We start from the raw sequence: 57,671 nt of genomic DNA, 5'->3' as shown, positions 1-57,671 counted from the left end.
GCATCCAGACCGATATGCTTTTCAAAGGTTTTACCGTAGGCTTCTCCGTTAATGCGCAGACCGTTCTCCATATCTGCTCCGCCTTCAGTCCCACAAAGTACCGTTTTGGCCTCACCGACATCGAGTGTATTCAGTGCCCAGCTTGCTTCTAAGACGATGGTAGCCCCATTCTCCATAGTGATGAATCCAATGGCGGAATCCTCAACTGTAAACTTCTCAGGATCCCACGGGCCCCAAGCATTTGCAGCATTTTTACGACCGGACAGCTTATGATAAGCGTTGCCCACGACATATTTAGGTTTGTAATTATCCATCATCCACAGGGTCAAATCGAGCGCATGGGTCCCGATATCAATCAACGGACCGCCGCCTTGCGCTTCTTCATCCAAAAACACACCCCAAGTTGGGACAGCGCGACGACGGATAGCCTTAGCTCTGGCGTAATAGATCTCACCAAGCTCATTATTCTCACATACCGCATGCAGATAAGCTGAATCTGGTCTGAAACGGTTCTGATAACCGATGGTCAGCTTTTTCCCAGTTCGCTCTGAGGCCTCGATCATCGCTTGTGCTTCTGCCGTGGTTTTAGCCATCGGCTTCTCACACATTACGTGTTTGCCTGCTTCCATAGCCGCAATGGAAATCTCCGCATGGGAAATGTTCGGCGTACATACATGAATCACATCTATACTTGCATCGTTAAGAAGCTCTTTATAATCTGTGTAAACTACGGACTGCTCATCTCCAAACTCCGCTTTTGCCTTCTCGGCACGTTCAGCGACGATATCACAAAAAGCAACCATTCGCGCACCTTCTACTTTTTTTAACGCGGGCATGTGCTTGCCGTTCGCAATACCTCCGCAGCCGATAATTCCTACTGTTAAAGTCATTCTGGTCTAACCTCCACTTATTCCTGTTTTGATATCTCTATCATACAAAGCTGAGGAAGGGCTTTCTTCCTGCAATCTTGCTGTATTATTCCCGAATATTGTCTTGTGGTATTTCAGCGGGGATATCCCCGTTGCTTCCTTGAAAAAATGATGGAAGGTCTTCACGCTGCCAAACCCGGCTGCTTCCGCCACGGCAGACATCGGCAGATCTTCATTAATCAAGATCCATTTGGCTTTGTTAAGCCGGTATTCATTTAAGAACGCGATAAAGGTCATGCCCGTGTTTTTCTTGAACAATTTGGTAAAATAATAAGGACTAAAACCCATATAATTAGCTACCTCATTCAGCGAAATAGCCTCCTGATAATGCTGCTCCACATAAATAAAAATCCGCTCTAGTCTTTCCAGTGTTTCTCTGGATTGATTCAGTGTATCTTCCGAGAACTTAGGCTGTTTCTTGATCGGACTCTTCGGCACCTCCCGTAAAATAACGGTCAGCAGTTCAAACAATCTAGCCTTGATTAGAAAAACATACCCTTCTCTTCGCTGTACATCTTCCTCGTAAATACTCTCAATCAGCCCTTTGACCTTCGCGGCAGTTGCCACGGGCCATCTTGAACTGGAATACTCCATAAGCGTAAAGACCTCACGAAGTGAGTAGTCATTACCGTTCAAAGCGGCTACTTCTTGGAACAAATTCAGGTCAAATTGAATCACTACCCGTTCACTCTCAGGTGAAGAGAGAAAATAATGCACATCCCCACCATTGATAAACTGAACCTCGCCCTGCTCCATGTGAATAGGGGTATCGTTAATTCCCAGATTCAGGCTTCCTTTGGTAACATAGATAATTTCAATTTCTTTATGCCAATGCGGATAACACAACGTATCACCATTGCAGAGTAAACTGCGGTAAGGAAAGTGCTTATCTACATCCGGAATCTCGAGATAAATATTCATAAATGCAACTCCTTATCCGAGTAAATCATTAAAACCAGGGCTTGCATGCCATATTTTAAAATTTTACGTAAGCGTTTACTCTCTAAATGTTAGACCTCCAATATTCTTTTGTCAATTCCGATATTTCTAAGTAAATTTTTGGTATATACATCGGTATCATTCCTATTAAAAGATTACTGCTCTTGCGTAGTTTTGATCATTTTTTTATTTTTTAAGTACAGTTGACAAAAGCGCCTACCAGCATTTATATTCGGGGTAAGCGTTTACGTTCTCTTCCTTCATAACTTACTCTCATCAGCGTAAGCGTTTAATTCAAGGATAACCGTAGTTTAAGGAGCTCATAGGAATGAACCCAACGATTAAAGATGTTGCACAGAAAGCGAACGTTTCCATTGCCACAGTCTCTCGCGTGCTAAACAATTTAAGTGGGTATTCGGACAAAACGAAACAAAAGGTAAATGAGGCGATCAAAGAAATTGGTTATCAACCCAATGCGATTGCCCGGGGTCTAATCAATAAGCGTACACAGACCATTGGTGTAATGTTCCCTAGTGTTTCTGGTGCCTTCTCTTCCGATCTGCTCAAAGGTATTGAAGAATTGGCCAATGAACGGAACTACAGTGTGATGGTATGCAATACCGATCAGGACGGTAAAAGAACGTTGAAGTATTTGCAGCTCCTGAGAGAGAAACAGGTTGATGGCATTATTTTTTCGAGTGAAGTCCTTAAGAAAGAATATTACGATGTGCTAGAAACCATGAGGATCCCCGTTGTACTGGTCTCTTCCCAAACAGAATTCGCCAAGGTCCCTTATGTGAAAGTAGATGATTATCGAGCAGCTTTTGACGCTATCCTCTACTTAATTTCAAAAGGTCACCGCAAAATAGCCATGATTAGTGGGAACCCTAGCGATCTTATCGCTGGTGCGCCAAGAGCAGAAGGTTACAAGCATGCGCTTGAAGCAAATGGCATTCCTTTTGACAGCCGCTATCTTGCTTACGGAGATTTTTTGTATGAGAGCGGAAGTATAGCTATGGAGACTCTTTTGGAGCAAGCGCCTGATGTGACTGCCGTTTTTGCTGCTAGTGATGAAATGGCGATTGGTGCCCTCTCCACCGTTATCAAAAATGGTCTAAGCGTGCCCGAGGATATCTCCATTATGGGATATGACGATCTTGGATTAGCCAAAATGGTTATTCCGCCTTTAACAACAGTACGCCAACCGCTGTACGATATTGGAAAGATCGCCGTGGAGAAGCTCATTCAGATGATTGAAACAGGCGAGTCTGTGAACAGCCAGATTGTCGATCACACAATTGTGGAAAGACAAACGGTAAGATCGCTTACCTAAGTCTTTTTATCAATATTACGTAAACGTTTACTGTCTCTTTTATGGCATACCCGTCGCTTAGAAGAACATGCATATCATTTAAATTTGCAATCAACGTAAACGTTTACTCTTACCAAATTCACCATAATACCAACACATTATTAGGAGGATTTATCATGAAAAAAACAATTAAACCCGTAATGGTTAGTCTACTGGCTATGTCCGTGCTTAGCGCCTGCGGTAGCAATAGTGGTAACAATGCGGCTGACAACACATCTAGCGGCGGGAACTCCTCCGGTGACAAGGTGAAAATCGAGTTTTTCCAAAATAAGACCGAAGCCAAAGCCACCTTCGACAAGCTGGTTGCGAAATTTAATGAAGCCAATCCGAACATCGTAGTCACTCAAGTGAACCCACCGGATGCCGAAACAGTGCTGAAGACTCGTGCAGCTAAAAAAGACATCCCTGACGTAGTGGGTATCGGAGCCACTGACACCTACAAAACATTATCCGGAAGTGGTCTGTTTGAAGACTTCTCTAGTGATCCACTTGCTGAAAGTATCCAGCCTGCTTATGTTCAAATGCTGAAAGACCTGACGGGTTCTAGCGAGCTGAATGGTCTTCCATTCTCTTCGAACGCAAGTGGTGTCATTTACAATAAAGCGATGTTCACTGAAGCCGGCGTTACTGTGCCAACCACTTGGGACGAGTTCATTGCCGTCGCTCAAAAGTTCAAGGACAGCGGTAAAAATGCTTTTTACCTGACCCTTAAGGATTCCTGGACAACCCTTACGCCGTTCAACTCCCTTTCTACAATCATAAAAGGCAATGATTTCTTCAAGCAGCGTACTGAAGGTACTGTGACTTTCGCAGACAGCTTCAACGAAATTGCTGAAAAGCTGCTTAAGCTGACGGAGTTCGGTCAGAAAGATATTTTTGGAAAAGGCTACAATGACGGCAACACAGCTTTCGCAAAAGGTGAATCTGCAATGTATCTGCAAGGGGTATGGGCGATCCCAGAAATCGTGAAGGCTAATCCATCCATTGAGCTTGGTGTATTCCCTTTCCCAGCGACAAATGATGCTGCTAACAATAAGGTCATTTCTGGCGTAGACACATTGTTGACTATCTCTAAGAGCACTAAACATAAAGAAGAAGCTAAAAAATTCGTGGAATTCCTGCTCCAGCCTGAGAATGTTAGCCTCTACATTAACGAGCAAAAAGCATTCCCAGCTGTGCAAGGTGTAACACAAGATGATCCGACAATGGACGGCTTCAAAGCAGCATTTACCTCAGGTAACTTGGCCGACTTTGCGGACCACTACATCCCAAGTGCCATGAAAGTGGATACCATCAATCAAGCCTTCCTGCAAAAGAAAGATGTTGATGCGTACCTGAAACAGCTTGATAAAGAATGGGATAAGGTAGCTGACCGGAAATAACGAGACCTGACAAATAAGAGCCGAGAAAGAGAACGGGACTCCCCCTTCTCTTTCTCTTTTCCAAGGAGGATTACATGATGGCCAAACGCCGAGTCGCCTTTTATCTAATGACTATACCGGCATTGCTTCTTTTCTTTGCCTTTCACACCTTTCCTGCACTGCAGGGTATTTACTATTCGTTCACTAACTGGGACGGCTTCAGTGACAGCTTTGATTACGTAGGATTTAAGAACTTCATTAACATTTTTCAAGACGAAAATGTGCTGAATTCATATGTGTTCACTTTTAAATATGCCATCTTAACAACTATTCTCATCAACATCATTAGTTTGTTGATTGCGCTTGGACTTAACGCCAAGATTAAAGCCAAAAACTTTTTCCGCGGTGTATATTTCCTGCCTAATATCCTCAGCGTGCTGATTGTCGGCTTTATTTTCAACTATTTGTTCGCAAATGTATTCCCTATCTGGGGCGAGAAGCTTGGCAGCGAATTCCTTTCGCAGAACATTCTCGGCAACTCCGATTGGGCCTGGATCGGTATCGTCATTGTAGCCGTCTGGCAGGGAATTGCTTATAACACGATTCTCTATCTGGCAGGTCTACAGACGATTCCGCAAGATCTTTACGAAGCCTCCAATCTGGACGGCGCTAGCCGCTGGAGAGAATTCTGGAGCATTACTTTTCCAATGCTTGCTTCCTTCTTCACGATCAACATGGTGCTGGCGATGAAGGGCGGCTTAATGGTATTCGACCAAATCGTAGCCTTGACAGGTGGGGGACCTGGACGTTCAACACAATCCATTGCCCACTTAATCTATACAGGCGGCTTCCAAGGCGGAGAATTTGCCTATCAATCGGCGAACGCCGTGATTTATTTTATCGTGATCGTTGTGATCTCCGCCCTTCAGCTTAAATTTCTGCAGAAACGGGAGATGGACTTATGATCAAAAAATCAAGCAACTGGCCTGCAACGATTCTTATCGCGCTAGGCTCACTACTGATCCTTTTTCCGCTGTACATGACTATTGCTATCGCGCTAAAAAATCCCGAGGAAATGGCTCAATCCATCTTTTCACTGCCGACTGGCCTGCATTTTGAGAATTTCGCCAATGCCATTAAGGCAACTAATTTCTTCAACGCCTTGGGAAATAGCGCCACGATCACAATAACATCAGTAGTGTTCATCTTGCTTACCAACTCCATGGTAGCCTACGCGATTGCCCGCAATATGAACCGAAAATTCTTCAAAGCGCTCTACTTTTACTTTATCAGCGCAATGTTTATTCCTTTCCAGATTATTATGCTGCCTGTGGTCAAAGTGACAACGGATCTGCATATGAACAACATTTCGGGTCTTATTATTCTATACATTGTTTATGGCTTGGCTTTTAACGTGTTTGTATACACTGGCTATATCCGCTCTATTCCTTATGAGCTAGAGGAAGCTGCCACAGTAGATGGTGCAACGACATTCGGAACGTTCTGGAAGATTATTTTCCCACTTCTTGCTCCGGTCAGTGCAACAATTGGTATCCTCTCTTGTCTGTCGACTTGGAACGACTTTATGCTGCCGTTGATTCTGCTCGGTGATCAGGATTCATACACACTTCCGCTTGTACAGTATGTCTTCCAAGGTCAATTCAGCACAGATTTCAACTTAGCCTTTGCTTCGTATCTGCTCGCTTTATCCCCGATGCTCGTGGTCTATTTGTTCGCGCAAAAATGGATTATAAGTGGACTAACATCAGGGTCCATTAAATAACTAAGATTTATATAGAGAGATAGGAGAGTTATACATGGATAAGAAATGGTGGAAAGAAAGCGTAGTTTATCAAATCTACCCCCGCAGCTTCAAAGACAGTAACGGGGACGGCATCGGTGATCTGCAGGGCATTATCTCGAAACTCGATTATTTAAATCAGCTTGGCGTCGACGTAGTCTGGTTATGCCCGGTATATGAGTCGCCAAACGACGATAACGGCTATGATATCAGTAACTATCAAAGTATTATGGATGATTTCGGAACACTCTCTGATTGGGAGGAACTGCTAGCTGGACTTCACAGCCGCGGCATGAAGCTGATTATGGATCTCGTGGTCAACCACTCCTCTGATGAGCATGCTTGGTTCGTGGAGTCCCGCAAATCGCAGGATAATCCTTATCGTGATTATTATATCTGGCGGCCGGGCCAGGACGGACAGACGCCTAACGACTGGGGCTCCTTCTTCAGCGGTTCGGCTTGGGAATTCGATGAGAAGTCGGAGGAATATTACCTCCATCTCTTCTCGAGAAAGCAACCCGACCTGAATTGGGATAATCCTAAGCTGCGCCAGGAAGTCTACGATATGATGACCTGGTGGCTGGACAAGGGCATTGACGGATTCCGCATGGATGTAATCAACTTGATTTCCAAAGTACCGGAATTACCTAGCGTTGCCCCAGAAAATAACGGAGAGCAGCCTACGTACCACTTCGGAGGAGACTATTTCGTTAACGGACCACGCGTACATGAGTATATGCAGGAAATGAACCGTGAGGTCCTGTCCAAGTACGATATTATGACAGTGGGCGAAGCCGTTAATGTCACTCCCGAGGAGGCTTCCTTGTACGTTTCCGAGGATCGCAATGAGCTTAACATGGTATTCCATTTCGAGCTCATGGACGTCGATTCCGGACCTGGAGGTAAATGGAATGTGCAGCCTTGGAAGCTGGCGGACATCAAGTCCATCATTTCCAAATGGCAAGTCGCGCTGGACGGTAAAGGTTGGAACAGTCTGTATATGAACAACCACGATCAGCCGCGTATGTTATCCCGCTTCGGAGATGATAAGCTATATCCGAAAGAGTCTGCCAAGATGCTCGCAACACTGCTGCACACGCTCCAAGGCACACCTTACATCTATCAAGGCGAAGAAATCGGCATGACGAATGTACAGTTTGATTCCATCAACGATTACAAAGATATTGAAATCCTGAATATGTATAAAGAATACTTGGCTGCCGGACATTCGGAAGAAGCTATCATGAACTCCATTTACATTAAAGGCCGGGACAATGGCCGTACGCCAATGCAATGGAACGCCGAGCCGCAGGCAGGCTTCACGACGGGCTCTCCTTGGCTAGCCGTAAATCCTAATTACAAGGAAATTAATGTGGAGCAGGCGCTGGCTGATCCTGATTCTATTTTTTACTATTATAAGAGACTTATTGAGCTGCGCAAGCAGCATGAAATTATCGTATATGGTAGCTATACGATATTGGCTGAAGAGAACGAGCAAATCTATGCTTATCTGCGTACTCTTGGAGAAGAACAGCTACTGGTTGTATTGAATTTCTTCGGAGAGCCTGCGACCTTCGAGCTTCCTCCCACTGTGAAATTTCAAACGAAGGAACTGCTTATTGCCAACTACGAGGTAAATCCAGAAGAAGAACTAAATACAATTCAGCTTCGCCCTTATGAAGCTCGTGTGTATAAGCTTAAATAATTACCCCCTTGCATGGAAACAACAAAAAGGAGCCTCATGGCTCCTTTTTACTTTCCTCCAACAGCTACCGGATTGACCTGTACCTGTCCCGCGTTCAATTTCTCAATAATCGCCAGTAAGAAGGTTTCGGCTAGGCTGTTCTTTTTAATCGCTCTGGCGGCTTCTTCCAAGGTAAACCATTCAGCATGATCAACCTCAGTACTCACCTGGCTCAAGTCCTCCGAATCTGCAACACCTATAAAATTCAGCATTAGCGTATTGGATGGTGCGAAGTACAAGCTGCGCATATATTCATAAGCGACAATATCAAGTCCTACCTCTTCTTTTACCTCACGTACGAGAGTCGTTTCCGCATCTTCACCTTTGTTCACGTATCCTGCGAGTAATATGTAGTCTGGTCGATTATATTGCTGAATTAATAAAATCTTGTTTTTCTCCCTGTTTAATACTGCTGTACTAATCGCCGTGCTGAAAATAGGGAATCGGAACATTTCACATGCATTACAATAAGGTACCTGCCCTTCCCCATCGGCTTCTTTCATTACTAACGCAGTTCCACATTCCAGGCAATACTTCAAACTGATCGCTTCCTTCTATTCTAAGTTAGCCTAATTCTACTCCAATTGAGGAGGAATCCGGTGATACGTAGCTTGTTCAAACCCGTATGCTAAGGCTATGAGCGTAGGCTCGCTATAAGCTTTTCCGGAAAAAACAACACCAAAAGGCCCCCTGGTCGAATCCCCATCCGCATCAATAATGCCTTGAGATACATATCCCGCCGGAACGGTAACTAATGGATAACCTAAGAGTGCCGCAATATACATGCCATCTACATCACCAGGCAGCAATAACGCGTCTAACCTATATTGTTCCAACACATAATCTATTCCTTGCTCAAGCGCTAATTCCTTGTATTCTTGTCTCTTCTCTTCATAGACCTCTTCAGTTAATGTTATTTCTTCTGATCTTGTCAGAGTGTCTTGTCCATATTGCAAGGCAATCTCAGCATGTCTTTCATTATAGGCTATCAATTCCTGCAAAGAGTGAATCGGAACGGATTCATCTACTTGTGCTAAATACTGGTTGAGCCCTTTTTTAAATTCATAACAAATCACATCATTATTCCAATTCTGTTGTTCAACATGTACTGTGACAGGATCTATAATGGTAGCCCCTTCGTTCTTCAAAGTCTGGATAGCTGTTTCCATAATTGAAAGTCGCTCTGCATCTAAATGGTTATAATAGTGCCGTGGAACGCCTATTCTTGCTTGCCGTATAAAGCTTTTATCTAGAAATGGAGTATAGTCCGTAAAAGCATGCTTCTCGCTCGATAATGTTGCTTCATCCCTGTCATCCACTCCCGTTAATGCCCCCAAAATAATCGCCGCATCCGTAACCGTTTTAGCAATAGGTCCAGGAGTGTCTTGGCTAACTGAAATAGGAATCACTCCAGTACGACTGACTAATCCGACCGTTGGTTTGATCCCGATGAGAGCATGCTGACAGGCTGGCCCAACAATTGATCCCGCGGTTTCCGTTCCGATCGAGGCTGCTGCCAAATTCGCCGCAATAGCTGCTGCAGGTCCAGAACTTGAACCACTGACAAATACATTCCCTGGCCCATATGGATTAAGTACTAGACCACCTCGTGAGCTATACCCAGCCGGCATTGAACTAGACATAAAGTTAGACCACTCCGACATATTCGCCTTTCCAAGCAAAACAGCTCCTGCTGACCGGAGCTTCGCAGCTACGAAGGAATCTTTTGCCGCAAATGATCCTGCTAAAGCTACTGACCCAGCACTCGTATGCATTTTATCCGCGGTATCTATATTATCCTTCAACAATATAGGAATGCCGTGTAGACTTCCCCGACTTCCTTGTTCCTTACGTTCAATATCCAGTGTTCTCGCGATGTCTTTAGCCTCTGGATTGATTTCTAAGATTGCGTTTATGTCTATATCGTACTTATGAATCCGTTCCAAATAGGCTACTACCAAATCTTCTGAACTGACTACGCCTGCTTCCATAGCCGCTTGCAGCTTTGCAATATCCGCTTCTATTATCCATTCCTGAAGTTTGATCTTCATCAGAGCAGCTCCTTCAATAATGTAATTCTCCCTAGCATAAACCTACCATAAATGATTAGCTCAATGACATGACGAATTTGACTATAATCATTTAAACCTGTGATTTGACTCCCTCGGCTACAGATGATAGGGTATTTTCGAAGTTAAATTTTTCCGGGAGGGAATGCCCATGACGGAAGTAAAGCTTAGTATCGGATACGACGAATTCGAGGAAGGCCAAAGAATTGGCACGGAAATTGAGAAGCTTAGCAGCACCCCTGAAAGTTCTTCGCTGACAAGTCTAATTATCGGTGATTGGGGGCAAGCCTACGAAAATAGTTCAGAAGAAGTTGTAGAGGCACTGGTTACGCATAGTGCTAGCTTCCCTGCTTTACGCAAGCTTTTCATAGGCGAGATGGGCTATGAGGAATGCGAGATTTCTTGGATTACCCAAAGCGATCTATCGCCGCTGCTCCCTGCTTTTCCAGAGCTACAGTCACTCACGATTCAAGGTGGGAATGAGCTGAGCCTCGCAGAACTAAAACACGATAAGCTAGAAGAATTGATTATTATAAGCGGAGGCTTAGGTAAAGCCGTTCTAGATCATATTGCAACTAGCCAATTGCCGAATTTGCGCAAGCTGGAGCTATATCTAGGTGTAGAAGACTACGGATTTGACGGCAGCCTCGCAGATCTTCTCCCTCTTATAGAAGTAGGAAAGTTTCCTAAGCTTACTTATCTCGGTTTAAAAAATAGCCAGATCCAAGATGAGATCGCAGGTGCACTAGCAAATGCTCCTATTCTGGATCAGCTAGATACGCTCGATCTATCACTCGGTACCCTAAGCGATGAGGGGGCGGAATTGCTTCTAGCCAGCGACAGAATCAAAAAATTAAAAGCATTAAACCTAAGCCATCATTATATGTCTGACGAGATGATTAGCCGCTGGAAGCAAAGTGGATTGCCTGTTGATGTTAGCGACAAGCAGGAAAGCGATGATGAGGAAGACTGGCGTTATCCTTCCATCACAGAGTGAGCCTCTCATGAGGCCGATGATCGTTATCGGTATTCCCGGTGATAAACGGGCTAGCGGCATCCAGCAAGCGCGTTCCGATCTAGGAATGCCCCCTGCCATTATTTTATCGTACGCTGAGTTTCTGCAAGGTAGATCATTAGGTGATCTTATGGAAGAGCAGAAGAAGCAATTATCCCATCAGTCCTCCGTTTACAACGGAGTAGATCTCAGTGCAGCTCCACCGCTGCTGAGACTAGAGTCACCTGGCAGCAGCTTCGAGGTAGAACGTGCCTTAATCGCTCTAGGCGCACCGGACTCGGATGATATGGACGATTCGCTTCATCCCTACGCCGATAGACCTGATCCGCGACCACTCCGCGTGCAGGTAGTCCGTCAATTGAAGGAAATGCAAGGTGTCCTGCATCATCCATCTCAATGGTTCCGTGGCTACTGCCGGATGCTGGCAAGACTACAGCGCGAGGCCAAAACCGCATGTCCAGGTTCACTATGGTTAAATGACCCTACTGACATTGCGGCTATGACCGATAAACGCCAGACGCAACAGATTCTGAGCGAGGCAGGGATTCCAATTCCTCGCCCAGTAGGTGAAGATCAGCAGCCTACGGATTATGCCTCTCTCCGGGAGATGATGTTATCCCGGCGAATGCACCGGGTATTCATTAAGCTGGCCTTCGGCTCTGCGGCTTCTGGGGTGGTCGCCTATCAGATCCATCCCGTGACGGGTGCCGAAATTGCCTTAACAACAGTGGGGGTCGAGAATTACATCACTCGACCACCCATTTACTATAATTCCGGTAAACTGCGACGGTACACGAATACCGCCACGATCTCGGGAATTGTGAACTGGATCTACCAGCACGGGGCTTATGCTGAGCAATGGATCCCTAAAGCCGGGCTTAAGGGAAAAGCATTCGATATTCGCCAGCTAGTCGTTCTCCGCGAGGCCTGCCACGCGGTTGCTCGGGTCAGCCCTACACCAATTACGAATCTGCATTTACGCAACCAGCGGATGTCTCTTTCGGAAGCCGGTCTGTCTGAACCCGTACAGGAGCAGGTGCGGAATACCGCTGTGCAAGCACTGGCTGCTTTTCCCCGTTCCGGGGTAGCCGGAATCGATGTACTGGTATCCGGGGGTTCACAGCAATGTTTTGTCGCAGATGTCAATCCATTTGGCGACTTGCTGTACGATGTGAAATACCGTGGCTCCAGCACCTACGAATGGGAAATGAAGGTATTGTCGGCTAGAGACTATATCACGCCTCCCTCCACACCGCTTATAAAGGAAGGATTATCTTAAATGGATATGAACACCATCGTCGGCAGGCATGACATTCTTATGATCACACTCGATACGCTTCGTTATGATGCTGCTGTTATGGAAGAAGCAAACTGCCCCAACTTATGCGGAACCGGATCATGGGAGAAAAGACATACCCCTGGCAGCTTCACCTATGCGGCCCATCATGCCTTCTTCGGCGGTTTCTTGCCTACTCCAGCTACAACGGATAAAACGGAGCATATCCGCATGTTCCATTCCCGAAACACCGGAATGAAGACGCATCCCCATACCTGGCTGTTCGATACACCCGATATCGTATCTGGGCTTGCTGCCGAGGGCTACCGGACGATTTGTATAGGGGGCGTTATTTTTTTCACCAAAAAAAATCCACTCGCTCGTGTGTTACCAAGCTATTTCCAGCACAGCTACTGGAGGATGACGTTCGGGGTCACCAACCCGCGTTCCACAGAGCATCAGGTGAATCATGCCTTGAAGCTGCTGAAGGATACTCCTCTTGAACAAAGATTGTTCATGTTCCTCAATGTCTCTGCCATCCACGGACCAAACCATTATTTTATACCCGGTGCTAAAAAGGATTCCGTAGACAGCCAGCGCGCTGCACTCCGATATGTGGATGGTGAACTGGGCCGATTATTCGATGCCTTCCGGGAACGCGGTAATCCTACCTTCTGTCTGGCGTTTTCTGATCATGGAACCGCTTTTGGCGAAGATGGCTATCAGGGGCATCGCTTGGCTCACGAGACCGTATGGAACGTCCCTTATCGGGAATTTATTTTATAAAAGGAAAGGATGGAGAACTGTTATGACGTTATCGTCCTTCTCTTTAGAAGAGCTTCATCAATGGAAAGACAACATTACTGCTTACCCTTACCGATCGTATCTGTATTCCTACCCACACAAAACGGCTTACAGGGATCTACAGCCTCCGATTCCATTAGAATCCTTATGGCGAGATGAGCCTGCTGAATCCTTTTTTCTATATATGCATATCCCGTTTTGCGGCGCTCGCTGTGGATTCTGCAACCTGTTCACCTTACCTGATAAACGCGCGAATGTTCACGCTACATACGTAGACGCACTGGAACGCCAAGCTAAGCAGTGGGCCGAGTTCACTAGACATAAACCGTATGCTCGTTTCGCGATTGGTGGGGGTACGCCGACATTACTGGCGGCAGATCAACTGCGCCGTTTGTTCCACATTGCCGTTGATACGATGGGACTGGATACGAGTTCAGCCTCCATCTCGGTGGAAACTTCTCCTGAGACGCTCAGTGAAGAGAAGCTGAATATTCTTAAAGAAAATACTGTGGATCGGGTCAGCATGGGCATTCAAAGCTTTGTCGCGGCTGAATCGGCGGCCATCTATCGCCCGCAGAATCCGGATGAGGTGTATCGTGCACTAGAGCTGCTGGGAAAATATGATTTTCCCATTCTAAATTTGGATCTGATCTATGGTCTTCCAGGGCAAACTGTCGACTCTTGGCTGTATTCTCTAAATCAAACGCTTAGCTATGATCCTGAGGAAATCTTTATTTATCCGCTCTACACCCGTGAGCATACCATCGTAAAGCCAGGGGATATCCAGCGCCAGGAAGATATTCGCCTAGACTGCTACAAGGCCGCTGGGCAGCTGCTTAAAGCTAGAGGTTATCGCCAATATTCCATGCGTCGGTTCGCCAAGGAAACCGCAGGAACAGATAAACGCATTCTTGACTACAGCTGTCAGGAAGAAGGAATGGTCGGGCTAGGCTGCGGGGCTAGGTCCTATACTCGCAACGTGCATTACGCTTCCCGTTATGGGGTGAGCCGTAAAGCAACCGAGAGCATTATTGCCGATTATATCAGTGCAGATCGTTACGATACGGCAGATTACGGAATTGTGCTAAATCTGGAAGAACAGAAGCGCCGCTTTATTCTAAAGGCGCTTTTACATAGTGAAGGGCTGAAGCTTGAAGATTATAGTCTACGCTTCGGAAATTCACTCTGGAGTGATTATCCTGAACTGTCTAACCTGCTTCATACCGGCTTAGGGAAAGAAGCAGATGGCGTATTACGCCTTACTACTGAAGGCATGGGCTACTCCGATTCCATCGGTGATTGGTTTATTTCAGGGGAGATCCGAGCGCAGATGGAAAGGTTCGTATTGCCATGAATGCGGTCCTCTACTACCGTGGGTCTCTCACCTCCTGCAACTATGACTGCCCCTACTGTCCTTTCGGCAAAACAAGAGACAGCGCAGCCACTCTCGCGAAGGATCGACAAGGACTGGAGACCTTTGTCGAGTGGGCCTCTCTGCAAGGTGCGGCGGGCCATCGGCTTTCTATATTTTTTAATCCCTATGGCGAAGGGCTGATTCATCGCTGGTACAAAGAAGCAATGATTGCGCTCTCCAATATGGACCATGTAGAGAAGGTAGCGATTCAGACCAACCTTTCTGCCAACCTGGATTTCATCTCCCAGCTGAATCGTAAAAAAGTGGCCTTTTGGGCCACCTACCACCCCGGACAAGTGCGGGAGGATAAATTTCTGGCGCAATGTATGACTTTATACGAGAACGACGTTCCGTTTAGTGTGGGAAGCGTTGGAATACGCAGCGCTTTTTCAGCTATAGCTTCACTTCGCTCTGCATTACCGGAAAACGTGTACCTATGGATCAATGCTTACAAAGATAAACCGGATTATTATACAGCTGAGGATTTTGCCTTCCTTAGCGAGATTGATCCACATTTTTCTGTAAATGCTATGGATTATGAAAGCCTTGGCCAAGCCTGCAATGCAGGAAAAGATGTTTTTTATGTACAGGGCGCTGGGCTTGTGAAACGCTGCTATAAGGACAGAGGTGTCATAGGCAATCTTTACCGTGATGGGCTCGAAGGTCTCTCTGCGGTTAGAAGCTGCCGCATGAAGGTATGCGATTGCTATATCGGTTATATTCATATGCCCGAGCTGAAGCTGCGGAGCATCTATGAAGCTGGACTTTTGGAACGAATCCCTTATGGCGCTATGAACAACTGAATTAAAATTCCAGACAGGGTTTCTTTACTCTCTGTGGAATATGACAAGTAGCCCCCATCTATAGGGGCATAGCAAACACTAAAGTTGGAGGGACAATAACTTATGAACAACATCATTAATTTTGCGCATCGTGGAGCGTCGGCAGTGTGTCCAGAAAATACTATGGCAGCATTCCGCAAAGGTCTTGAGCTGGGTGCAACCGGAATAGAAACTGATGTACAAATGACCAAGGATGGCGGCCTAGTCCTCATTCATGATGAAACTCTAAACCGCACGACAAGCGGAACCGGCTATGTGAAGGATCATACACTCGCAGAACTGCTGGAAGTGGACGCAGGCTCATGGTTCGGACCTGAATTCAAAGATGAGCGCCTTCCATTGCTGGAAGATTTATTAGATCTGTTGCAAGGTAGAGATACCATACTAAATATCGAGCTTAAAAATGGCACTTTTTTATATCCGGGCATGGAGGAAAAAGTGATAGCGGCCGTACGGGATTTCAAGATGAGCGATCGCGTCATTTTTTCGAGCTTCAACCATTATTCACTAGCTTACTGTCAGTCGCTGGCACCGGAGATCAGAACAGGAATTCTGTACGGGGAAGGCTTGTATCGTCCTTGGGACTATGCAGCTACACTTGGAGCGACTGCGTTGCATGCGTATCATTTTGCGGTACTGCCTGAATTCGTCGAAGAAGCTGCAAAGCATGGCGTCGCCTACCATCCTTGGACCGTTAACGATCCCGAGCGGATGAAATATTTAATTGAAGCGGGTGTATCAGGCATTATTACCGATCATCCAGACCTACTCGCTGGACTTCTGGCTGACAAGGGAGTGTGATGGTGTGAAAAAAGTCTGGCTGCTCGGATTCGGCTTTTTCAGCATCAGCATTACATGGAGTCTGTATAACGCATTTGTACCTTTTTTCCTCGAAAAATATGTACATAGTGTAGCCCTAATCAGCTTCATGATGACGATTGATAATTACTTCGCCTTATTCTTGCAGCCTTGGATCGGCAATCGGAGTGACCGCACGACCTCGCGTTTTGGACGCAGAATGCCTTATCTTATGATCGGTATGCCCTTCGCTGCCGTGCTGACTATGCTGATTCCGTTTCATACCGGACTATTTACACTGCTTTTATTTATGATGCTGATGAATTTAGCCATGAGTTTATACCGTTCCCCTACCGTCGCTCTCATGCCCGACATAACACCTGAAGAGCAGCGTACAAAGGCTAACGGACTAATTAATTTCATGGGTGGATTCGGATCAATTCTGGCTTTCGGCGTGGGTTCGATCCTCTATAAATCAAATCCTGCGCTGCCGTTTCTCGTTGCTGGACTGATTACCCTGTTATGTCTGTTTATCGTATCGCGCTTCATCAAAGAAAAACGGGATGGTGTGAATATAAGCCCTACGCTTCTATCCGATACAGCGGGGAGCCCTTCTGCGACGATAGTTAAGCCTTCCAGAGTCTCCTTTCGCGGCCAGCTGGATCGTACTACAGTATTTCTACTGGCAGCGATTTTCTTCTGGTTTGTAGCTTATCAAGGGGTCGAAACCTTATTCACGTTGTATGGTAAAAACCATCTGGGCCTCAGTGAACAAGCAGCCTCCTTCTCCCTTACCTTTTTCTCCCTTGCCTTTGTGCTGTTCGCTATTCCGAGCGGTTGGCTGGGTGGGCGATTCGGGAAAAAGAAGATCATTATCGTCGGCGTATGTGGCCTGATGACAGTCTTTGCGCTTGTTGGGTTTGCACAGGACCTGCTGGTGCTTCGGGCGTTGCTCCTGACAGGAGGAATCTTCTGGGCTTGTATCAACATCAACTCTTATCCTTATGTTGTTGCTACGGGGACTGAGGAAAGTATTGGTACTCGAACAGGGATGTATTATTTGGTCTCTTCACTGGCAGCGATCAGCTCGCCTCCTTTGCTGGGGCTAATGATTGATATTTTTGATTACTCCATCCTGTTCTATGTAGCAGCGATTAGTATGGCGGTTGCCCTGCTCTGCCTTTTCTTGATGAAGGAACGCAAGCAAGTACCCCACAAGTTTCACACACCGGGAGCCTAAAAAAGCGTCAGCCTTAGACATCTATTTATGTCCAAGGCTGACGCTTATATTTTACATTTAACAAACTAATTTTTAAAAACTGAATAACGACCTGTCCCGAGCTGTTTGGCGGTGTACATCGCTGTATCTGCTTCATGCAGCAGCCTGAAATGATCCACCTTGCCATGACTAATGCTGATGCCTATGCTCGCAGATACAAAGAGGTTGTGCTCTCCCAGCTGATAATGTCTGGTCGTCTTCTCCAGAATCTGCACCGCTAACTGCTCCGCTTCCTTCTGATTGCAGCCTTTAGCTACGATCACAAATTCATCACCGCCTATGCGGAAAATATGGCGTTTTCTTTTGCTGGAGAATTGACTTAACCTTCCTCCCACCTCTTGCAGCAGTAAATCGCCCACATGATGTCCTAAGCTGTCATTAATTGATTTGAAACGGTTCAAATCCATAAACAATACGGCTAGTTGCTCATTTACTTTGCAGCGATCCCAAAAGTGATCCATTCCATTCTTGTTTAACAGCCCCGTTAAGCCATCCTTATAGGCAAGTTCCTTAAGCTGCTCTCTTTCCGCCAAAACAAGGTTCAGCCGTGTAAGCAAAAACATTAAAACAGCTATCGTAAGCGCGTATATCAATAACGGAGTGAAAATCCCCCCATTGACCTCTATAGTTTCTTCTAAGGATTTTTTGCCTAGCTGATGCATTGCCCACAATCCAACGACGATAGTTATAATGGAAAGGCCCGTGTAAACCGCTCTTTGTTTTGATTCCTTACTAGCAACATCCCGGTAAAATCTCAATACTAAATAACCTACAACTCCTGCGATGATAACGGACATTAACGTTTGTAAATAAATCTGAACCTCTACCACCTTTAATTCGCACATCCTTCTGAACTACAAATAATTAGCTTACTGTACTGCGATACCAATATATAAAAAAGCTCTGAACATTATCTGAACACTTACTCTTTCTCCAAATGCCGCGCACAATTATATAACTCGCAGTTCCAGGAGCCATCCGATTCGGATTTTGTTATTCGCGTAATTGACGTATTGTTCAATAATACTGTGCCGTCCAGTTCTGGAAGTAGTCTTCTAAGGCTACTGCGTAAAATTGCACCATGGCTAACGATCAGAATATGGCTGCCTGGATGTCTCGCCGCAATTTCTTCAATCACTTCGCTGCCTCTGAGCTCGCTGGCTTCTGGAGTTTCCAAACCCAAATCTAACGTCTTCCAATCGGTTCCCCATCGTTCAATCCGCTCTTGCTGCGTAGTTCCTTCAATAAGTCCCGCATACATCTCTCGAATGCCCGGCGCTAAACCCGTGATCTCAAGGCCTAATCTTTCTGCAATAACCTCTGCCGTTTACCGCGCTCTGAGTAAATCACTTGAATATATGTAATCCCATTGTTCTGTGCTAAGTCGTTCAGCCAGTAGTTGTGCCTGTTGCAGGCCTTCAGCATCCAATGAATTATCCGTATGCCCTTGCACTCTGCCTTCTTTATTCCACGCGGTACTTCCATGGCGAATTAAACCTATTGTAGTCATAAAAATCTCCTTTTAGCTAATGAGTCTAGTGGCAGTTGTGATACTGGTTGTAGTGCTAGTTATAGTGCTAGTTATAATGCTAATTTCAGTGCTACTTCAGTGCTAATATAAATAATATAATCTATATTCTATCAGATTCACCCTATGAACATTTAAAAATAAAGGTTATCCAAGTTTTTGAACATGAGGTATAATAAACCTTGTCGTTTTTTACAACAGCTACAAGATAAGGAGTAATTGTTTATGATGAAAAAGCTAGGGTCCACTTTGTTTCTTACCTTCTTACTGCTCATTCCACTTGTCGCCACTTGCCCTTCCACTGTTGGTGCAACACCGCTTCCTAAAAACACCGTCTATGTGGACAAGAATAACCATTCATACATACCACTGCGTCTATTAAATAGCTTCACTGGTATACAATCTGTATGGAATCCTAACGAAAAACGTATAAGCATTACGAATGCAGACACAACCATAACGCTTACATTAGGTCAAACCGCTGCGCTCGTCAATGAAAAGTCGGTTACACTAACTGATCTTGCTTTCAGTGATAACGGCACGGTATATATTCCGTTGTCTTTTATCAGCACAACACTTGGCATTCAATTAACTTGGGATAAGGAAGCCTCTTCGTTAACCCTTAAGAGTAATGATATTGCAACCACTGTTCCTGTACAGTCCGGCGCACTAATCAAAGCGGATTCTTCACCAGTTGTCAGCGCTAGTAAAACCTTCAAGGTTGGCGGCAGATCCTTCAAAGCCCAGACGGTTACAGTGTCCCTGCTGCATCCTAAGGTGAAACTTGATGTCGTACTGGCTGGAAATACGGTCGGAAAAGTGGAGGACCTAAGCAGTCTGGCTAAACGTAATAATGCCGTAGTTGCGATTAACGGAACGTTTTTTGATGCCTATACAAAAGGGGCATACAAAGCTCCATACGGTTACATTGTCAGCGGTGGAAAAATGCTTAAAAATAGCTCCGGGGATCGCCGGACGATTTTTACCTATGACAGCAACCATCTAGCGTCACTGATTCCTGGGTTGGATTTCACAAGCCGCTTCGCTTCCGGCTCCATGGAAGGAGCTCTTCAAGCCGGCCCGCGTCTTCTTGTGAACGGCAAGGTATCCCTTAATGTTGCGGCAGAAGGCTTCAAGGATCCGAAAATCTTGACCGGCGGCGGAGCCCGCAGCGCGCTCGGATTAACACGCGACCATAAGCTCATTCTGCTGACCACTGGTGGAGCCACCATCCCACAGCTGGCAGAAATGATGAAGCAAGCTGGAGCGTATCAAGCCATGAATCTGGATGGTGGTGCATCCAGCGGGCTCTACTACAACGGCAAATATCTCACGTCCCCCGGGCGTCAGATCAGCAATGCAATTGTAGTCAAATATCAATAAAATCTCTTGGCCAGACGGCTACTAAGAATATATGATTCTATTGTACAAAGTGTAATCAGAGGCAGTTTGCAGCGCATAATTGCTATAGCGGTATGATTGCTGTACGACGTATGAAACTACTGTGCAGCATATGATTGCCGAGCTCAAACCCAAAAATCCCCTTGACGACTTACCCATCAAGGGGATTTTTCATAGTACGTTGCCAGTTTAGGTACTGCTGACAGATCCAGTGTTGGGGGCAGCCGGTGCAACTTAATCTGTGTGACCTGAATATTCCCACACCTGCAACCAAACTTCAGTAGTAAAGCCCAATTTCTCGTAGAAAGGCTGCATCGAACCTACGTAAACTTTACTAGCTCCGAGTTGTTTTAAACGGTTAAATCCTTCGTGTAGGACCGCCCGTCCCAGTCCCAGCTTTCGATAATTAATGGATGTGCCTACAGGCTCCAGAATACCAATTCTATTGCTGCTGTCCCAAAAAATATTACAAAAGGAAACCACTTCGCCCGCGTCATTCACAACGCTAAGATCGAGCTGCGGATTATAACTTGGAGCGTTACTCATATTCCCATAATGCAGCAGCGTGAGTTCTGCCTCCACCGTTTCTGCATAGTCGAAGGCCATAATATGTCCGAGTGCTTTTGCAGTAACCTCGATCTCATCTCCGCTGCAAATTCTGAATCCAGAGGGGAGCTCCACAGGAAATTCCTTATCCAATCGCAAGGAGTTTACGCTTTCCTTACCACCCGTTAAATGGTACCCCCTCTTACGAGCAACCTCCGCCGCAAAAGTCATATTCTCCGGTATTGGCACATACAGCTCTACGTAACCACCGTTCTCTTCCTCAGCTTTTTGTTCAGCAAAAGCGAACATTTCTTCAAGTAATTTTTCCGGAGGATTCATCTCAGCACACTGAAAATAGAACCCATCGTCCCTGCACACTACAGCTGCAAGCTCTCCATTCTCATACTCCCATAAGCCTACTTTTTGTTCCCATTGCTCCAGCGTTCCACTTCTCGTCTCCTGAAAAAAAACAACGAATTCCCAGCGGTCTATAAGCCAGGTATTTGGAGTCTTTAGCTTACTATAACTTTGTATAAGAAAATGACGTACCTTTAGCAGATCTTCTGAACGGTAGCTTCTAAAATTAATGTTCATTTTCCGCGCCCCTCTCTTTAATTTCATATTAAGGGGGATGCAAAATGAAGCATATATCATAATTAGTTATTATTATTTTATACTACCGAATATGATCCGTACGTTCACAAAACAAACATTTCTTGAGTTGAAATTATGAGCTCCACGCATCTGTTAACTGCATTTAGTGCAACTATTTCCTCAGAATGCTCCTTTAAAAGATAGTTAGTTGTATTTCGTGCAGTTAAATTTCTGGTTTTCCTTTAAATGTACCGAATTCACCCTTTTTAGTTGCACAGAGTGCAATTAAATGGCTTCTAATGAGTATCTACGCAGAAATAAGTGTACAAAGTGCAATTAGAGAAAGTTTTGGAGTGCGCGATCTTCTTCCGGAGGAAATAGTCACTGATCAACTATTTTCAAGCAATATTTATGAGCTCCACGCATCCGTTAACTGCATTTAGTGCAACTATTTCCTCAGAATGCTCCTTTAAAAGATAGTTAGTTGTATTTCGTGCAGTTAAATTTCTGGTTTTCCTTTAAATGTACCGAATTCACCCTTTTTAGTTGCACGAAGTGCAATTAAATGGCTTCTAATGACCAACAACGCAGAAATAAGTGTACAAAGTGCAATTAGAGAAAGTTTTGGAGTTCGCGATCTTCTTCCGGAGGAAATAGTCACTGATTAAGCTTTTTCAAGCGATAATTATGAGCTCCACGCATCCGTTAACTGCATTTAGTGCAACTATTCCTCAGAATGCTCATTCAAAAGTTAGTTTAGTTGTATTTCGTGCAGTTAAATTTCTGGTTTTCCTTTAATTGCACTAGATTCACCCTTTTTAGTTGCACGAAGTGCAACTAAACGGCTTCTAATGACCAACAACGCTGAAATAAGTGTACAAAGTGCAATTAGAGAAAGTTTTGGAGTTCGCGATCTTCTTCCGGAGGAAATAGTCACTGATCAAGCTTTTTCAAGCGATAATTATGAGCTCCACGCATCCGTTAACTGCATTTAGTGCAACTATTCCTCAGAATGCTCATTCAAAAGTTAGTTTAGTTGTATTTCGTGCAGTTAAATTTCTGGTTTTCCTTTAATTGCACCGAATTCACCCTTTTTAGTTGCACGAAGTGCAATTAAATGGCTTCTAATGACCAACTACGCAGAAATAAGTGTACAAAGTGCAATTAGAGTAAGTTTGTTGAGTGGGCGATCTTCTTCTGGAGGAAATAGTCACTGATCAAGCATTTTCAAGCGATATATGAGCTCCACGCATCCGTTAACTGCATTTAGTGCAACTATTCCTCAGAATGCTCATTCAAAAGTTAGTTTAGTTGTATTTCGTGCAGTTAAATTTCCGGTTTTCCTTTAATTGCACCGAATTCACCCTTTTTAGTTGCACGAAGTGCAATTAAATGGCTTCTATGGACTATCTACGCAGAAATAAGTGTACAAAGTGCAATTAAGTCTGGATAATCCGCTTGAGCGAAATCTGGATTGCTAGAGCTAGATCAGCTAGGCTTAGATCAGCTAAAGCTAGATCAGCTAGAGTTGAATCAGCTAGAGCTAGGCCAGCTAGGCTTAGATCAGCTAGACTTAGATCAGCTAAATTCCCCTTCGGTAAATCTAGCTAGATTCTTACGTTGACCACGAATAAGAGTACTCTTTTTGCATAATTTTCCTTGTCCATGTTACTGTATTACTGAACAAAGGAGTGAAAATATGGAGACAATTCTAATCATAGAGGACGATGCCAAGCTGGCAAGCTTGCTGAGCACGTACCTATCGAAATATGGGTTCCGTACAATTATTGTAGAGGATTTCAACAGGGTGCTGGAGACTTTTAATGAAAGCTCGGCTGACCTTATCTTACTGGACGTCAATCTGCCTAAATATGATGGGTTCTACTGGTGCCGCCAGATCCGTTCCCTCTCACTCTGCCCGATTCTGTTCATTTCTGCACGGGATAGTGGAATGGATCAGGTGATGGCGCTTGAGAATGGCGGGGACGATTATATCACTAAGCCTTTTCACTATGAGGTTGTGCTTGCCAAAATCCGCAGCCACATACGTAGAGCATACGGTTCATACTCACAGACTCAAGAAGAGCATAAACTCCAGTCTGGAGGTTTAATCCTCTATCCTGAGCGATATGTGATCCAATACGACGGGCACACGAGTGAGCTAACCCAGAAGGAAGCGGTTCTACTGGAAGCTTTACTGCTTAAGGAAGGACGAGTGGTTAACCGGGAGCGTCTGCTCGATCTCATGTGGAAGGATCAGCATTTCATAGATGACAATACATTAAATGTCTACATAACCCGTGTCCGCAAAAAGCTCAAGGATCTCGGTCTTGGTGACATTGTGGAAACCGTAAGAGGCGCTGGCTATCGGCTTAATGTCTCTAAGGATACGCCATGAGACTTTTTTGGAGAGACCAGATCTCACTGATCCTATTCTATCTGCTTCAGATGCTGCTTATCCCTTTGCTGTATTGGCTGTCTGGTGAGAACAGACCTATCTCTATCATGCTTTATGGAATCGCCTTGAGTACCGTAGTTCTACTGCTATATCTAGGCTACCGATACGTTCAGCACCGGAGATTGTATGCAGCATTAAGCGAACCTATGGACATGCTCCAAAAACATCTTGTTTCCTTAGGAGACACTCCTCTTTCAGAAGCTATCCATGAGTTATTGCAGCTTATTGACCGCCAGTATCAAGAGCAAGTGAATGCGCATGCGCGCCAGATGGATCAGCATATCGTATTCATGAATCGCTGGGTTCATCAAATGAAGACCCCGCTCTCTGTAATTCAGCTTACGCTAAAGGATCTTGAAGAGGAGGCTGCCGCAAGTATTCAGGAGGAACTGGAACGTCTGCGCGGAGGGCTGGAGATGGTTATCTACACTTCAAGACTTGACCGATTTGAAAATGATTTTCAAGTTGAACCGTTACTTCTGCGCAAAACCGTTAGTGAGGCGGTAGCCGAAAATCGCAGACTATTCATACGCCGGGGCATAAAAGTAGATGTACAGGTGGATGCCAATCTAGCGGTATATAGCGATGCCAAATGGTTAATGTTTATGCTGGCCCAAATCTTAACTAATGCCGTAAACTATACCTCCGGTTCTGGCAAAACCGTTACCCTCTCAGCTCAGCGTGTGGGCACCGACACTATTCTGGATATTACCGATCAAGGGATCGGCATTTCTCCTGAGGATCTGAAGCGGGTCTTTAATCCCTACTTTACGGGTGACCGCGGACGACATTATCATGAATCGACAGGGATGGGGCTGTATCTCGTCCGGGAGATTTGCAACAGGCTCGAACACAAGGTGGATATTCAGTCCCGGCTCGGGGAAGGAACCCGCGTGCGGCTTATTTTTAGCAACAGTGATCATCTACAGAAATAATATTGAGGGGACTTCGTCGTCATTATTCATGGCTTTGAAGCCTCCTTCTTCTTTATAGGTTACTTATCTCTCAACCCATTCTTCACAAGGAGAAAGGCGAACATAACCTTAACTTCTCTGTAAGGAAACCTTAAGGTAAATCCATAGCAGCTAATCTCTCGATCTTATAAATTATATACATAACCCGTTCCCCGAATAAGGCGGATGAAATCATTTTTGTATTGGAAGGAATGAATGATATGAACGTATTGGAAGTCAAAGGACTTCATAAGGTATACCCCGGCAAAATAGTGACCCAAGCCCTCACTGATATTCATCTAAATATTGAAAAAGGTGAATTTGTCGGAATTATGGGACCGTCTGGTAGCGGTAAAACAACACTGCTCAATATGGTATCCACAATCGACCAGCCGTCCTCTGGCGAAGTGAATATCAACGGCAGCAACCCTTATCTTTTGAATAAAAAAGAGCTCGCCCACTTTCGCCGAAAACAACTAGGCTTTGTGTTTCAGGACTTCAACCTGCTTGAGACATTAACCGTCGCCGAGAATATTGTGCTGCCCCTGACTTTGGATAACCGTAAGCTCTCCCAGATGGAGATCTTGCTTCAAAGAGTCGCAGAACGCTTAAACATTACCGATATTCTGAGCAAACGCACCTATGAAATTTCAGGGGGACAACGTCAGCGGACCGCAATTGCCCGGGCGATCATCACCTCTCCTTCGATTATTTTGGCCGATGAACCTACGGGTGCGCTTGACTCCAATTCTTCGCGGATGGTGATGGAATCGCTGGAGGATATTAATCACAAAGAAGGCACCACGCTAATGCTCGTAACACATGATCCACTGGCAGCGAGCTACTGCAACCGAATTGTTTTTATAAAAGACGGCAAACTAGCAGCGGAAATTCATCGGGGCGATAACCGTCAGGCCTTCTTCCAAAAGATTATCGACACACTTTCGTTCTGGGGAGGGAATAGTCATGAACTTTCCTCAATTCGCGTTTAATAATGTACGCCGTAATTCACGCGCTTATTTTGCTTTTTTCTTAAGCAGTGCTTTTATGGTCATGATCTTTTTCTCTTATTCAGTCTTTATTTACCACCCTAGTATTACCAACATCGAGCTGGGTGCGAATTCAGCCTCCGGCATGCAAATTGCTTCTTACATCGTGTTTATCTTTGCGTTCTTTTTCGTTCTATATTCGATTAGCGCATTTCTGAAAATGCGTAATCTGGAGTTCGGCATACTGATGATTTTAGGCGCACGCCCTGGCCAGATCAACAAGCTGATTCTTATAGAAAATATGCTGATCGGACTGCTCTCTATAGTAACAGGTGCGTCTTTCGGCATGCTTTTATCCAAGTTATTTTTGCTGCTAAGCACGACAATTATGGGCATGGAGCCACTGCCCTTTTATTGGCCAATGAAGGCGTTAATGATTACCTCTATCTCTTTCATTTCATTATTTCTGGTCATTTCGATCTTCACATTATTGTTCATTCGTAAGCATCAAGTTCTTGAACTGCTTAAGGGAAATGTTAAACCTAAAAAAGAACCCCGTGTCTCCTTATTGTTCTCATTCTTTGGGCTTCTACTGTTGACCGTCGGCGCTCTCGCGATTCGGAAGCAATTGTCCCCGACCTCACTGTTAGTCGCCGCTGTCACAGGTATCGCTGGAACCTACTTTTTCTACTCTCAGTTATCTGTATTGGGCATTCGCTTACTAAAACTAAGACGCAAGCGGCTGTGGCGCGGAACCAATCTGCTGTGGATTTCTGAGATGAGTTATAAGATTAAAGACAATGCAAGAATGCTCTTCCTTGTAACTGTAGTTACCTCGCTTGCCTGCATGGCATCGGGGATTCTTTTATCGATTAATCAAGCGAACTCAGACCTCTATAAAAAATCCCCATTCGCTGTGAGTTATACGATTTATGATCCGAAGGATGAAGCACCAGATTTAGAGCCCATTCACACTAAATTAAAGAATGCTAAAGTCGAGTACACAGAGAATAAAGTAGAACTAATCTCTGCTTCCATTCAAGGAATCGATAAGGAAAAACTACTTGGAATTGATCTGATATCCCGCTCACAGTTCAATCAACTGGGCTTACAAATGGATGTGTCCGAGGTTGGGCCCTTGTCTGAAAAAGAAGCTGTATTACTGCTGAACCCACATATGGATTCACAGAATTTTGCTGCTGATCGAGCGATTCATTTGAAGGTTCAGAAAGATGAGGAGCTGATGCTAAAAGAATTACGAACACCAAAGGTGCATCCAGTAGATCCAATGGCCACCTCACTTCTAATCGTAGATGACAACTTATATCATAAGATTTCTACTTCAACAGAGAAGTACACGAGACCTTATGTGAAATATCTATACAAAATCCCTGCATGGGACGGTCCTACACCTAATGACAGCTCAGCTGAAGCTGTTGTCACCAGAGACCTCATCCAATGGAATAAAGCCGCTAACAAGGCTAACCATCAATACAGCTCTATACTGGGATCGCGAGCAGACAGCTATCTATCGACCAAGCAGGGAGCTGCCATGCTTAGCTTTATAGGGATTTTTATCGCTCTGATCTTCTCGCTTTCATCGGCCAGCTTTCTCTTTTTTAAGCTTCATACTGAGCTCAATACAGATAAGCAAATGTATAATGCTTTATCCAAAATCGGTTTAAGCACTAAAGAAATGTCAGCTTCTGCTACCAAACAGATTTCTGTGCTTTTCTATATTCCGATTATTATTGCCACCATTCAGACCCTTGTCGTGATTCGTCCGATACTGAAACAGATTAATATCACAAATGTAACTGTGCCCGTTCTTACTACATCAGCTGTATTTCTGGTTGTGCAAACTATCTATTTCCTTATTGCGAGATCACGTTACATTCATAGTCTCAAGAAAATAATGGTGTAACGACATGTCGAAAAGAATCATAACCCTGGATGTACTTCGCGGCTTTGAACTTATGTCAGCACCAAAAGGTTCTCTAGCTGATCATTAGGCAATTTGCTATAGTTAGTGAGCTATTAATTAATGAAGCAAGGAGGTTCTTGATTTATGTCCAAGGCTGATCACATGTTATCCATTCTCTGGATGCTCAAGCAACGGGGAAGAACCGCCGGGGAACTAGCAGAAGCGCTAGAGATCAGTGTCCGCTCTGTCTATCGTTACATCGACGCGTTATGCATCAGTGGCGTACCCATTATCGCGGATAGTGGACCTGGTGGTGGCTATAGCCTTCCGGAACATTTTTCCGAGGCCCCGTTATTCTTTGACTCCGACGAACAGCGTTCCCTCCTGCAAGCCGCCTCCTTTGCGCGGGGAACTGGATATCCTTATGTAGAAGCTCTAGATCAAGCAATCGCCAAACTGAAACGATACAGCAATGCGCAGCAATTAGAACAGATGGAGCGTCATGAGGGCGGGATAGAAACCATCCACTCCCCTGCTGTGCCGCTTCCCCACCTGCTGCAAGAGCTTGAATTAGCGACGGCGAACGGACATACCCTTCAGATGGAATATCGGAAGGGAAACGGGGAGACAATTTCTTCCCGCGCTATTGATCCTTATGGACTTGTACTGTGGAAGGGGCAATGGTACACCGTTGCTTATTGCCATCAGAGGCAAGAAATTCGGTCTTTCCGAGTCGATAGAATGACTGAGCTGCACCGTACAGAAGCTCTGTTTGCCCGTCCTGCTGACTTCTCTGCACGTGATTTTTTGTTAAAAAGCTTGCTGCCAACACCAAATACTCCAGAGAAACTCATAGCAGTAGTCATCGCCGCTGATGAAGGAATCCTGAACGATCTATGCAGTCATTGGCTGTTTGGACATACTCTGGTGCAGCGTATTGACGGACAAGCCCGCTTTCAAGTCGATGAGACCTCCTTACTGACTTATGCGCCTTACTTCTTGTTGCCTTATGGATCAACACTACGAATCCTAGAGCCTTTAGCTCTGAAGCAAAAGCTGTCCGCTATAGCTACCGATCTGGCAGCTTATTATAAAACTTAAAATGATTATTTTAGGATCACTGACCGTAGTTGTCAGTGATCCTTTTGTATAGTGTAAATAAGTCTAAGGGAATAAATGATTGTACAAACCAAGGAGGAATAACAAATGAAAGAACTTCACTATGAATTTTATATTGGCGGAACACCTGAGCAGGTATGGGAGACTTTGATCTCTCCGGAAGGTACTAAACAGATTTACTACGGGAGCGTAATCCAATCCACCTTTAAAGAAGGCGAATTGCTGGAATATGTTGGTCCCGGTGAAGATGGCGATGAAACGATACATGTATATGGGACTCTGCTGGAGTTCACTCCACAAAAAGCGTTTCGTTTCACGCATAAGGTCGGCCCCTCCTATCATAAGGGTACAGAAAGATATGAATCGCGTATATCTTGGCTGCTTGAACCGGTGGGTGGAACTACTAAGCTTACGCTTATCCACGATGAATGGCATCCTGATGATCCTTCATATGCTGGCAGTATCAACGCCTGGTGGCAGGTTCTGAGTAATATTAAAACCTTAGTCGAGACCGGACGTACACTTGATTTTGGCAGCTGGTCGTAATTTTACTGCTAATTAGGAATTAAGCTCAACCCTGCGGAAAAGAGCGTACAAGCCCTTTTTCGTCAGGGGCTTTTTTTGCTTAATTTTATTTTGCCTAAGGGAAACATTCTTGTTGCAGGGACAAAGTTGTTGCCATATACTAATGTTGTGCCAGACTACAAGAAATGTTCTAATACACAAAATAAAAACCATAGGCGGTAAAAATATAAATGAAAGAAGGGATCTCATGACTGGAACAACTATTCCTTTATCAGAAGCTGCAAAGGGTAGCACGCTGCGCATCAGCGACATTGAAGTCCAAGGTGTGCTTAGAAGAAGATTACTGGACCTCGGGTTCGTAGTCGGGAATATCGTAGAGGTGTTGCGGCGTAGTCCATTAGGAGATCCTATAGCTTTTCGGGTAAGCAATACGACCATTGCATTGCGTAGAGAAGAAAGTTCTTTAATATTCGGAGAATTAATTGGAGGTGTAGAAGCATGAGTCAGTTCACCGTCGCTTTTGCAGGCAATCCTAACACTGGAAAAAGCACACTATTCAACCTGCTAACCGGCATGCGACAGCATACTGGAAACTGGGCAGGTAAGACCGTCATTACTGCCGAAGGGGAATTCAAACACAATAACCATTCATACCTCGCGGTAGATTTACCAGGAACGTACTCCCTATACTCAAATTCCGCGGATGAAGAAGCGGCTAGAGATTATATTATTTTTGAACAGCCAGATGTGACACTTGTAGTGCTTGACGCTACTTCGCTGGAACGTAATCTCAATCTTGCCTTGCAAGTGCTGGAGATTACCGGACGGGCGGTTGTCTGCATCAACCTCATTGATGAAGCACGTAAGCTGGGCATCGACATCAACCTGAAGAGTATCTCCAAACGTCTCGGCGTACCCGTCGTTGCGATATCGGCACGCAATAAAATCGGGATCGATGCCTTATTGGATCAAGTGGAGCGAGTGGCTACAGGCGCATTCACAGCGCAGCCGTTGCGCATTAGTTACAACGAAGAGATCGAACGGGGAATTGCCGAGCTTACACCATTGGTAGAGCAAACCATCGGCACCAAATATCCCGCTCGCTGGATTGCACTGCGCTTATTGGACGGTGATGACAGCCTGCTTACTTCACTCAAAGAACATATGAAAAGCAAGGATTTACCCGAAGCAAAGGAGGTCATCGGCCATGGAGTCACTGCCTATCACTAAGGGTTCTGACGCTCTAGATTCCCTATTGTCTACCGCAAAAAAGCTCGCTGACGGCGGAGCCATTCGGGATGAGATTGTCAGTGGTATATATGGCGTATCCGCAGGCATCTGCGGGGATGCAGTTACTTATCGGGATAAGAAGAAACTGAACAGCACTTATAAGCTGGATAATATCGTGACCTCCAAAATTTGGGGTTTTCCCATCATGCTCGCCATTCTCGGTGTCGTATTCTGGATTACGATTGCCGGGGCTAACTACCCTTCTAGCTGGCTCGCTACCTTCTTTGGCTTCATCGAAGGATATCTGACAGCGGGATTTGAGGCTCTCCATGCCCCAGCTTGGCTGCACGGCGTGCTTGTGCTTGGCTTGTATCGAGGCACCTCATGGGTAATCAGTGTCATGCTGCCACCAATGATGATCTTTTTCCCCGTATTCGCGTTGCTTGAGAATTTCGGGTATCTGCCACGCGTAGCTTTTAACATGGACCGACTGTTCAAAAAATCAGGTGGTCATGGCAAGCAAGCTTTAACCATGTCCATGGGCTTCGGCTGTAACGCGGCCGCTATCCTCTCCACACGAATCATCGAATCGCCGCGTGAACGAATGCTGGCTATACTGACCAACAATTTTGTCCCTTGCAACGGCCGCTGGCCCACGCTGATTTTATTGTCTTCCTTATTTATGGCAGGAGCCGCTACGACAGGTGCGCTTCGTACATTCACCACTGCCTCCGTCCTAATGGGAATGGTTCTAATCGGCATCATTGTTACCTTAACCGTTTCCTGGGTCATGTCCAAAACTGCGCTGCGTGGGGTTCCCACACATTACACATTGGAGCTTCCTCCCTACCGCCGTCCACAAATCTGGAAGACCATACTTATTTCCTCCAAAGATAAGTCCCTTAACGTACTTACTCGGGCTATCGTCGTTGCTGCCCCTGCCGGGATTATCACTTGGATTCTAGGCAATCTGTTTATTGGCGGCGATTCTGTACTGAATCATATGGCTGCATTCTTTGATCCGTTTGCACATATGCTCGGCATGGACGGCTTTATCATCATGGCCTTTATTCTTGGACTTCCTGCGAATGAAATCGTATTGCCTATCTTGCTTATGGGCTATATGTCCTCAGGCGCTATGGTTGATATCGACAGTTTAGGCAGTATCAAAGATGTCTTTCTCTCACATGGCTGGACCTGGCTGACCGCACTCAACATGATGCTGTTCTCCCTGCTCCACTATCCTTGTGGTACGACACTCGTGAACATTTACAAGGAAACAAAAAGCATGAAATGGGCCGTTCTCTCAGCAGTCATTCCGCTGGGTATCGCCATCGGAGTAACCTTTGCTGTCGCTCAGCTTGCCCGGTTATTTGGGTGGGTGTGACGAGGGTGAGGTAGGTTTGCGATCTAAACTCAAGTGACATCGTCTAACTTTAACTAACTTTATCTGACTTCAACTAGCTTCAAGTAACTTCACAACTAACTTCAACTGATTTCAACTTACATCGCAAAAATTCATCATTAACTCATTAAATTCACCTTAATCACATCACCCAAATTAACCTTGCTACACTTTGTAACACCCTACAATATCTAGAGTTCATCTTGCTTCACAGAATTCTGCCCTCCTTGAACTCATATTTAGGGAATTTCTCTCTAAAAATCGAACTTCATAAGCGCACGTTGAACTTTTTGCGGAATTTCTCCCTAATAATCGAACTTTATAAGCACACATTGAACTTTTTGCGGAATTTCTCCCTAATAATTAGCCGATTTTAGGAAAAAAGGGCAATTTCCGCAGAATTTTAGGGAGGAATTCCCCAATTATCGCTAATATTGAGTAAAACACGATAAAATCAGGGAGGATTTCCCTAATTATTGATTCTAGATGGTTCCGAGCTACAATTGAGCACTAGCACCAGCACCAGCACCAGCACCAGCACCAGCACCAGCACCAGCATCAGCACCAGCATCAGCACAACCACCAGCACAACCACCAGCACCAGCACCAGCACAACCACCAGCACCAGCAGCCACCAACAAGCCCACCAGTTACTCAAGGTCATCTCAAACAAATAAGCGGTCGCTCGGATGTTATCCCGAGCGACCGCTTATTTCAGCACAACACCTTATATACTCTTACTGCCTACTTTGATCTCACCATTACATGACGTGACTCTACAGTTAGAGTCATTTTTTGCGCGTTCCATCATTTCTACGACGGTATAGAACAGCCCCAGCTATAGCTACTAGAACGATAATTATTCCACTAATCCCCACATTAACAAGAGAAAAGGAATCACTGTCCCCAGCAGAATTACCCGTTTGATCAGGCTCATTACTCCCAGCTCCTGACTCCGGTGAATTATTCGGGGTTACCTCCGGAGAAGCGGTAGGCGTCGTTGCCGAAATACCCGGCCCCAGCTCTTTTAGATCCACTGAGTCAGCGGTTAGCCGCTTAGTTCGACTGCATAAACTAGCCTCCAGATTACCAGAGTCTCCACCGTCTCTAGCATAAGCATAGACAATGTAACTTTCCCCTTCCACAAACTCAAAGCCGCAGCTTGCAGAAGATAAAGCCGTAGTCAATGTAACTTGGTTTCCCTCGACCCCTTTCCAGCTGGAATCCACCTCAAAGATTACCTTTACTGGATCAGCAGAAGAAATTATGTTCCCCTGAGACGGCTCCTTCATGTCCACTACTTTCCCGACAAAGACAGCTGTACTTTTCTCAAGAGCTTCCAGTGGCTCCGCAGGCATAACACAGGAACAAGCGTAAGTGACTGAGGGCCGCACCGTCAGCAAAGCCGTAAATATTAATAGGACACCTAGAAATATCATCATTGGACTTCGGAAATTGAAATTTCGGAAATTGATCTTTCGAAAATTGATCTTTCGCACTTTGATAACCCCCTTCTTTACCTTACAGACGGAGCAAACGTGGAAAGTGTTACAGGAATTCCCAAACAAGTGATACAAGTTTATCCGGGAGCAATTCCCCTAATCCTCTTTTTAATTCCTCTAATCCTCTTCTTTAATTCCCCTAATCTTCTTAAACTCCTCATATCCTCTTCATTAATCCCCCATACCTGCTGTACCCACTCACAAACTGTGCGCGATCCCAATCAAACGCTGTATTCCTTCGCGTAGCACCCCTTCGCTTGCAAAGGAATAACTTAGGCGAAGCCTTGACTTCATTTCCCCCAGTGGATCAAATAACTCCCCAGGAACAAAAGCGATCGACTGCGCCATACTTGAAGCAAACAGTCGATCCATCGTAAGATGCTCCGGTAGTTTCACCCATAGATTTAATCCGCCTTGCGGAGTCGTCCATTCCCAGCCAGTACCCGCCAGCTCCTCTTCTACGATTTCCTTATGCACTTGAAGCGCAATGCGCAGCTTACCGAGATGCTGTTGCAAGCGTGGGGAGGTGTAGTAATGTAGAAATATTTTTTGATTCAGCAGCGGAGTGCCATTGTCCGCGAGTGATTTGGCCGTGATTAGACGCTCCATAAATGGATATCGGCAAGCCACCGCACAGATTCGTAAGCCAGGGGCTACATATTTACTGAAGCTGCTGATATAGATCACCCACCCCTCCGTATCATAAGCAAAAAAGGGCGGCGGCGGCTCCTCATCAAAATACATATCGCGGAACGGGTCATCCTCCACCAGTAAACAGCGATAACGTTCGGCTAGTTCTACCAACAGCTTGCGTTGTTGCACAGGTACCGTGTATCCAGTTGGATTGTGATGCGTTGGATTAATGTAGAACATACGCGGCTTATGCTTTTTCATCAAAGCTTCTACTTCCTCCAGATCATATCCCTCCGGAGTGATCTCTACCGGAACCAACCGTGCCCCCTCCCGGCGAAAAATATCCATAGCAACACTATAAGTAGGCCGCTCCACAAGCACTGTATCCAGAGGACCAAGTACAACCCGGGCAATCAGATTGATCGCCTGCTGCGCACCCGAGGTAATAAGCAGTTCTTCCGAAGTTAACTGCAGCCGATGTTGCTTCCGAAAATGGTGGCTTAACGTCTCACGCAGCTCGTTATCCCCCTGGACCGAGGCATACGTTCCCATTACCTTGGGATATAGATCGAACACTTTTTTGACATAGTCAGATAGAAAAAGATTCGGCAGCAGCCCCGGATCAATCAGCGCCTGCGAGAACTGATACTTAACTGGCACTCTCTGAATATCAGACAGCGGGTTAGTGAGCGCATAAGCCGATACTGCGGCTCCTACTTCAATAGCAGGAAGCGAGATTATGGGTGCCACGTAATATCCTGATTTATCTTTTACATAAACCTTTCCATCCTCCGTCAACCGTCTGTACGCTTTGAATACGGTCAGTCGATGTACCTTAAGCTCCTCCGCCAGCAGCCGTATAGAAGGAAGCTTATCATGTGCGACCCACTCCCCTCGCTCCATGCGATTTAATAGAAATTCATAGACCTGCCGAAACAAGGGATGATTATGCTCCGCTCCTACAACTTTTTTCATCTGACCAACTCCTCTCCGAACAACCTAGTAATCATATTGTACACGATTTCTGAATTAATCTGTTCTACTCAAGGTAATCTGTTCTGTCCACTCCCCTATATGATTAACAAAATGCCAGCTTATAAATTCTTATATTTTATAAAGCACACAAAAGGGGACTTTCAAAATGATCTTATTTGCTTATGCACTTGTATGTCTGATCTTCGGCACGACCTTTCTAGCTATCAAAATCGGTGTAGATGCCGGTGCGCCTCCTTTTTTTTCAGCGGGCTTAAGATTTTTTGTCGCGGGCGCTGTTCTATTCCTATGGATGGTCTGGAAACGAAAAGCCAGCTTCTCCTTGCTGTTGCGCAAAGAAATGTTGTTCACCGGGTCTGCTCTAACCTTCGGCACCTTCGCGGGTCTCTACTGGGCTGAACAATATGTTTCTTCAGGGCTTGCAGCTGTACTCTCTGCCACTGGACCGATCATGATCCTGCTGCTCCAAACCTCTATTCTTCGGCAAAAAGCACCCGCCATCTCCCTATATGGCTGCATCATCGGCTTCACTGGCGTACTGCTGCTGGTTCTCCCCAATCTCGCCGTTGATATTTCACCACTGTGGCTCATCGGTTGCGCCGTAGTCCTAATTGGAGAGTGTTGCTATGCTGTAGGTGCGATTTACTCCAAAAAAGTAATTAACAGTATGCCCGAGGTCTCACCGATTGCGCTGAATGCGGCTCAAATGATGTATGGCGGTGCGTTGTTATTCATTCTTTCTTTTGCCACGGAAAAAGTACATCCTGCATTTCTCTTCTCATTCGAGACAGCAGGTTCACTGCTCTATCTCACAGTTATCGGCTCCATGGTCGGCCATACCTTGTTCTACTGGCTCGTAGCTAAGACCAACCCAGTGTTTCCTTCTACCTGGCTTTATATTTCTCCACCGATTGCGGTGGGTGTAGGCTTTTTCTTTTACAATGAGTCCGTATCTTGGATTACAATTCTCGGAGTGTTCACCATCATTGCCGGAACAATCCTAGTGAATGCTGATGCTTTAAAGCAATTACTGCAAAAAAAGAAGATAAACACTGTTGCGTTAAAAAAATCAAATATATGACGTACTATATATTGCATTTATGACCACTATTGCGTATTATATAAACAAGTTAAATTAAACACAGCTAAATATGACTCATATATGAAAGGAGGATTCGCTTAACGGCGCTTCTTTTCTAAAGAGGAATGCCTTTTTTATCGGAAGTGGAGGGAATTGTGATCGAACTGACATCACGTCAAATAGAGATTATCGATATCGTTAACAAAAGAGCTCCGATTACCGGCGAACAGATTGCCGAAAGTTTGAATCTTACCCGGCCTACAATTCGCTCGGATCTGTCTGTTTTGGTTATGCTCAAATATATCGACGCCAAGCCGAAGGTCGGGTACTTCCCAGGATTGAAATCATCCAGTCGTCAGGGAAGCGGTTATCTGCTGCAGGAAACGATGGTCAAAGAAATTCAAAGTGTACCTATAGTTATCCGTGAGACCACAACTATTCAAGATGCCGTAGTTACGCTTTTTCTACAAGATGTAGGCACTCTTATTATCTGTGACGAAGAGGGTAAACTCACGGGCGTTGCTTCACGTAAGGATTTCCTAAAGGTAACCTTGGGCAACCCCGGTGCAGTCTCCATGCCCGTAAGCATGGTTATGACGCGCCAGCCCAAAGTGGTCACAACTTCACCGGATGAGCCGGTGCTTGAAGCTGCACATAAGATGATTTTTCACGAGGTAGACAGTTTGCCGGTGGTTGTTCCCAGCGCTGCTGAAGACGGCGGTACAAAACTGGATGTGGTAGGACGTTTAACAAAAACCTCCATCATCAAACTTCTCCTCGAACTTGAAGCCAAAGGATAAGGAGGAACCCATGAGCATCGAGCAATCTTCCAACTTAATAACGATATGCTCGGATTCTATAGGAGATACGGCAGAGGCTGTCGTGCAGGCCGTTATTCACCAATTTCAGAATCAGCAGGTCACCATTAAAAGATACGGCAATATTAGGCATGAAGACGAGCTACGCAAGCTTATGGAAGAAGCAGCTCAGCATCAAGGTTTTGTCGCCTATACATTAGTGCAGCCAGAATTAAGAGAAATGATCCGCGAGGAAGCGGTACGTCTTGATTTGCGGATCGTTGATATCATGGGCCCTATGATGCAGGCCTTCATTGATACCTTCGACGATGCTCCTCAGCAGCGGCCGGGTCTTCTCCACCAGCTCGACGAGAATTATTTCCGCCGCATAGAAGCTATAGAATTCACCGTCGCCTGTGATGACGGCCGTGATCTGGGTGCCATGCTCAAAGCCGATATCGTTCTGCTGGGCATGTCCCGTACTTCAAAGACACCGCTTAGCATCTTTTTAGCCCATAGAGGAAAAAAAGTCGTTAACTATCCGATTATCCCGGAGATTGGTCCTCCACAAGAACTATTAAGCTTGCCGCCGAACCGGCTTATCGGATTAACCATGAAACCCGAGTACATGCTGAAGGTCCGCTCTGAGCGGCTTAAGGTTCTCGGATTACCGACAGGCTCCCAATATGCAAGTCTGGAGCGGATCACCGAAGAGATGGAATACGCCGCTTCATTGTTCAACAAGCTGGGCTGTCCTGTAATTGATATTACCGACAAGGCTATAGAAGAAACCGCTGGTATTATTATGGGTTATATCTAAATTTAAGTTTACAAAATATATAGAATGCACTGGAGGGAATTAGAATGGAGCGCGAACTGGCCCTTGAGATTGTACGGGTAACTGAACTAGGTGCTTTATCCTCGGCTCGTTGGATTGGGCGGGGCGATAAAAATGCGGCAGATGATGCAGCCACGACTGCGATCCGTTCCATGTTCGATTCTGTGTCCATCGACGGAACTGTTGTGATTGGTGAAGGAGAGATGGATGATGCTCCAATGCTCTATATTGGTGAGAAAGTCGGGAACCAGAAAGGTCCCTCTGTCGATGTAGCCGTCGATCCACTCGAAGGAACTGAGGTTGTTGCCTGCGGCCTGCATAATGCGCAATCTGTTATTGCTATAGCAGATAAAGGCAGCCTGCTGCATGCCCCGGACATTTATATGGAGAAGTTAGCCTGCGGGCCCGAGCTTGCAGGTAAGCTTAGACTCGAGGACCCTGTAGAGATCACTCTGCAAAAAGCCTGCCATTACACTGGCAAATCCCTCTCCGAGTTAACCGTAATGGTGCTGGATCGCAAACGGCATGAGCAGCTGATTAATAGCCTGCGTGAAGCCGGGGTACGAATTAAGCTGCTTGGTCACGGAGATGTCGCTGGCGCTATTGCGGCTGCACTGCCAGACAGCGATGTCGATTTATATATGGGTTCCGGTGGAGCACCGGAAGGTGTTCTTGCTGCCGCTGCACTGAAATGCCTTGGTGGTGAAATGCAGGGCAGATTGCTCCCGGATGGACCCATAGAGCTGCAGCGCTGTGTACGCATGGGAATTGCCAATCCTACGCGAGTGCTACACATGGAAGACATGGTTGGCACGGGCGACGTCCTCTTTGCCGCCACGGGTGTAACGTCAGGTGAATTCCTGAACGGTGTCCGTTTCATCGGCAAAGAACGCGCGGAGACACATTCGGTAATCATGCGGGCACAGAGCCGGACGATCCGCTATATCCGCAGCATTCATTTCCTGCCAGGAAAAGAAATACCGGCTGCGCAGACCGTTAGACAAAATGCTGTCTCTCTATAAAACCACAAAAAACAGGCTATCTCACTAGCAGTATCCTTTGCTAGTGAGATAGCCTGTTTTGTTTTTTTACACTGAATGCTAATTGCTTCTTATTTATTTCCAATACGCTCACTCGCTAATGGATCTATATTAGCAACTTTCTCAAAGCGTTCTGCGTTCAGGCTGTTATACTTTGTGAAAATTTGTTTCACTTCTTGCTCCTTCTGCTCGCCTTCCACATCCACCATTACTAGAATATGACCTTCATCCACGTAGTTATCGTAGCTTTCTGCTTCCTCTTCAGGGATACCAAGGCCAATAAGTCCGCCGACTAAACCGCCACTGCCTGCGCCTATCGCCGCTCCGGCCAACGTTGCCGCAAGAGGTCCGGCTGCTATAATAGGTCCAATACCAGGAATAGCCAAGGCGCCAATTCCCATCAGCAGCCCCGTTACTCCACCCAGCAGACCACCAGTAGCTGCACCAGTAGCCATACCTTCCGGGGCCACGGTTCCCGACTCGTCTCTAAGAGTATCCTCATCCGCTTTATTTCTCGCGATAATCGAAATATCCTCTGTCCTACAGCCCTGACGCTTCAACTCCTCAATAGCTCGCGAAGCTTCGTATTCGGCAGCAAAGACACCCACTATTCTCTTATTCATCTCCATTACCTCCTATTGATGTAGTTAGCTCATACGTTCAGCTTCATAGCTTACTTAACCAAACTGGACAAGGATAAACTACGATATTTAAATTCGCAACAATTCCGAGTTCATATTCCTTCTAAAATATGCTGTATAATAAAAGTAAGCGGGTACAACTACCCTAGATCAACTCTATAAAAGAAAGAGAAGGAATCATCCATGGCGATATTTAACTATAATTCTGAGCGTCCCTTCCGAGGCAATCCCGACCTGCATCTCCATTACTGGGGGCGGGAGCAGTGTCTTCCCGGGCATTTTTTTGGACCTGGGGTTCGTGACGTATATAAGATACATTTTATCCATGCAGGAACAGGTGAAGTTACTGTGGGTGAACAGACCCATTATCTTAAACCAGGACAAGCTTTTCTCACCTATCCGCATATCGTAACTGCCTACACAGCAGACATAGCAAATCCATGGACCTATTCTTGGGTAGCTTTTACCGGGGAGCAGGTTGATTATATTTTAGCCAAAACCGCCTTGTCACCTGAGCACCCGATCTTTCCAATGGATGAACAGCTTATGCCGAAACTATACGAGCTCCTGACACAAGCAGCTGAAGCTTCGGACAGCCTGGATCTACCTTTAAAAGCAATTATGTATGAGTTCTTCTCTCTGTTACTTCGAGCGGTGCCAGCAGTTCCAGATGTACTTCCTTTACCACGTCAAAAAAGTATTTACGTCGAGCAATGCCTGCACTTTTTGCATACACATTATTGTGAAAATATTTCGGTTGAGATGATGTCCTCTTCGCTCAAGCTGGATCGCAAATATTTATCCTCCTTGTTCAAACGGACAATAGGTATGCCACCACAGCAGTATTTATTAAATTTTCGCATCGCTAAGGCGTGCGAGCTGCTGACAGAGACCCTATGCACGATTGGTGAAATCTCACGTTCTGTGGGCTATCAGGACCCCTTACTCTTTTCGCGGATGTTCAAGAAGGTGAAAGGTTGTTCGCCAAAAGAATACCGTAGCCGTCATCTCGAAAATGACATTGTACTATAAACTCCTTCCTTGCTGACATACGTTTGTCCGCGATCTTTCGCTACAATAAGGACGTAACTTACTAAGTAATAAGTGTTTATAGGAGGAATAAATCATGTATAACGCAAGCGCTACCAGATATGACAATATGAAATATAATCGCACCGGAAAGAGCGGTCTACTCCTGCCAGCGATCTCGCTTGGTCTATGGCATAACTTTGGCGGCAACGACTTATTTGAGAATGGCCGCGCCATGGTAAGAAGAGCTTTTGATCTTGGAATCACTCATTTTGACCTTGCCAATAATTACGGTCCACCCGCAGGCTCCGCCGAAGAAAGCTTTGGCCAAATTCTTAAAAAGGATCTGACCCCTTATCGTGATGAGATGGTTATCTCGACTAAAGCTGGATATTATATGTGGGCTGGTCCTTATGGTGAATGGGGCTCCAAAAAATATCTCGTCTCCAGCCTAGATCAAAGCTTAAAACGTATGGGACTGGATTATGTTGATATTTTTTATCACCACCGCCCAGATCCAAATACACCACTGGAAGAAACCATGGCTGCGCTGGACCTCGTGGTACGCCAAGGTAAAGCGCTTTATGTCGGGATTTCGAATTACGGACCTGAACAAACACGCGAAGCGGCACAAATTCTGCGTCGACTTGGCACGCCATGCCTGATTCATCAGCCAAACTATTCCATGATGTCCCGCTGGATTGAGGATGGCTTGCAGGATGTATTGTCTGAAGAAGGCATCGGCTCCATTGTGTTCTCCCCGCTACAAGGTGGCATACTGACCGATCGCTATCTAAACGGAATCGCTCCTGATTCCCGTGCCGCTGGCCCAAGTGTATTCCTGTCTGAGAATGCCATTACCGAAGAGGCGATCGGCAAGGTTCGCAAACTGAACGAGATTGCTGCTGCACGTGGACAAAAAATGTCTCAGCTAGCGTTATCTTGGGTACTCCGTGGAGGCAAAGTAACTTCTGCATTGATCGGCGCAAGTAAGGTAAGCCAGATTGAAGATGCCGTCGCTTCCTTAAATGCCCCAGAGCTTAGCGCTGAAGAGCTAGAGCAAATTGAGGCAATTCTGCGGGGATAATGCTTAGTTATAACAAGACAAAGACCAATGAGGTCAGGCAGCTTAAAGCTGCTCTGGCATTTCATTGGTCTTCTTTTTTATAGATTAGAGTTCTATTTGCTCACCCAAAAATCTGCGTGATGTACACCATGATCAATAATCCAAAAATAAACGAATACGTCGAAGGACGCTCATAACCATGGCCATGACTCTCCGGAATCAGCTCCTTGTAGACGATAAAGAGCATAGCTCCGGCTGCAAAAGCGAGACCATAACCCACAACATTATGCAGGTAACTGGCAGTAAAATACCCGATCACCGCAGATACCATCTCCATCAAACCGGTAAGCGTAACGATTCCTAAGGCTTTTAGCTTGCTTGTTCGCGAATTCATTAGAAAGACTGCAAGAATCAAACCTTCCGGCATATTCTGTGCGCCAATGGCAATCGCCACGGTAGGACCTAAACTGGCCTGTTCGCTGGCATAACTGAAACCTGTACTGAGGCCTTCTGGTATGTTGTGGATGAACAGCGCAATCATAACAAGCAGCGCTTTTGAATCCATATTAGTATAACCGGGCTTATTCTCCACATCGATATGTGGGATGTTATTTTCAATTAAATCAAGCAGCAGCACTCCGGTAATCAAGCCCAAGGTTAAAGCGATAATCCCCGATTCTTTGATCGATTGCGGCATGAGTCCAAACGTGGAGGCGGACACCATAATCCCCGCAGTGAAGGCTACGAGGATATCTTTCCACTTCTCGGATAACCTCTTCACGAACAGGATCGGAAATGCTCCAAGAACGGTAGCCATTGCCGATACAAAGCTGCCAATAAGCGCAGATTCCAAACCTTCAACTCCTTTGGTACAAGTCGGATAGACCAACATATGTTTCAGAAAAAATAATTATTACTTTTTCATACATTTTCGAATGGTCCAATATAGTATGGATCATATCCCCTAGGTTGATCAAGACCCCATTTTATAGACACTGAAAAAAGACCCTAGACTATATGCTGCTTCCGGTATTCTACCGGGGGCAGCTTATTTAACCTTCGTTGTGGCCGATGTTGGTTATAAAATCGAATGTAATCTTCAATTTTTCTTTGTGCCTCATCCATATTTCGGATATCATAAGGATAGAGTCCTTCCGTTTTGAGATGTGAGAAGAAGCTCTCCATAGAGGCGTTGTCATAACAATTGCCTCGGCGAGACATGCTGATTCGGGCGCCAACCTTTGGCAGCATGTCGTGGTATGCATGAGATGTGTATTGGAATCCCTGATCGCTGTGAACGATCAGTCCAGTCACGTCTTTTTGCTGAGACCACGCTTGCTGAAAGGTTCGGAGAACCAGTTTATTGTCGTTCCTAGCGCTCATTTGATAAGCAATAATTTCGTTGTTGAATAAATCTATAATAGCAGAGAGATAGAGCCACTTTTCGCCTACGCGATATTGCGTAATGTCTGTCACCCATTTTTGGTTGGGAGCATCCGTTTTGAAATCCCGTTTCAATATATTTTTCGCCACACGATCTCCTTCGGAAGAAGCATAATTACAACGATGCTTTCCGCGGATCCTCGAACGGATGCCTAGATCCTGCATGATTCTGAGTACCTTCTTATGATTCATCCAAACTCCGTGGTCTTGTAGCAGGAACAATTGAATTTGGCGATAACCGTAGATGCCGTTATACCGTTCATACACCTTCTGAATGAGTTCTTTCGCCGCCTGATCCCGTTCTACTCCTTTACATTTCAAGAAAGCGTAGTATCCACTTCTGGAGACCCTAAAGAGTTTACATAAGTCGCTAACGGCATATTCTTTTGCTGCGCTCTCAATGACTCTATATTTGCACGTTTCACCTCCTGCATCCAGATTTCCAAACACTTTTTTAGCATTTCATTGTCTCGTTTGAGCTTTTGAACATATCTATCTTGATCGATATATTCTTCACGACGCCCTCGTTGATCTAGTAGCCCAAATTCCCCTAGCTCTCGGTATCTCTTATCCATTTCTTTACTCGCCCTTGGTCTTGAAACTGAAAATGCTCCGTAATCTTACGATAAGTCCATTTTTCCTCGACATGTAATCGAATAGCCTCCTTTTTGATTTCATCCGAGTATGATTTAAACTTCTGTCCTTTAATCGCCATAAAAATACACCCCCTAGAATTTCATCGGACAAACCAGGGGTTTTATCCAATGTCTATTCTAAGGGGTGCACTTCATACCCTAAGGAGGTCTTTGTCTCACATATCATTATGCAACTCGGTTACACCAGCTTCTTCCGGATCTTGCCGGAAATCAAATCAATAATTGTGATCATCGCGATGATACCTAGCAGTATAATCCCCACGCGGTCCCAATTCCGTGAACTGAGCGCGAAGATTAACGGTGTGCCGATCCCCCCTGCTCCAATCACACCTAAAATCGTAGCCGAACGAACGTTAATTTCGAATCTATATAAGGTATAGGATAAGAATCCCGGCAGCACCTGCGGTAACACTGCAAACCACAATACCTGCATGCGGCTGGCGCCAGAAGAAATTAAAGCTTCGAGTGGACCGTTGTCGATATTCTCAATCTCATCCGCGAACAATTTGCCGAGCATGCCCACCGAATGTAGTCCCAGAGCCAGCACACCTGCAAAAGAACCCGGTCCAACAGCCTTGATGAATAACAAAGCCATAATAATCTCAGGGAAGGTTCGTATAAAGCTCAACATCAGCTTGCCGGAACCTGAAATTACCTTTCCCTTGCTCATGTTAACTGCAGCCCAAAATGCAAAAGGAATACATAAAAAGGTCGAGATAAAAGTGCCTAGGATTGAAATAGCTAACGTCTCGAGCAATCCCCGCAGGAGATCCTCCCCATCTGGTAAATAAACGAAGGCCCAGTCAGGTGAGAATATCCCGGCAAAAATTGCTTTAGTAATGATCCCGGCGGTTTCTTTGAATCCATTAAACGGCACTCCCGAAAAAGCCCAAATATATAACGCGGCTAGGGCTACATAAATCAGCCAACGAAAACGATTTTTACGGGGTTTAGGGACAAGGGTATTCCATGATTTACTCATATTAATTTCTCCCGCAGCTTAGTGCTCACATAATCAATAATCAGTACTACTGCTAATGTGAACAAGATGATGGTGCAAGTCTTATCGTATTCCAAAAAGCCTAGGGTGACTTCATAATAGTGGCCGATCCCACCCGCTCCTACCAGACCTAAAACCGCCGCAGCACGAACATTAATCTCGAAGGCATATAGGACATAAGACATAAAATGAGCCTGTACCTGTGGAATGACTCCGAACATAATGCGTTGAATCTTATTAGCCCCCACTGAAGTCATTGCTTCCAAAGGTCCTTGATCAATCGTCTCCATCGTTTCATAGGTAAGCTTGGCGATCAGCCCCAACGAAAATATCGTCAAAGCAAATATCCCAGGAAGCGCACCGAGGCCGAAAATAGCCACAAAGATAGAAGCCAACAGCAGATCGGGAATCGTGCGGATCAGGTTCAGCAGCATACGGACCGGATAATGAAGCCAACGGCTTTGCGTAATATTGCTTGCACACAACAGCGCAACCGGAACCGCAAGAATGGCACCAAACGTTGTGCCAACCAGCGCCATCCGGATCGTCTCCAGCATCGCATCTATAATGTTGTCAAAATACCCCCAGTTCGGGGGAAACATTTCCTTAAGCAAATCAAGCATATTCGGCAGACCGGAAATCAGCTCTCCGAAGGATGAATCGGTTAAGACAGCACTTCTCCACAGTAATACTACTAATATAATGGCTGTAAAATAATGTTTTATCTTTCTTGGCGGTTTGGGATGTAGCTTCTCTGCATTCACACTCATCTCACACGCCTCCGAGTACAGGCTCACCCAACAACTCATCCTGATGAATCGGTCTGCCGTAAATCTCCGCAAACCTCTCATCGGTTGCCTCTGATACAGGACCATCGAAGACAACCTCTCCTGCCCGGAGCCCGATAATCCGGGTAGCGTATTCTCTAGCCAGATCAATAAAATGCAAATTCACAATGGTCGTAATCCCGAGTTCCATATTAATCTTCTTTAGATCATCCATAACCTGCTTGGTTGTGAGCGGATCTAGTGAAGCTACAGGTTCATCTGCGAGGATAATCTGTGCCTCCTGCGCAAGAACACGGGCAATAGCTACACGTTGCTGCTGACCTCCAGATAGCTGATCTGCACGTGTATAGGCCTTCTCGGCGATATTTACCCGATCAAGGGATTCGAAGGCTAAATCGATATCCTTTTGTGGGAATCTGCCAAGTATCGTCCGCAGTGTGGAATGATAGCCCACCCGTCCTGCCAAAACATTACGAAGCACAGTCGTACGTTTCACTAAGTTGAAGCTTTGGAAGATCATTCCGATATTCCTACGGATCATTCGTAGCCGGCTTCCTTTTGCATTCGTAATGGACTTCCCGTTAATAAGAATATTACCTTCGGAAATATCATGAAGCCGGTTAATGGAACGCAGCAAGGTCGACTTCCCTGCTCCCGAAAGACCAACAATAGCTACAAATTCTCCGGCTGGAATGGTCAGGTTAATGTTGTTTAATCCTTTGGTTCCGTTTAGATACGTTTTGGATACATTACGAAGCTCTATCATGAAATCATCCCTTTATGTGTTTTCGTATATTCGTATAAAAGAGATAGCCAGATCCGGGGGGGAATCCGGAGCTGGCTATCCTTAATGCCTGTTATACACCAACATCGTTGTATCCTTGAACGGCCTGTTCTACTCTGTTTTTACTTTACTGTTGTATTCGCGAACAATGTCAAAGTTGCTGTCTTGTGATTTCACATAACCTTCATGAGAGTAAATGTCTTTGATAATCTCATGGCCTTCTGTGTCAGCTGCGATATCAATGAATGCCTGCTGGATTTTTTCAATCCATTCTTTATTCATATCTGAACGGACCGAAATCGTATCGTTAGGAATTTTATCAGTAAAGGCGAGAACTTGAGTATCTTCAAATACTTCTGGATAATCCTTAACGACCGTGTTCCGGGCATCTTGGAAAATAGCTGCTGCATCTACGTCACCATTCAGCACAGCAAGCACGCCTTGATCATGACCTTTAACCGTAATGGCTTGTACATCCTTCAGCGGATCAAGTCCCGCATCCATAAGCGTTGCAGCCGGCCATACAAATCCTGCAGAGGATGTAACGTTTTGATAGGCAATTTTTTTACCTTTCAAATCGGCAACCGATTTGATCGCAGAATCTTTCTTGACGATAATCATAGATTTATAGAAATCCGCTAATTCATCTGTTGGACCACCGGTTTCATCATTTACACCAAAACGTTGAGCCTGAAGAATAACCTCAGCTGCTCCTTTTTCTTTAGCTAACACGTAAGCAGTTGGAGGAAGGAAACCTACATCCACTTTTTTAGAGGCCATAGCTTCGATAACGGTGTTGTAATCAGTAGAGACACTTACTTCTACAGGAATACCGAGCTTGTCACCCAGTAATTTTTCAAGAGGTTTCGCTTTAGCTTCGAGCGTATCTGCATTTTGAGAAGGAACAAATTGTACAGTAAGCTTCTCTGGAACATAACCCTCTGCTACAGGAGCTGCCGTTTCCTTCGGTGCATTTGCCCCGTCCGTCGATCCTTGGTTTGCATTATTTGTAGTGTTGTTAGCGCCACAACCACTAAGCAATGTAATAGACATCATTAGCGGCAATACGAATTTACTGATTTTTCTCAAACGAAAGACCTCCACTGTTTTCTATTTTTATTTTTGAGTACTTCTAAACTATAGATGTGTTTTATTAAATCAATAGCAACCAAGCATCAAATATATGTAAAATTTATTCCAATCTCTTAAAGTTAGCCAATTATCTGCTAGAATGAGGTCTGAACTTATTATCAGGAGGGGCTACCTATGAATAAAGAGAATTCAATAACCTGTGAAATCCTCGTAACAAGTGATCTACATGGACATTTTGGGCCCGTCGATTACCGCACGGGGGAGAAACGACCAGCAGGCTTAGCAACAATTGCTACCCTCATTAAACAAGAAAGATCCCATACTCCTGAGCTGATCCTTATAGATAACGGCGATCTTATTCAAGGCACACCGTTAACTTATTATGCAGCTACACATTATAGTAATGAGCTGAATCCGGGCATAGCTGCACTAAATGAATTGAAATATGACGCTGCAATTATTGGCAACCATGAATTCAATTTTGGCAAAACTCTGCTGAATAAAGCCGTTCAGGATTCCCGCTTTCCTTGGTTATCAGCTGGAATTATAGATAACACGACAAATCAACCCGCCTTTGGTAAACCCTATATCATCAAATGGGTAGATAAAATCAAAGTAGCCGTTCTAGGGGTTACAACGCATTACATCCCCCACTGGGAAAACCCTAGCCATATTGAAGGGCTTCAATTTGAGGATTCGCTAGAGACTGTAAAGCATTGGTGTGCCATTATACGGGCAGAAGAGCAGCCTGATCTGCTTGTTGTAGCTTACCACGGCGGATTCGAACGCGATCTAAGCAGTGGAGAACCTGTAGAGAGACTAACGGGGGAGAATCAAGCCTACGCCATGTGTACAGAGGTAGAGGGCATAGATGTGCTAATTACCGGACATCAGCACCGCTCCATAGCTGGGGAGTTGAACGGTGTTACAATCATACAACCTGGTTGTAATGGACTTTCCCTCGGTAAAATTTCGGTTATTTTCCAAAAAGAAAATACACACTGGAAGATTCAGCGTAAACATGCCGAGCTCCTTAACGTTAATGAGACAACAGCTGCAGATGATATAATCCTAGAGCTGAACAGTACTCTTGAATCAGAAACACAAACCTGGCTGGATAAGAGAATAGGAACGGTTATCGGGGATCTGTCTATTTCCAGTGCTGATGAATGCCGCTTAGCTGACCACCCTTTTATAGAATTTATGAATAAGGTACAAATGGAAGCTACTGGCGTAGATATTTCTACAGCAGCCTTACTCAGTAACGATTGTAAGGGTTTCAGCGATACCATCACACGCAGAGACATTTTATCCAACTTCATATATCCCAACACCTTAACCGTCCTAAGACTGACAGGACAAGATATTAGAGAGGCCTTAGAACAAACCGCTAACTATTTCCAACAAGACGAGAACGGAATAATAGTCGTTAACCCCGCCTATATCGAGCCTAAACCGCAGCATTACAATTATGATATGTGGGAAGGAATACAATACGAGCTTGATACCGCTAGACCTGCAGGCGAAAGAGTCCTCCATCTGCTGTACCGAGGACAGCCTATAGAGGACTCTAAAGAATATGAGGTTGTTATGAACAATTATAGAGCCAGTGGTGGCGGAGATTATGAGATGTATAAGGGTAAGCCGATTGTTCAAGAAATTATGATCGACATATCTGAAATTGTCACGGACTACATTGAAAAGCATGGCCAAATTGAAGCTACCTGTGACCATAATTGGAGAGTTGTTTAGGCTTTAGCGATGAACACCTCAATGTCGCTCTCTATCAGCTTCAACGCACTTCTCCAGAAGTCGACGGAGTGAACATCTAGATCCATTGTTTTTGCTACATCAACAATATTATGTTTGCTGGTATCCCTAAGGAACTGGCGATACTTAGGGGCGAACTCTTCGCCCCTCTTTAAATATTCCGCGTACAGTCCTTTAGAGAATAACAAACCAAAGGAATACGGGAAATTCAAAAATTCATTACTAGCCATAAAATATCCAGCTTTGTTCATCCACATGTACGGATGGATTGTACCCGGGTCAATGCCCTCACCATAGGCTTCCACCATACAGGCAATCATCAATTCATTTAGCGCTTGAACAGACAGCGGGCCTAATGCTCTTCTCTCATATAATTTGATCTCAAATAAATAACGGGCATAAAAGTCTACAAGATAATAACCGGCATCAGAAATACTTCTCTCCAGAATAAGCAGAGCTTCCTTCTCCGTTGAATTTGTAATTATGGCATGGTTCACTATCGTCTCACAAAAAATCGAAGCCGTTTCAGCAATCGGAATCGGGTAATCCGTATTCAGCATCGTTTCATTAGCCAGACAGGAGCTATGATAGGCATGGCCGAGCTCATGGGCAAGGATACTAATATCTATGGCATTTCCGGTGAACTGGGTCATAATTCTGCTCTCGCCAATCGGAAAAATATCGATGCAAAGTCCATAACCCCCTTTGCCTGATCTAGGTTCTGCATCAATCCATTGCTGATCAAAAGCCTTCTGAGCAAAACAAGCCAGTTCCTCACTAAAGGTTGCGAAGCTCGAGATGATTGTATCTTTGGCGTTAGCGTATGTAATTTTCCCGTTTTCTACACCGACTGGTGCAAAAATATCGTAAAAAGGCAGCTTTGCCGGATGTCCCAGCAGCTCGGCTTTCTTTTGATAATAGGTATGAAAGGCTGGCAGGCTCTCCCGAAGAGCAGTGAGCATAGCGGCTAAAGTCTCACTGTCCATTCTCGAAGCGATTAACACTTTTTCCAGCGAAGATTGATAACCCCGCATGCCATAAATCGTCAGCGCCTCACCACTAATGCCATTTAAGCTGGCTGCGCAGACCTCAGCAATAAGACTACAGGCTTCTGCCTCTGCTTCATAAGCAGCTTTTCTTAAGCTGGCATTATTCTCATAAGCCATACTTCTTAGCTCCGCAAGCGTCACTTGTCTAGTTTCCCCATCCACCACTAAATCTGCAAGTGTACTTGAAGTCCTCTCCATATACAGTCTGCTCCATGCTTTGGATCCTGTACTCTGCATTTTGGCTATAGCCATTTCAAGTTCTTCGCTTAACTCATAGCGGGATTGTAACAGGAGTTCTCGCAAATAAAATTGATGCTCCATTAGATAAGGGGAGCTAACGATAAGCTCATCCATATGATCACAAGTGCTAAACCAGCGCTTAAAAGCCACAACTACCCCAATGATTTCTGAATTGGCCTCCTCAATATCATCAGCAAGATTCATGGCTTCCTCGCAGCCACGATCTGCGCTGAGTGTTAACTCTGCATAAGCTAACAAGCATACATATTTGCTTTTATAATCATTATAAATTCTTAAAAAGCCCTCCACAGGCATGGCTGTAACGTCTTTTACATTCAAATGGTGCTCAGCCCACCGCTTTAAATCTTGTACATGCTGGCCCAGTAGCTTGCGATCCCTTTTTAACTGCTCCGATTCAAAGGAAGGATATAAACTATCTAAGTTCCATGTCATATTCATCCGCAAATCTCTCCCCCTTCGATTCCTATTCTTCTAAGCATAATCCATCCTGCCAGAAAAGTGCATCGACATAATGTACTTCTTCTCTTCATACACAAAAAAAGGACCCTGCCAACGTCCGGCAGGGTCAAAGTCTATATTATAAGGGGGTTATGTGATTACTATAACCCCCTTAGCTTAAAATAATATGAATAGTAGATAAAGATTGGCTTAATCTCCGAACCCTTATTGACTTAAGGTTGAAGGATTCACTCTAGCCTTGTTAATCTGAATCCCCACATACACGATAAGGAACAACACCATAAACCCAGCCGAATAACGATACATTATCCCATAATCGGTTGCTGCCGAGATTGCCCCAAGAATAATAGCTCCGCTGGCTACGCCTAAATCCGTTGAGTTATAAAACATACTGTTAGCCATACCATACTGTGCAGGTGTTGAGGTACGAAGCATCCAAGCCTGGAGAGTTGGCTGAATAGCACCGAAGCCAAGTCCATATAGCAGTGCAGAAACGATAAGCATTGGCATAGATGTCGTATAAGAAAGCACAGTTAAGCTTGCAACGACGCAAACCGCCGCCGGGATTAGGACAGAAGCTGGTCCTCTTTTATCAAATAATCTGCCGGAGATAGGTCTTATAATGATGATCGTAACCGCATTAAATAAAAAGAACAGACCCACTTGCTCCAGATGAACTGATTCGCCGAATAAAGCGATAAAGCTTAGCAATCCCCCGTAGGTAATTGCCAACATGACATTTAGAATGGCGGGCAATACTAACTGTGTATTAAACGGAACCTTGAGAGGTTTGGTGGATTCGCTTTGATTAGGGGCCGGCTGCTTTTTCCGTTGCGCTGGAAGTGAACGAGAAAATAAAAGCACTGGAAAGGCAAGAAGCAAGGTTATCATACCAATCATAGACAGTGTTCCAAATCCCGAATGCTTCATCACATTCAAGCCAATCATTGGACCGATCGACATCGCCAGGCTGGTAGATAACCCGAAATAACCTATCCCTTCACCCATTCTTTTGCTCGGAATAATCTGCGAAACAATCGTTGGAATAATCGTGCTGGCAATCCCGAACCCAATCCCATAGCCCACACGCATCAGCAGCAGTGAGCCAATGGAATCTGCTACCACATAAAGGCCGGTTATAGCGGCGGCAATTGCTAAGCCAATATATAATAATACATTGCGGCTAACCTTCCGCATCAGAAAAGCGGTCATAAAACGTGAAGCGATCGCAGTTAATGCAAAGACGCTGGTAACGAGGCTGACCATAATATCTCCGGCCTGAAATTCGCTTTTTACGTAAGACGGAAATGAAGATAACAACATCTGTAAATTCATAAATAAAAATAAAGCACTAATCGTTAAAGCAATAAAAGATTTGGTCCATAATTTCGTACGTAGTTCTTGTTGTTCTAACATAACTTGCCTTCCTACTCTCCATCTGTTATTTGATCTACATGATTGTTTATTCTTAGCAGCAATTCCATGAGCAACTCATATTCCTTACTAGAAATACAGTTCATAATCTCTTCTGTTACTTTATCTTCAATAGGAACGGTTTCCTTCACCAGAGACCTTCCTTTTTCCGTAATATAGACTTTAAAAGAACGCCGATCGTTCTCGCCGGTTCTTTTGTAGATCAGTCCCTTTCCTTCTAAATGATCCAGAATTCGCGTTGTAGTTGGCTTATCCTTACCAGAGCGCTTAGCGATATCCTTCTGAATCAGACCTTCCGTTCTGTCAATATGAAAAAGGACTGACCATTGCTCCGGTGTTATATCATGTTCTTTCAGCCCACTTTGAAATAACATGCTTAATTTACGATAAGTCGTGCCCATCATAAATCCTAAAGTAAGCTCGGATTGGTTATGCTTTGTCGTCATGATCGTATCCCTTCTCAATTAACACTGTTTTAATAGTTGCTTAAACAATTATATTCCTAACAACTAATTTTGTAAAGGTGAAGCAAAACCATGAACTAACTATTATAAAGTTGCTTGACAAAGCACACTATGTGCGGTATTATTATCTCATCTTAAAGATACTTAACTTAAAGACAACCAGAGTTTACTACTCTTGAGATAAATAATTTTTAAAGGTTGTGTACTTCATGGGATTTCTAGACAAACTATTTGGTAGAACAAAAATTGAGGAGGAACAAACAATGTCAAAATTAAACATCGGTATTATTCTCGGAAGTACTCGTCAAGGTCGTTTAAGCCCGCAAGTAGGAGAATGGGTTAAAAAGATTGCGGATGCACGCGGGGATGCTAATTATGAGATCATAGATATTGCAGACTTCAAGCTTCCACTATTGGGTGAGGCTGATGCAACTGAACAAGCAACAGCTTGGAACACTAAACTTGCTACGCTAGACGGTTTCGTATTTATCGTACAAGAATATAACCACAGTATTTCTGCATCACTGAAAAATGCGCTCGATTATGCCCGTGAAGCTTGGAATAATAAAGCAGCAGGTATCGTAAGTTATGGTTCTGTAGGCGGCGCTCGTGCAGCTGAACATCTACGTGGAATTTTGGGAGAACTATCTGTAGCAGACGTTCGTGTACACCCTGCGTTGTCACTGTTCACTGATTTCGAGAACGGAACTGTGTTTAAACCAGCGGATCTTCATCTTACCAATCTTAATGGGATGCTGGATCAAGTCTTGGCTTGGAGTGGCGCATTGAAAACTCTACGTTAAGATAGAACGCCTTCCCCCTCTGTTATGTTATGAAGTACACCCTTTAGAATAGACTTTCGATAAACCTATGGTTTGTCCGGTCGCTTCTAGAGGGTGTATTTTTTATGTGTGACGAAATGAGCACCCTGTGTAGAATCTAATCTGGTATAATCGGCGGGGATTTTAAATTACATCAAGGAGCAATGATCATGTGGTTTATGTTTGCATTATTAACGGCCTTCGCTTGGGGAGGGGCTGACTTATTTTATAAAAAGGGGACCGATAGTCAGGATCGGTATAGCCATATTAAGATTGTCATTATCGTGGGCATAGTCATGGGTATTCACGCGACAGCTTATATGCTCATTCAAGGATTAACTTTTGATCCTATAGACTTAATCCGATATTTCCCTGTGTCTGCACTCTATATCCTGTCGATGGCAGTCGGTTATATTGGACTTAGATATATTGAGTTATCCATTGCCTCCCCCGTACAAAATTCATCAGGCGCTGTAACGACGATATTATTATTTATCTTTTTCACCCATGAGCTAGGGGCGCTTGAAATCGTTGGTGTTGCCGTTATCACCTTAGGCATTATCGGGATCGCCATCTTGGAAAAGAAAGCAGAACACCAAGCGCTTCAAAAAAGTGCCGCACAGATTGATAAAAAATATCAGATTGGTGTGATCGCCATCATTTTTCCAATCCTATACTGCCTAATCGATGGACTTGGCACCTTTGCCGATGCTATTTATTTGGATGAACTCAGCCTGATTAGCGAAAAAGCAGCTCTGCTCGCGTATGAATACACCTTCTTTATATGTGCCATCTTGTCTTTTACATACCTGAAATTTTTAAAAAAGGTAAAGTTCAACCTATTTAAAGAACGGGATAAGGGCTTCGCAGCCATTCTGGAAACGACCGGACAATTCTTCTACGTATTTGCTATGTCCAGCAACGCCATTATCGCGGCACCACTTATTGCTTCATACAGCATTTTTTCCGTAATATTATCGCGCATCTTCCTCAAAGAAAAACTAAGCAAGGCACAATATGCCGTTATTATCGTTGTGATTCTAGGGATTGCTTTGTTGGGGATTGCGGACGAGCTGTAGCTGCGGTACACAAAAAGACCTGCTAAGTAGGCTTCATTGCTTACTAGCAGGTCTATTCTAAAGTTGCCTATTCCGGCCTATCTATGGTAAAAATCTCTCCAAGGGTTGCGTAATTATTTCCCGCCAAGCGGCTCACAGCGTTTAGAACTCTCGGGTCAATGCGCCCCTCCTGATAGATCGATTCATCGATATGGAATTGAACAATTTCGCCAATAAACAAATCACTCCCGGGTTCTTCGCCCCCTAGCGGAATTGCTTGAACAAGCTTGCACTCCATCCGCACCTTCGCTTCCAAAACGCCAGGCACAGCTACACTTGTACTTTCAATCGGTGTAAGATTCGCCAATTCAATTTCACTTTCAGAAGCAGGTAATGTGGCTGCAGTCTGATTGATCTTCGCAACATTCTCCTCATCTACAATATGCACAACAAACTGTTGATTATCGTAAATATTACGGGACGTATCTTTTAAACGCCCTGCTGGTCTTTGAATAGCTAATGAAACCATCGGAGGATTAGACGAAACGATATTAAAATAGCTAAACGGTGCACCATTTAAGAGACCCACTTCTGATTGTGTTGTGACAAAGGCTATAGGTCTAGGAATAATAGTGCCAATCAATAATTTATAATTTTCCCGCTCACTGTTGTGCTTGGGATCAATTGAAATCAATCTCCTCAGCTCCTTCTTCACTCTTTCACGAAGTCGATCGTACTTCTAACGGTATCAATAGGACGGACTAACTTCTCAATTTGCTCACGTTTAGGTTCCAAGAAAGGTGGCAATGAAAGCTTCTCGCCAACGGTTTCATATTCCTCATCTCCCATAAATACAGGCCCATCAGTCGCAAGCTCAAACAATATTTGTGGTGCAACACGTGTATACAACGACTCGAAGAAGTGACGATCTACATATCCTGAAGTTTGGAATCCAAAGCCTTCAAAACGCTCTGTCCACTCGTCCAGCATCGCACGATCCTCTACACGGAATGCAGCATGGTGAACAGTCCCAAAACCTTGGCGTGAATTCGGTAAGAACTCATTATGCTCTACAATAATTTGTGCACCGTTTCCGCCTTCGCCAACTTCAAATAAATGATATGTCTCTTCCTGAGCAATTTCTTTAAACAACATCACTTTCTCCAATACTTCTTTGAAGTAGTTGAAATCAGCAATTCGTACAAAGATCGGTCCCAAGCCAGTTATTGCATACTCCAAAGGGATAGGTCCTTTTTGCCACGGTGTACCTGATATGACACCTTTATTCAATTCATCTGAAATAAGTTGATACTGCTGATCATCAAAATCTACGAAGGATAATGTCTTTTTGCCGAATTGCTCTTTAATGCCGGTATGCTTCACTGCAAGCCGATCAAAACGCTTAACCCAGTAGTCTAATGCAGCATCTGTTGGTACCCGGAAGGATGTTTTCGCAATCTCGTTAGTTCCATGAACCCCTTTAGGGATGTTAGGAAAATCAAAGAAGGTCATATCTGTTCCGGCGCTGCCCTTATCATCTGCAAAAAACAAATGATACGTCTGAATATCATCTTGATTGACTGTTTTCTTCACTAGACGCATACCTAATACGTAAGTAAAAAACTCGTAATTTTTCTCTGCGCTGCTTGTGATGGCTGTAACGTGGTGAATCCCTTTTAAGTTTCTCATTGTTATACACTCCTAATGTTTAGTTGATTTTGACTCGTAATATAATTCCCAAGAATAAGAAGGTTTAGTTTAATTATCTTAATGTTAAGATATCACTTAAAAAAAGATCTTTTCTACTGGGCAAGCTCCTTAGCGGATACCACCGAGACTTTTTATCTTTACTTTAATTATCTTTAATTTAAGATAAGTTTAGCACTGAATCTATAGGAAGTCAACGCTTTGCAGCTTATTGTTATAAAAAAGCTTCACACAAGTTCAATGAACTCGTATGAAGCCGGGATATCTTATATCATCTCATTAGGTTAAGTTATGATGCTGAGTGATGACCGCTGCTTGGCTTTGATGATCCATCTTATAACATATCAACGTAATCACACAGGCCAATATCGCCAGGATGGCAGCAGCTACAGGAAGAGAGATTAATCCTCCATGCCCGGCAACCACTCCACCGATCGCGGACCCGCCTGCAATTCCCAGGTTTGAGGCTACTGGATTCAATGAGGCAGCAAGATCCTTCGTTTTTGGTGAGAACTGCTTAGCTAAGTCAATCAAATAGAGCTGTGCAGGGGCGCTCACAATACTCGACATCATGGCTAGAGCCATTAGCACAATCATTCCAAGAATGGAAACAGATGCGGTCATACTAAAGATAACATAGACCACAGCTTGGATAAGGAACACGAATCTCAGCTTACTAACCGCATTCCCGGTCGCAACCTTGCCACCAATCCAGTTGCTGACAATCGTGGCAATTCCGTATACAAACAGCACACCGCTAACCGAGCTTTTAGGAACATTCATGACTTGCTCCAGAATAGGTGTAATGTAAGTATACATCACAAATACGGCTCCCACTGCCGTAACCGGAATGAGAAATGCAAGAATAATGCGGCCGTTTGTGAGCAATCCGATCTGATCCTTGAGTGAGCTAGGCACAGGTTTCGGTAATTGGCGTGGAATATAGATAT

General features: G+C 44.8%; 55 protein-coding genes and 1 pseudogene (2 of these 56 only partly in view). 31 read left to right on the top strand and 25 right to left on the bottom strand.

Going from position 1 to position 57,671, the window contains the following annotated elements:
- Window positions 1-890: the 5' portion of a Gfo/Idh/MocA family protein gene (locus tag NSQ50_RS05235; protein ID WP_036680405.1), read on the bottom strand. Its footprint begins 190 nt before the window's first position; the window shows 890 of its 1,080 coding nt (coding positions 1-890); its start codon is at window positions 888-890; the stop codon falls past the left edge of the window.
- A 6-nt stretch (window positions 891-896) separates the two neighbouring features.
- Window positions 897-1,850, bottom strand: coding sequence for an AraC family transcriptional regulator (locus tag NSQ50_RS05230; protein ID WP_052096809.1), 954 nt, complete (start codon window positions 1,848-1,850; stop codon window positions 897-899).
- Window positions 1,851-2,196: 346 nt separating this feature from the next.
- Between NSQ50_RS05230 and NSQ50_RS05225 the strand changes: the two genes are divergently transcribed.
- The 5 genes from NSQ50_RS05225 to NSQ50_RS05205 all read left to right on the top strand — a co-directional run bounded on the left by NSQ50_RS05225 (window position 2,197) and on the right by NSQ50_RS05205 (window position 8,107).
- Window positions 2,197-3,201: a LacI family DNA-binding transcriptional regulator gene (locus NSQ50_RS05225; protein ID WP_038569002.1), complete on the top strand. Its 1,005-nt coding sequence runs from the start codon at window positions 2,197-2,199 to the stop codon at window positions 3,199-3,201.
- A gap of 155 nt (window positions 3,202-3,356) precedes the next feature.
- Window positions 3,357-4,622: an ABC transporter substrate-binding protein gene (locus NSQ50_RS05220; protein ID WP_038569000.1), complete on the top strand. Its 1,266-nt coding sequence runs from the start codon at window positions 3,357-3,359 to the stop codon at window positions 4,620-4,622.
- A 77-nt stretch (window positions 4,623-4,699) separates the two neighbouring features.
- On the top strand, window positions 4,700-5,566 hold the full coding sequence (locus tag NSQ50_RS05215) for a carbohydrate ABC transporter permease (protein WP_038568998.1): 867 nt from the start codon (window positions 4,700-4,702) through the stop codon (window positions 5,564-5,566).
- Entirely contained in the window at window positions 5,563-6,384 is an 822-nt protein-coding gene (locus NSQ50_RS05210; RefSeq protein ID WP_179087781.1) for a carbohydrate ABC transporter permease, read from the top strand. The genes NSQ50_RS05215 and NSQ50_RS05210 overlap by 4 nt, the downstream gene beginning before the upstream one ends.
- A gap of 34 nt (window positions 6,385-6,418) precedes the next feature.
- On the top strand, window positions 6,419-8,107 hold the full coding sequence (locus tag NSQ50_RS05205; RefSeq protein ID WP_076225042.1) for a glycoside hydrolase family 13 protein: 1,689 nt from the start codon (window positions 6,419-6,421) through the stop codon (window positions 8,105-8,107).
- A 47-nt stretch (window positions 8,108-8,154) separates the two neighbouring features.
- On the opposite strand, the gene NSQ50_RS05200 is transcribed toward NSQ50_RS05205, so the two are convergent.
- Together NSQ50_RS05200 and NSQ50_RS05195 are read right to left on the bottom strand one after the other, a co-directional pair.
- On the bottom strand, window positions 8,155-8,685 hold the full coding sequence (locus NSQ50_RS05200; protein WP_076104689.1) for an NAD(+) diphosphatase: 531 nt from the start codon (window positions 8,683-8,685) through the stop codon (window positions 8,155-8,157).
- A 36-nt stretch (window positions 8,686-8,721) separates the two neighbouring features.
- Window positions 8,722-10,197: an amidase family protein gene (locus NSQ50_RS05195; RefSeq protein WP_076225287.1), complete on the bottom strand. Its 1,476-nt coding sequence runs from the start codon at window positions 10,195-10,197 to the stop codon at window positions 8,722-8,724.
- 169 nt (window positions 10,198-10,366) lie between these two features.
- On the opposite strand from NSQ50_RS05195, the gene NSQ50_RS05190 reads away from it, so the two are divergent.
- From NSQ50_RS05190 to NSQ50_RS05160, 7 genes are all read left to right on the top strand, one after another.
- The gene (locus NSQ50_RS05190) at window positions 10,367-11,212 is read left to right on the top strand and encodes an STM4015 family protein (protein ID WP_036680382.1); all 846 of its coding nucleotides are present in this window, start codon (window positions 10,367-10,369) and stop codon (window positions 11,210-11,212) included.
- A gap of 7 nt (window positions 11,213-11,219) precedes the next feature.
- Window positions 11,220-12,509: an STM4014 family protein gene (locus tag NSQ50_RS05185; protein WP_051491125.1), complete on the top strand. Its 1,290-nt coding sequence runs from the start codon at window positions 11,220-11,222 to the stop codon at window positions 12,507-12,509.
- Window positions 12,510-13,292, top strand: a complete 783-nt coding sequence (locus NSQ50_RS05180) for an STM4013/SEN3800 family hydrolase (RefSeq protein WP_036680379.1) — start codon at window positions 12,510-12,512, stop codon at window positions 13,290-13,292.
- A 22-nt stretch (window positions 13,293-13,314) separates the two neighbouring features.
- The gene (locus NSQ50_RS05175) at window positions 13,315-14,664 is read left to right on the top strand and encodes an STM4012 family radical SAM protein (protein WP_076225286.1); all 1,350 of its coding nucleotides are present in this window, start codon (window positions 13,315-13,317) and stop codon (window positions 14,662-14,664) included.
- The gene (locus NSQ50_RS05170) at window positions 14,661-15,527 is read left to right on the top strand and encodes an STM4011 family radical SAM protein (RefSeq protein ID WP_076145505.1); all 867 of its coding nucleotides are present in this window, start codon (window positions 14,661-14,663) and stop codon (window positions 15,525-15,527) included. Before NSQ50_RS05175 ends, NSQ50_RS05170 begins: the two co-directional genes overlap by 4 nt.
- Window positions 15,528-15,629: 102 nt before the next feature.
- Entirely contained in the window at window positions 15,630-16,367 is a 738-nt protein-coding gene (locus tag NSQ50_RS05165) for a glycerophosphodiester phosphodiesterase (protein ID WP_076104695.1), read from the top strand.
- Between the two features lie 4 nt (window positions 16,368-16,371).
- The gene (locus NSQ50_RS05160; RefSeq protein WP_076225285.1) at window positions 16,372-17,604 is read left to right on the top strand and encodes an SLC45 family MFS transporter; all 1,233 of its coding nucleotides are present in this window, start codon (window positions 16,372-16,374) and stop codon (window positions 17,602-17,604) included.
- A 65-nt stretch (window positions 17,605-17,669) separates the two neighbouring features.
- Here the strand turns inward: NSQ50_RS05160 and NSQ50_RS05155 are convergent, their stop codons facing one another.
- Entirely contained in the window at window positions 17,670-18,488 is an 819-nt protein-coding gene (locus NSQ50_RS05155) for a GGDEF domain-containing protein (RefSeq protein ID WP_081387026.1), read from the bottom strand.
- 77 nt (window positions 18,489-18,565) lie between these two features.
- Window positions 18,566-19,153, bottom strand: a pseudogene (locus NSQ50_RS05150) (histidine phosphatase family protein).
- 246 nt (window positions 19,154-19,399) lie between these two features.
- Between NSQ50_RS05150 and NSQ50_RS05145 the strand changes: the two are divergent.
- Window positions 19,400-20,554, top strand: coding sequence for a phosphodiester glycosidase family protein (locus NSQ50_RS05145; RefSeq protein WP_036680436.1), 1,155 nt, complete (start codon window positions 19,400-19,402; stop codon window positions 20,552-20,554).
- 252 nt (window positions 20,555-20,806) lie between these two features.
- Here NSQ50_RS05145 and NSQ50_RS05140 read toward each other — a convergent pair whose 3' ends face one another.
- On the bottom strand, window positions 20,807-21,712 hold the full coding sequence (locus NSQ50_RS05140; protein WP_076145513.1) for a GNAT family N-acetyltransferase: 906 nt from the start codon (window positions 21,710-21,712) through the stop codon (window positions 20,807-20,809).
- A 1,699-nt stretch (window positions 21,713-23,411) separates the two neighbouring features.
- Between NSQ50_RS05140 and NSQ50_RS05135 the strand changes: the two genes are divergently transcribed.
- The 9 genes from NSQ50_RS05135 (at window position 23,412) to NSQ50_RS05095 (ending at window position 32,297) form a co-directional block, all read left to right on the top strand.
- On the top strand, window positions 23,412-24,110 hold the full coding sequence (locus NSQ50_RS05135; RefSeq protein ID WP_076100491.1) for a response regulator transcription factor: 699 nt from the start codon (window positions 23,412-23,414) through the stop codon (window positions 24,108-24,110).
- A complete protein-coding gene (locus tag NSQ50_RS05130) occupies window positions 24,107-25,105 on the top strand; it encodes a sensor histidine kinase (protein ID WP_076145518.1) in 999 nt (332 codons plus the stop codon). Before NSQ50_RS05135 ends, NSQ50_RS05130 begins: the two co-directional genes overlap by 4 nt.
- A gap of 239 nt (window positions 25,106-25,344) precedes the next feature.
- The gene (locus tag NSQ50_RS05125) at window positions 25,345-26,115 is read left to right on the top strand and encodes an ABC transporter ATP-binding protein (RefSeq protein ID WP_036679832.1); all 771 of its coding nucleotides are present in this window, start codon (window positions 25,345-25,347) and stop codon (window positions 26,113-26,115) included.
- On the top strand, window positions 26,090-28,036 hold the full coding sequence (locus tag NSQ50_RS05120; RefSeq protein WP_076145520.1) for an FtsX-like permease family protein: 1,947 nt from the start codon (window positions 26,090-26,092) through the stop codon (window positions 28,034-28,036). Before NSQ50_RS05125 ends, NSQ50_RS05120 begins: the two co-directional genes overlap by 26 nt.
- Window positions 28,037-28,180: 144 nt before the next feature.
- Entirely contained in the window at window positions 28,181-29,137 is a 957-nt protein-coding gene (locus NSQ50_RS05115; RefSeq protein ID WP_036679835.1) for a helix-turn-helix transcriptional regulator, read from the top strand.
- Window positions 29,138-29,242: 105 nt separating this feature from the next.
- Window positions 29,243-29,701, top strand: coding sequence for an SRPBCC domain-containing protein (locus NSQ50_RS05110; protein ID WP_036679837.1), 459 nt, complete (start codon window positions 29,243-29,245; stop codon window positions 29,699-29,701).
- A gap of 226 nt (window positions 29,702-29,927) precedes the next feature.
- Window positions 29,928-30,182 (top strand): FeoA family protein, encoded by a 255-nt coding sequence (locus tag NSQ50_RS05105; RefSeq protein ID WP_036679839.1) that lies wholly within the window; start codon window positions 29,928-29,930, stop codon window positions 30,180-30,182.
- Window positions 30,179-30,910, top strand: a complete 732-nt coding sequence (locus NSQ50_RS05100; RefSeq protein WP_038568974.1) for a FeoB small GTPase domain-containing protein — start codon at window positions 30,179-30,181, stop codon at window positions 30,908-30,910. Before NSQ50_RS05105 ends, NSQ50_RS05100 begins: the two co-directional genes overlap by 4 nt.
- Window positions 30,888-32,297: a nucleoside recognition domain-containing protein gene (locus NSQ50_RS05095; RefSeq protein ID WP_036679842.1), complete on the top strand. Its 1,410-nt coding sequence runs from the start codon at window positions 30,888-30,890 to the stop codon at window positions 32,295-32,297. Before NSQ50_RS05100 ends, NSQ50_RS05095 begins: the two co-directional genes overlap by 23 nt.
- 487 nt (window positions 32,298-32,784) lie before the next feature.
- Here NSQ50_RS05095 and NSQ50_RS05090 read toward each other — a convergent pair whose 3' ends face one another.
- The 3 genes from NSQ50_RS05090 to NSQ50_RS05080 form a co-directional block, all read right to left on the bottom strand.
- Complete coding sequence (locus tag NSQ50_RS05090) at window positions 32,785-32,988, bottom strand: hypothetical protein (RefSeq protein ID WP_179087763.1); 204 nt, start codon at window positions 32,986-32,988, stop codon at window positions 32,785-32,787.
- Window positions 32,989-33,103: 115 nt separating this feature from the next.
- On the bottom strand, window positions 33,104-33,814 hold the full coding sequence (locus tag NSQ50_RS05085; protein ID WP_076224408.1) for a hypothetical protein: 711 nt from the start codon (window positions 33,812-33,814) through the stop codon (window positions 33,104-33,106).
- Between the two features lie 201 nt (window positions 33,815-34,015).
- Window positions 34,016-35,425 (bottom strand): aminotransferase-like domain-containing protein, encoded by a 1,410-nt coding sequence (locus tag NSQ50_RS05080; RefSeq protein ID WP_076224406.1) that lies wholly within the window; start codon window positions 35,423-35,425, stop codon window positions 34,016-34,018.
- A 166-nt stretch (window positions 35,426-35,591) separates the two neighbouring features.
- On the opposite strand from NSQ50_RS05080, the gene NSQ50_RS05075 reads away from it, so the two are divergent.
- From NSQ50_RS05075 to glpX, 4 genes are all read left to right on the top strand, one after another.
- On the top strand, window positions 35,592-36,524 hold the full coding sequence (locus tag NSQ50_RS05075; protein ID WP_036676439.1) for a DMT family transporter: 933 nt from the start codon (window positions 35,592-35,594) through the stop codon (window positions 36,522-36,524).
- A gap of 125 nt (window positions 36,525-36,649) precedes the next feature.
- Window positions 36,650-37,324: a helix-turn-helix transcriptional regulator gene (locus tag NSQ50_RS05070; protein ID WP_051490920.1), complete on the top strand. Its 675-nt coding sequence runs from the start codon at window positions 36,650-36,652 to the stop codon at window positions 37,322-37,324.
- A gap of 10 nt (window positions 37,325-37,334) precedes the next feature.
- The gene (locus tag NSQ50_RS05065) at window positions 37,335-38,141 is read left to right on the top strand and encodes a pyruvate, water dikinase regulatory protein (protein ID WP_038568970.1); all 807 of its coding nucleotides are present in this window, start codon (window positions 37,335-37,337) and stop codon (window positions 38,139-38,141) included.
- A gap of 44 nt (window positions 38,142-38,185) precedes the next feature.
- Window positions 38,186-39,181 carry a class II fructose-bisphosphatase gene (glpX, locus tag NSQ50_RS05060; RefSeq protein WP_076224403.1) on the top strand — a complete coding sequence of 332 codons (996 nt, stop codon included), beginning with the start codon at window positions 38,186-38,188 and terminating at the stop codon, window positions 39,179-39,181.
- A gap of 89 nt (window positions 39,182-39,270) precedes the next feature.
- Here the strand turns inward: glpX and NSQ50_RS05055 are convergent, their stop codons facing one another.
- Window positions 39,271-39,822 (bottom strand): general stress protein, encoded by a 552-nt coding sequence (locus NSQ50_RS05055; protein ID WP_036676448.1) that lies wholly within the window; start codon window positions 39,820-39,822, stop codon window positions 39,271-39,273.
- A gap of 201 nt (window positions 39,823-40,023) precedes the next feature.
- On the opposite strand from NSQ50_RS05055, the gene NSQ50_RS05050 reads away from it, so the two are divergent.
- Window positions 40,024-40,872: an AraC family transcriptional regulator gene (locus NSQ50_RS05050; protein ID WP_036676452.1), complete on the top strand. Its 849-nt coding sequence runs from the start codon at window positions 40,024-40,026 to the stop codon at window positions 40,870-40,872.
- Between the two features lie 94 nt (window positions 40,873-40,966).
- Window positions 40,967-41,956 (top strand): aldo/keto reductase, encoded by a 990-nt coding sequence (locus tag NSQ50_RS05045; protein ID WP_370510570.1) that lies wholly within the window; start codon window positions 40,967-40,969, stop codon window positions 41,954-41,956.
- A 100-nt stretch (window positions 41,957-42,056) separates the two neighbouring features.
- Here the strand turns inward: NSQ50_RS05045 and NSQ50_RS05040 are convergent, their stop codons facing one another.
- From NSQ50_RS05040 to NSQ50_RS05005, 8 genes are all read right to left on the bottom strand, one after another.
- Complete coding sequence (locus NSQ50_RS05040) at window positions 42,057-42,788, bottom strand: ZIP family metal transporter (RefSeq protein ID WP_036676473.1); 732 nt, start codon at window positions 42,786-42,788, stop codon at window positions 42,057-42,059.
- A gap of 155 nt (window positions 42,789-42,943) precedes the next feature.
- Window positions 42,944-43,780: an IS3 family transposase gene (locus NSQ50_RS05035; protein WP_256717071.1), complete on the bottom strand. Its 837-nt coding sequence runs from the start codon at window positions 43,778-43,780 to the stop codon at window positions 42,944-42,946.
- Window positions 43,696-43,953 (bottom strand): hypothetical protein, encoded by a 258-nt coding sequence (locus NSQ50_RS05030; protein WP_235219389.1) that lies wholly within the window; start codon window positions 43,951-43,953, stop codon window positions 43,696-43,698. The genes NSQ50_RS05035 and NSQ50_RS05030 overlap by 85 nt, the downstream gene beginning before the upstream one ends.
- Window positions 43,929-44,093, bottom strand: a complete 165-nt coding sequence (locus NSQ50_RS05025; RefSeq protein ID WP_178420344.1) for a hypothetical protein — start codon at window positions 44,091-44,093, stop codon at window positions 43,929-43,931. The genes NSQ50_RS05030 and NSQ50_RS05025 overlap by 25 nt, the downstream gene beginning before the upstream one ends.
- Window positions 44,094-44,212: 119 nt before the next feature.
- The gene (gene phnE / locus NSQ50_RS05020) at window positions 44,213-45,016 is read right to left on the bottom strand and encodes a phosphonate ABC transporter, permease protein PhnE (RefSeq protein ID WP_036676480.1); all 804 of its coding nucleotides are present in this window, start codon (window positions 45,014-45,016) and stop codon (window positions 44,213-44,215) included.
- Window positions 45,013-45,804: a phosphonate ABC transporter, permease protein PhnE gene (phnE, locus tag NSQ50_RS05015; protein ID WP_036676482.1), complete on the bottom strand. Its 792-nt coding sequence runs from the start codon at window positions 45,802-45,804 to the stop codon at window positions 45,013-45,015. Before phnE (NSQ50_RS05015) ends, phnE (NSQ50_RS05020) begins: the two co-directional genes overlap by 4 nt.
- Before the next feature lies 1 nt (window position 45,805).
- The gene (phnC, locus tag NSQ50_RS05010; RefSeq protein ID WP_076224399.1) at window positions 45,806-46,588 is read right to left on the bottom strand and encodes a phosphonate ABC transporter ATP-binding protein; all 783 of its coding nucleotides are present in this window, start codon (window positions 46,586-46,588) and stop codon (window positions 45,806-45,808) included.
- 129 nt (window positions 46,589-46,717) lie between these two features.
- On the bottom strand, window positions 46,718-47,695 hold the full coding sequence (locus NSQ50_RS05005) for a phosphate/phosphite/phosphonate ABC transporter substrate-binding protein (protein ID WP_340949300.1): 978 nt from the start codon (window positions 47,693-47,695) through the stop codon (window positions 46,718-46,720).
- Window positions 47,696-47,872: 177 nt separating this feature from the next.
- Here NSQ50_RS05005 and NSQ50_RS05000 point away from each other — a divergent pair, with 177 nt between their 5' ends.
- The gene (locus NSQ50_RS05000; protein ID WP_076224397.1) at window positions 47,873-49,450 is read left to right on the top strand and encodes a bifunctional metallophosphatase/5'-nucleotidase; all 1,578 of its coding nucleotides are present in this window, start codon (window positions 47,873-47,875) and stop codon (window positions 49,448-49,450) included.
- Here the strand turns inward: NSQ50_RS05000 and NSQ50_RS04995 are convergent.
- The 3 genes from NSQ50_RS04995 to NSQ50_RS04985 form a co-directional block, all read right to left on the bottom strand.
- Entirely contained in the window at window positions 49,447-51,216 is a 1,770-nt protein-coding gene (locus NSQ50_RS04995; RefSeq protein WP_076224395.1) for a M3 family oligoendopeptidase, read from the bottom strand. The genes NSQ50_RS05000 and NSQ50_RS04995 overlap by 4 nt on opposite strands.
- A 225-nt stretch (window positions 51,217-51,441) precedes the next feature.
- Complete coding sequence (locus tag NSQ50_RS04990) at window positions 51,442-52,653, bottom strand: MFS transporter (protein ID WP_036676491.1); 1,212 nt, start codon at window positions 52,651-52,653, stop codon at window positions 51,442-51,444.
- An 11-nt stretch (window positions 52,654-52,664) separates the two neighbouring features.
- On the bottom strand, window positions 52,665-53,117 hold the full coding sequence (locus NSQ50_RS04985) for a MarR family winged helix-turn-helix transcriptional regulator (RefSeq protein ID WP_036676493.1): 453 nt from the start codon (window positions 53,115-53,117) through the stop codon (window positions 52,665-52,667).
- Window positions 53,118-53,398: 281 nt separating this feature from the next.
- On the opposite strand from NSQ50_RS04985, the gene NSQ50_RS04980 reads away from it, so the two are divergent.
- Together NSQ50_RS04980 and NSQ50_RS04975 are read left to right on the top strand one after the other, a co-directional pair.
- On the top strand, window positions 53,399-53,938 hold the full coding sequence (locus NSQ50_RS04980; RefSeq protein WP_036676495.1) for an NADPH-dependent FMN reductase: 540 nt from the start codon (window positions 53,399-53,401) through the stop codon (window positions 53,936-53,938).
- A gap of 188 nt (window positions 53,939-54,126) precedes the next feature.
- On the top strand, window positions 54,127-55,035 hold the full coding sequence (locus NSQ50_RS04975) for an EamA family transporter (RefSeq protein ID WP_036676496.1): 909 nt from the start codon (window positions 54,127-54,129) through the stop codon (window positions 55,033-55,035).
- 67 nt (window positions 55,036-55,102) lie between these two features.
- Here NSQ50_RS04975 and NSQ50_RS04970 read toward each other — a convergent pair whose 3' ends face one another.
- The 3 genes from NSQ50_RS04970 to NSQ50_RS04960 all read right to left on the bottom strand — a co-directional run.
- A complete protein-coding gene (locus tag NSQ50_RS04970; protein ID WP_036676498.1) occupies window positions 55,103-55,708 on the bottom strand; it encodes a flavin reductase family protein in 606 nt (201 codons plus the stop codon).
- Window positions 55,709-55,725: 17 nt separating this feature from the next.
- Complete coding sequence (locus NSQ50_RS04965) at window positions 55,726-56,703, bottom strand: ring-cleaving dioxygenase (protein WP_076224393.1); 978 nt, start codon at window positions 56,701-56,703, stop codon at window positions 55,726-55,728.
- A gap of 297 nt (window positions 56,704-57,000) precedes the next feature.
- A protein-coding gene (locus tag NSQ50_RS04960) for an MFS transporter (protein ID WP_036676501.1) crosses the window boundary here: on the bottom strand, window positions 57,001-57,671 show its 3' portion. Its footprint extends 538 nt past the window's final position; 671 of the gene's 1,209 nt are visible here — the last part of the coding sequence; its start codon lies off the right edge, out of view; its stop codon occupies window positions 57,001-57,003.

Source organism: Paenibacillus sp. FSL R10-2788, from assembly GCF_038003885.1.
Taxonomy (GTDB): domain Bacteria; phylum Bacillota; class Bacilli; order Paenibacillales; family Paenibacillaceae; genus Paenibacillus_AQ; species Paenibacillus_AQ odorifer.
This window is presented reverse-complemented; position numbering and strand designations above follow the sequence as displayed.

Coding starts and splice junctions, on each gene's coding strand:
- NSQ50_RS04995 (WP_076224395.1), bottom strand. CDS start 51,216: ATGAATATGACATGGAACTTAGATAGTTTATATCCTTCCTTTGAATCG.
- NSQ50_RS05230 (WP_052096809.1), bottom strand. CDS start 1,850: ATGAATATTTATCTCGAGATTCCGGATGTAGATAAGCACTTTCCTTAC.
- NSQ50_RS05045 (WP_370510570.1), top strand. CDS start 40,967: ATGTATAACGCAAGCGCTACCAGATATGACAATATGAAATATAATCGC.
- NSQ50_RS05070 (WP_051490920.1), top strand. CDS start 36,650: ATGCCTTTTTTATCGGAAGTGGAGGGAATTGTGATCGAACTGACATCA.
- NSQ50_RS05165 (WP_076104695.1), top strand. CDS start 15,630: ATGAACAACATCATTAATTTTGCGCATCGTGGAGCGTCGGCAGTGTGT.
- NSQ50_RS05135 (WP_076100491.1), top strand. CDS start 23,412: ATGGAGACAATTCTAATCATAGAGGACGATGCCAAGCTGGCAAGCTTG.
- NSQ50_RS05225 (WP_038569002.1), top strand. CDS start 2,197: ATGAACCCAACGATTAAAGATGTTGCACAGAAAGCGAACGTTTCCATT.
- NSQ50_RS05145 (WP_036680436.1), top strand. CDS start 19,400: ATGAAAAAGCTAGGGTCCACTTTGTTTCTTACCTTCTTACTGCTCATT.
- NSQ50_RS05050 (WP_036676452.1), top strand. CDS start 40,024: ATGGCGATATTTAACTATAATTCTGAGCGTCCCTTCCGAGGCAATCCC.
- NSQ50_RS05170 (WP_076145505.1), top strand. CDS start 14,661: ATGAATGCGGTCCTCTACTACCGTGGGTCTCTCACCTCCTGCAACTAT.
- NSQ50_RS04965 (WP_076224393.1), bottom strand. CDS start 56,703: ATGAGAAACTTAAAAGGGATTCACCACGTTACAGCCATCACAAGCAGC.
- NSQ50_RS04990 (WP_036676491.1), bottom strand. CDS start 52,653: ATGTTAGAACAACAAGAACTACGTACGAAATTATGGACCAAATCTTTT.
- NSQ50_RS05025 (WP_178420344.1), bottom strand. CDS start 44,093: ATGGCGATTAAAGGACAGAAGTTTAAATCATACTCGGATGAAATCAAA.
- phnE (WP_036676480.1), bottom strand. CDS start 45,016: ATGAGTAAATCATGGAATACCCTTGTCCCTAAACCCCGTAAAAATCGT.
- NSQ50_RS04975 (WP_036676496.1), top strand. CDS start 54,127: ATGTGGTTTATGTTTGCATTATTAACGGCCTTCGCTTGGGGAGGGGCT.
- NSQ50_RS05105 (WP_036679839.1), top strand. CDS start 29,928: ATGACTGGAACAACTATTCCTTTATCAGAAGCTGCAAAGGGTAGCACG.
- phnE (WP_036676482.1), bottom strand. CDS start 45,804: ATGAGTGTGAATGCAGAGAAGCTACATCCCAAACCGCCAAGAAAGATA.
- glpX (WP_076224403.1), top strand. CDS start 38,186: ATGGAGCGCGAACTGGCCCTTGAGATTGTACGGGTAACTGAACTAGGT.
- NSQ50_RS05130 (WP_076145518.1), top strand. CDS start 24,107: ATGAGACTTTTTTGGAGAGACCAGATCTCACTGATCCTATTCTATCTG.
- NSQ50_RS05075 (WP_036676439.1), top strand. CDS start 35,592: ATGATCTTATTTGCTTATGCACTTGTATGTCTGATCTTCGGCACGACC.
- NSQ50_RS05175 (WP_076225286.1), top strand. CDS start 13,315: ATGACGTTATCGTCCTTCTCTTTAGAAGAGCTTCATCAATGGAAAGAC.
- NSQ50_RS04980 (WP_036676495.1), top strand. CDS start 53,399: ATGTCAAAATTAAACATCGGTATTATTCTCGGAAGTACTCGTCAAGGT.
- NSQ50_RS05080 (WP_076224406.1), bottom strand. CDS start 35,425: ATGAAAAAAGTTGTAGGAGCGGAGCATAATCATCCCTTGTTTCGGCAG.
- phnC (WP_076224399.1), bottom strand. CDS start 46,588: ATGATAGAGCTTCGTAATGTATCCAAAACGTATCTAAACGGAACCAAA.
- NSQ50_RS05210 (WP_179087781.1), top strand. CDS start 5,563: ATGATCAAAAAATCAAGCAACTGGCCTGCAACGATTCTTATCGCGCTA.
- NSQ50_RS05055 (WP_036676448.1), bottom strand. CDS start 39,822: ATGAATAAGAGAATAGTGGGTGTCTTTGCTGCCGAATACGAAGCTTCG.
- NSQ50_RS05115 (WP_036679835.1), top strand. CDS start 28,181: ATGTCCAAGGCTGATCACATGTTATCCATTCTCTGGATGCTCAAGCAA.
- NSQ50_RS05030 (WP_235219389.1), bottom strand. CDS start 43,953: ATGGATAAGAGATACCGAGAGCTAGGGGAATTTGGGCTACTAGATCAA.
- NSQ50_RS05180 (WP_036680379.1), top strand. CDS start 12,510: ATGGATATGAACACCATCGTCGGCAGGCATGACATTCTTATGATCACA.
- NSQ50_RS05100 (WP_038568974.1), top strand. CDS start 30,179: ATGAGTCAGTTCACCGTCGCTTTTGCAGGCAATCCTAACACTGGAAAA.
- NSQ50_RS05195 (WP_076225287.1), bottom strand. CDS start 10,197: ATGAAGATCAAACTTCAGGAATGGATAATAGAAGCGGATATTGCAAAG.
- NSQ50_RS05220 (WP_038569000.1), top strand. CDS start 3,357: ATGAAAAAAACAATTAAACCCGTAATGGTTAGTCTACTGGCTATGTCC.
- NSQ50_RS05140 (WP_076145513.1), bottom strand. CDS start 21,712: ATGAACATTAATTTTAGAAGCTACCGTTCAGAAGATCTGCTAAAGGTA.
- NSQ50_RS05110 (WP_036679837.1), top strand. CDS start 29,243: ATGAAAGAACTTCACTATGAATTTTATATTGGCGGAACACCTGAGCAG.
- NSQ50_RS05000 (WP_076224397.1), top strand. CDS start 47,873: ATGAATAAAGAGAATTCAATAACCTGTGAAATCCTCGTAACAAGTGAT.
- NSQ50_RS05190 (WP_036680382.1), top strand. CDS start 10,367: ATGACGGAAGTAAAGCTTAGTATCGGATACGACGAATTCGAGGAAGGC.
- NSQ50_RS05125 (WP_036679832.1), top strand. CDS start 25,345: ATGAACGTATTGGAAGTCAAAGGACTTCATAAGGTATACCCCGGCAAA.
- NSQ50_RS05205 (WP_076225042.1), top strand. CDS start 6,419: ATGGATAAGAAATGGTGGAAAGAAAGCGTAGTTTATCAAATCTACCCC.
- NSQ50_RS05155 (WP_081387026.1), bottom strand. CDS start 18,488: ATGTGCGAATTAAAGGTGGTAGAGGTTCAGATTTATTTACAAACGTTA.
- NSQ50_RS05095 (WP_036679842.1), top strand. CDS start 30,888: ATGGAGTCACTGCCTATCACTAAGGGTTCTGACGCTCTAGATTCCCTA.
- NSQ50_RS05065 (WP_038568970.1), top strand. CDS start 37,335: ATGAGCATCGAGCAATCTTCCAACTTAATAACGATATGCTCGGATTCT.
- NSQ50_RS04985 (WP_036676493.1), bottom strand. CDS start 53,117: ATGACGACAAAGCATAACCAATCCGAGCTTACTTTAGGATTTATGATG.
- NSQ50_RS05120 (WP_076145520.1), top strand. CDS start 26,090: ATGAACTTTCCTCAATTCGCGTTTAATAATGTACGCCGTAATTCACGC.
- NSQ50_RS05185 (WP_051491125.1), top strand. CDS start 11,220: ATGAGGCCGATGATCGTTATCGGTATTCCCGGTGATAAACGGGCTAGC.
- NSQ50_RS05215 (WP_038568998.1), top strand. CDS start 4,700: ATGGCCAAACGCCGAGTCGCCTTTTATCTAATGACTATACCGGCATTG.